We start from the raw sequence: 57,671 nt of genomic DNA, 5'->3' as shown, positions 1-57,671 counted from the left end.
TGGTCTATCCGCCTGTCCTGTTTTGCCACCGCCAGTAAATGACGCAATAAGACTTTCACACACTCTTCTGCCGTTAACTTGCTGAAATCCGTGGTCGCCTCCTCTTCCAACAAACGAAATCCCAGTTTATTCAGGTCATGTTGATCTACTTCCGCCGTAAGTTTCCCATTTTGTTTTACCGAGCCGGTCTGCGTCACTTTGTACCGGTTCACCCGTTTTTATCGTTAACCAGAATGGTCAACGCTTTTTCCATTGACAAGAACCATCATTCATAGCATCAAATACCTGTGTGAAATCGTACCGTTTTTTCGACTTTGTGTTTATATATACAAAAGAAGAGAAAATAGCGCCTTGTCTTACAGTTATGTATTTACCTTCAGGTTTACCATTGATAATTTCTATCCAAGTTGTAGTATATTCATACGGTCTTCCTTCAGTAAATTCCTCTGCACTTTCTTTAATCGGAACAACAGTTATAGGGTAATTAGATTTCTCATATTTTACATATCCACCTAACCATTTATCTCTCCCTCCATCATTTATAGTAACAAACTTTAAATTAATCCCTTTCTGATCATTGGAAGTAAAACAGTTAATATAAGAATTCACACTGGCATTAGAAAAAAAAGGGAAAAAACAAAAGATAATGAAAATTATTTTTCTAAACATACCAACCACCTTAATTTTTTGAAAGATCAGAAATCCGATCATTAGAATAAATTAATAAATCCTTTCCAAGTACTTTATAGTATTTACTGTTATATTACAGCCTCTTATAGTTTCTCAACACCCCAAAGCATTATCCTTATCACACGCTAAAAACGTAATGAGATTTCTAAGATTATTTTTTTTCACCGTCTTACACATCAGCAGAAACTCTTTTTTATTATCATTATTTACAACACTTACCCCGCTAGATTTTTCATTATTTTCATAATTATCAAATACTGTATATCTATAATTTTCATTGACAAAAGAAACATGAATATACTCCGTTTGATATCTCGCATAATGATTATATAAAAAACCAGAATAGTTATCTCCAAGAGAATTAAATATAAAACTGTTTATTCCCTCTTTTGACAAAGAGTATGATAACGCGCCATCTTTTATTTCCAGCTTTACATTACCTTTCTTTGTATTACATGAAAAATAAACATCTGAATTATTTTCACTCTTAGCATAAGAGTTGTGAAAAGAAAGTAAAGAAAGCAAAAGTACTAAACTACCTGTGAGATATAACCGCATCATAATTCCTACTCATTTTTACATCATATCCATTCTGACGATGCCCGTTGTATATTCGAGAAAAAAACTGTCAGTCCTTCGCTCTTAGGGCCTTAATCAATTCAATATAAAGTTAATAAAATAGTCATTGAAAATTTATTTACTCCGTATAAATATTATTTTTCTTTTCACATTCATATTAGCATCATCAAATGGTTTTGAATCTTCAATAACCCATATAAGTTTATTCTTTTCTTTTGTTATTCTCGCGGTTCCACTACCACCAAAAGTACTCATAAAATAAACATCAGCAACATTACCATTTATATGACCTTTTATATTTAACACATCATTATCCTCACAATCTATCCTATTGCCATTATTTGTTATAAAACAATACCTGCCTACTATTACATTTTTATTCTCCTTTAAATAAAGCTTATAAGTGTCATTATTATACTGTGAAATCCAATAGCCAGAAAAAGCAAATGCTTGGGAACAAAAAAACAATAATAGAAACAAAATCTTTTTCATATAATCACCTTTAAACAATCATTAACTCTATCTAATCATCCTGCAAGATATTTCACTTAATTATTACAACTATCATTTATATATTAATGATTCAAAATATCCCTTTCTGACATTCACAAAAAACTATCTTGATCTTCATAAGGATAATTAATGTTCCATATGACAATCTAATCTTAAATTTTAGATCATCCAGAATCACTCGGAAGTATTCATTGACATTAATTGCTCTATGCGAATTTTCATTATTTTAGTTAAACATCTTTCATCACTACCACATTTGTTTCTGTTTTTTAACCATTCCACTTGCTCCGCGTGTAAATTTCTTAAATTATCTCGATCTCCTATAGATTGCTGTAACTCTTTCGTTAATATCCAAGTCTTATTAACACTATTATCCCATGCTGCCAAATCAAAATTTTGACAGATAGCTCTTTCTGTTTTACTTTGAGCATTCTTACAGTTAAATGACGCAACTGGAGTGGGTTTTTGAGGCAGTCGGTTCATTTTGATAATAGTCAAATCAAACCAATTAGTTAATAAAGTATCTCTATCTATAATAAAAAACCATGTTCTATTATCATCATTACCAACACCAGGGCCAAAATAACCTGATTTACAAGAGAACTTCTCCACGGGATATATTCTATTACCATCAATACTCAATTCGTAATCTTTAGCTGTTGTATTTTTATCCCCCGCTGATATTTTCGATATTAAACTATTTATTGTTTCCGCTCCTGATGAGACTGATAAAGATAAGCATGTCCCATCCTCAGGAAAATTAGAAGATAGTCTATTAGCACTAATATCTAACACCCTACCAACTAATCTAGGATCATTGAATTGATAATTAAGCCGCCTAGTTGAATTATTATTTATTTCAACCTGTCTAATTTGCCAGTTTCCATATAAGGAAACTGGCATCAATGACTCAGAAAACGAACTAAAACTCGCATTGAAAAGTAAACCACCCAAAATTACTCTTTTAATCAATTCTCTATACATACTCATTATCGGTAATCTCCTTTTGTATAAAGATTAACTTCATATTTCCTTCTGTTAACTAATCCATTAACAACCACTCCCCCCGATGTCACAGCTTTTTTCATTTCCTCCATTGCATTATTTACCTCACCATTGTTGATAAATCTAGTCACGTCATTAAATCTCCCCCCTGGGTTATAGGCAAAGCTCACTAATGCATCAAATTGATTTTGCCTTAATGGAACTTTTATTTTTCTTCTCACTAAATCTTCATAAGCAGGTACTATATACTTGAGTAGCTTGGTCTCCTGTTCAGCAGTTAATGAGACAAGATTACGGTTATCTCTTGCAAAATTACTTGCGTCATTATTAGTAAGTCCTGCTCCCTTACTAATTTTCTCTGCTATATCAGAATCTAATCCAATATTACGCATAGTTTCTTTTATGGAAGACTGAGAACGCTCTTTCATATCATATCCTGGGCCTAACGTTACTCCACTGGCCCCCCTAGGCCAATGAAGATGGTTACTTACCCCTTTTAGAGATTCAATATTAAAAATAAAACGCAGACCATCTTCTGATATACCTGTAGCTGATTCACATTTCAGGGCATCCAAAAACACCACAGGATGCATATGCCACACTGGCTTCCCGCTATTGAATGGCTCAACTGCTTTCATCCATACCTGATCATCCAGATACTGTCGCCAGAACTTATTCGCCGTGCGATTCTTTACCACATTCGTAAAAAAGTTCTCCCACGGTCCTCCCTGACTGTTTTCATACCATTCACTGCTGTGCTTCACGATAAACCTCGTCACCACGTTAATCATTTCCGGGTTATACAACCCAAGGCGCACCTCCTGCGCATTCAACTGTCCATCGCCGTCTTTATCCAGCTTCCGCAAAATACGTTCATAACGGACCGGAACCAAAGCATGATCTATCCGCCTGTCCTGTTTTGCCACCACCAGTAAATGACGCAATAAGACTTTCACACACTCTTCTGCCGTTAACTTGCTGAAATCCGTGGTCGCCTCCTCTTCCAACAAACGAAATCCCAGTTTATTCAGGTCATGTTGATCTACCTCCGTCACAAGTTCCCCATTCTGTTTTACCCAGCCGGTCTGCGTCACTTTGTACCAGTTTACCCCGTTTTTATCCTTAACCGGGCTGGTCAGCGCTTTCGCCAGAACGATTTCCTGCTGTGTTCTGACTTTCAAGGGGGTAAAAGTTTTGTGTGTCGCGTCATAACTGTGCAACATCTGATCAAGACCGCAGATAACGTATTTCCGGCCATCCGCCAGGTGTTTTGTGTTATTGACAAAATCCGGCAAGTTATCGTCAGCACTCAACACTTCAATATGCGTAAAATAGTAAGACATTCGGTCAGGCAACCGGGCCGCAGGCGATTCAAATAACCCCAGATGCCCTATCGGGTCTCCGGCGTTTATGCGGATAACCTCATCACCCGTCAAAGTTTGTACACTATCGAACGCCCCTTTTTTAACTGCCGTTTGCATCCAAACCGGCATCTGGGGACAGGCTTCACCTGTCTGCTCAACAAACTGAGGATGTAATTCCACCCAAAATTTCTTCTCATCTTTTACCACGCCCCCCTCCAGCTTCTGCGCCAGACCAAAGCGTACTTTGTCATAACGGGTCGAGATGATGGTGGTCATAAAGAAATCCGCAGTCTGATAGACCAAAAATTCATCACCGTGTTTCAGTGCGCCATGTTTCGGCGGAATATCATAATCACGACGTTCACCCCGTTCCGTCACATCGGATGGTATACCGTACTGCCCCTCATTATTTGCGGTAAACCGGTGGGTATTCAGTGTGCGCTGTACAATCGTTCTATAACGTGGATATGCCGGGTAGTCGCTCACCGGCGCCAGATGCATATACAGGCTGTAGAATGTCAGCAGTGTTTCATCCTGTGCCTTGTACTCTGATTTCACCAACGCAAAAGTGCTGGAGTATTTCAGTTGTTCATCACGAAAATAGGGGGCTTCTAAATACGCTTTATTCAGCCGGTAAGCCACCACTTCCCCCTCAGCCATGCAGCGCAGCGGCATCACTTTGTTCTGTTGCAACAGATCCGGCGTTAGTTTGGCATACGGCGCACTGGCCCGGTCACTGAGGTGTACACCACCGTGCCACAGGCCATTCGCCCCAACCAGCCAGGCGCCATTGGGTTCAGAACGCAGTTTCGCCAGCATGGCTTGCAGGCTTTTATCATCGGTGGCCTGATAAGGCTGGCCATCATTTTCTCGGCTGACAGGAAAACAAATTTTCATTGGTGCAGGCTCCTTATCCTGAAATTGAACCCGTGTGATCGGGAGTCGTTTCTTTTAATTCTGTTTTGGGAAAGGCAGATACTTTTGTGTCGATTGAAGCCCCACCTTGCTTTACGTTGTAACTCTGGCATTTCACTTGATAGCCTCCCAATGTCCCAAACTCGATACCACTGCCATCCATCTTGAGATAGGTTCCCCCCGCGTTCAGCGTCAGTGTTTTGGGTGTGGTAATCGTGATGTTGTTATCACTACTGGAGAGCGTGATTTCCTGTTGTGCCATCAATTCCATCTCATCATGCTGGGCCTGTACCAGTACTTTGCCCTGATTGGCAATCAGCTTGATGCCTAATTTTTGGACAAATAAACCAAACGCTTCTCCTACGCCGATAAACAAACGTTTCATCACCCCGATATCCGCGTGTTTGCCGACATTGACCATCAGGTTTTCTTTAGCGGCCATTTGCATATGTTCACCACTGACCAAAGAAATACCCGCCGGTGAGCTGGCTAACAGTACTGCTGTCTGCAATTGCGTAACCCGCTCTTGGACATAACTCAGTTGGGTTTGTACGTCGGCGGCAAGAGACGCGGCCTGTGTCGCTGCTTCACTGAGTGTTTGCATCTGTTGGTTGGCTTGTGCCAGTGCCGATAACGCTTCCTGCATCTCCAGCGTTTTGCCCTGTGCTTTCAACTGTTCATCGGTACTGATAAACAACCCCTTACCGGCCCGAATCGCGCCCCAGTCGTCGGTTCGCAGCTCAAAGCCTTCTCCCCGTTTATCCGGGTGCGGGCGCTGGCTATCAACGAGATGGCCGAGATTCAACTGGCTTTTACCGCCGTATTCGGTACTCAGTTTGATATGTTCCCGACCGCGCTCGTCATCCATCCGCAGTTTGTTATTCGCCGGGGTGCGCAGGACGTTGCGTTTGTAGTTGTAGAGATTGACGTGATCCGGGTGCTCCGAGTCATGCAGGGCATAGGCGATATAGGGCCGGTCCGGGTCGCCCCCTTCAAAGGCGATCGCCACTTCGGTGCCTTCCAGCAACGGCCAGTGAAAGCCATAGGTCTCCCCCGCGTACGGACGCGCCAGACGCACCCACAGGCTTTCTTCCCCTTGCGGCCATTTCTCCCGATCAAAGTTAAACGCCACCCGATACAAGCCGTTTTTGTCGATGTCGCCGTAGGTATCATTCACTTTCGTGCTGCTCACCCGCGCGGGTATCGTGCCCGCCATCACCGGTTTCGGCACCCGTTCCGGGCGAAAGCAGACGGTTTCGGAATAGGGAATGGCGGTGAACGCCATTTCAAAACTGCTGTCCCGGCGGGCGCTGTTGGTGATCTGGATGATTATCGCCCCTTTACGAAACGCTTCCGGGGCGTCTCCCTTCACTTTCAGTTCCTGCCCCGGCACCAGCGTGGCGGAGGTGGTCATTCCCCGCAGGCGAATGCGTTGATTCAGGTAACGCTCATGATGCAGGCGGGCATAAAATACTCCGCTTTCCGTCTCCGGTTGATAGGCGTAACGGTCGCCGGGTATCCGGTAGTGATCGCGGTAATGGTACGCTTCGCCATAAGTGGTGCGGTCGCCCCGTGTCACATCCGCCTCGGTGTTCAAGCCGGGATACGGCCGCGCATCGTGGTAGTCGTAATTGCGGGTCGCGACTTTTCCCTCCACCACCTGATACGCGGTCTCCATCCCCCAGACCACCGCGTCCTCCTCGCCATGCATGCCTGACGGATTGCGGGCAGGCAGGTAGACGTTGAACTGGTAATCACGCTGGTCGTCGTAAAACTCCACCACATCGATCTTTAATCGGTCATCGGCGGTCACTTTGTACCAGATACCCACTTCCGCCAGTAGGCGTTGGATAAAGCGCAGGTCATCTTCGCCATACTGCATCACCTGTTCCCGCCTCGGGTAGCTGTACGCCAGGCTGAACAGGAAATCCTGCCCGCGAAATCCATGACGATCCCGCAGGATTTTTTCCACAATCTCCGGCACCGACAATTTTTGGTAGATGGCGTATTGATGGCTTCTCGCCAGCAACGCCAACCGGGGTTCCAATGTCACTTCGTAACGACTTTCATCCCGCGAGGTGGAGAGCAGTTTAAAACCGCTAATCACTCCGTAAACCGAGCGCAATGGCGCCGGGGGTTCGATCGGCCAGCCCCGTATCCCCGGATTGATCTCAGGCGAAGTCAGGGTAAATGCAGCCTGCTGCATCAGCATCTGTGCCGGTTCAATCCCTTTCTCCGCACTGGTGAATTCAATGGCATAGTGAAACGGCTGGCTTAAGGCTTCCTGCCCGGCAAAGGCCAGCACGTCCAGCGGGGCTTTATTGCCCCACACTTTTAGTCTGTAGCGGCTGTGATCAAAGATGATCATCGGTGTTGGATTTGTCATATTTTCTTCCGATTATTCCTCAGTCGTTTGGGTACGCTACCGCCCATAGCCGTATACCGAGGCCCATAAGGTCATGATTTATCTGGTTTTCAGTTTTTTATCGCGGGGCCTCCCGCCCCCCGCGATTAGACAAAAAATGAAAAAACAGCAGACGGATTAAACCGTCTGCCGCACTTGCTACGCCGTCGTGCGCTCATTCCACGCATCAGCGTGAATGATGTTGCCGTCTTTGTAGGTCCAGGTGATTTTTTCGTAACGAAGCTCTATGCGTTCCAGATGGTTGTGCTTCTCTTTGGCGGGGTCTTTGATGTCGTGCATCAGCGGCGCCACTTTCACCACTTTCACGTTGTCCAGTTGGGTGATGAAGTACTCTTTCTCCTGACCTGCGTCATCAATGCTGTACCACTTGATTTCAGCGGATTTCAGGGTCTGGCCGGTGGTGACCGCTTTATATAGATAGGGACTTGATGCATCCACCTCTTTGGTGAAAACCAATGGAGCATGCACACGGGTACCCGTCAGTTTGCCGGTGTTGTTGTCCGTCGGAATGTGCAACATATGCTCTAACGCCACAATCTCAATGCTGCCCTCCCGGCCCTGTACATCGACAGAGCCTTTGATGTCAGCGCCGCCGTCATCTTTCAGCCATAAATAAGCGGGAATCGCCATAATGGTTACTCCTAATTGTTACTTAAGTGATGTCGCCTGTAGCGGCGACGTTGTTGATGTGTCCGGTACTTTCTGCGGTCGCGCACAGGCGGCCGCATGCGGTATCAGACGGATTTCAACCCTGCGGTTGGCTGCTCGCCCCGCAGCGGTTGCGTTAGTCGCGATCGGACTCGTTGCTCCCTTGCCTTGTACAGTGAAGCAAGCCGGCGATAGGTCGCTGGTTTGTAATAGCCAATCGCGAACTGCTTCGGCGCGTGCCAGTGACAGCGCCTGATTTTTCGCGGCATCACCGGTGGCATCCGTATAGCCGGTGATGAGGATCATCCAGCCCGGTTTGGCTCGGATGTTTATTAGCGCGTTGATTAACACTTTGGTTGAATCCGCTTTCAGTTTCGCCTGTCCCACATCAAACAACGCCAAGCTGTTAAGGCTGATGGTCTGTGGTTCCACCGGCGTTACCGGCGTTTTCTCCCTCGGTTTAGCCTGATAATCGGCAATGGCCGCCTGTAATGGCGGGCGTAATCGCGCCCCTTGATATAGCCCCAATCCCAGACGCCACGGCACGCCATCCCGGTGATACTTCTCAAGCCGATCAGCGTCACGACTCAGTACTGCCGCCGCCTGTGCCTTGCGGCTATCATCCGTCATGGCAATGGAGTGGTAATGCAGCAGGTCACTCTCCACCTGACGTAATAACTGCCAGTTATGCCAAGCCGAGCAACCTAGCGCAGTGACGCCCGCCAGCAGAAACAGCCCCAGTGCGATACCTATCGCCCGTCGAACGGGTGCTTGTGCCGTAGCCGTAGGCAACAGGCGCAATACGCTATCCGGGAATGGCAATGTCGCGGCGGCATCATCGGCGCCCGATGTAACTACCGGATCGCCCGCCCGGTTCAGCGCCGTTTTGGTTTGTAACCACTGTTGCCAGACATGGCCGGTTAACCAATGCGGCAACGCCGGTACAAACTTCAAGACCATCGCCAGCGGCGGACAAGGCGATAAGCCATCTTCCGGGGTCAGGCAGACGGGCAGTACATGCGCTTTCATCCAATCAGCCCAGCCAGTCAACTCAACCCCACGCTGAAAACGCGCCATCTGTTGCGCTAACGCGCCATCTGTTGCGCTAACGCGCCCTGTTCCAACCAATCCGCGAGTGGTTGAAAAGAGGCGCCTTCGCGCCAGGCCGTTACGGCGGCCCGTCCTGACCGCCACTCAAACCACGGTGAATCATCAGGTTGTCGGGATGAGCCGGCCAGGTAGCCCGCTAACAGTAAAGGCAACGGGATAGCGCGTTGTCGACGCACTTGAGATAGCTGCCAGCGTAGTTCTCGCACCCAACCCGCCAACACAGCGGCGTCACGGTATTGCTGCGGGTTTATTACCGCCATCACACTTAACTGACCGCCCCAAGAGGGCCGGGCAGCCAGCAAGCTCGCTACCCCGTCAGACAGAGAAGTCCCTGACGGTAAGCACAACCAGTAACCTTGTGGCGTTTGACGCAGCAGTTCATCACCAAACAGGCTGTCCTGGATGTCGCTATATACCAACACTACCGGGAGGCGATCATTTTCAGGCGGCAGCATTGCCGACAGGCTGTTAAGGCGCTCCCGCTGTCGAGAACGCTCGCTATAAAACAGCCCCGCCAGCGTGCAGAGCAGGATGATGACTGCCCCCACCCACCGCTCCACCGGCGATAAGGGCAACCAGACCAGACAGAGCAGCAACGCCAGCCCGGCTCCCCATCCCCATAACACCCGCTGCAACATGACGCTCATCTCGCCAACCCCGGAAATAACGTGGTCAGATAGTGGCCCAATCCCCACCGGACACCGAACAATACGATGATCACCACGGAGACCATCACGACCAATTGGCTGGCTATGGAACGCAGCCAGCAACGGGACGATGACACATCGGTTAACGCTGGTGATTGTTGAGCCGTGCCGAAAGGGACAACCTGTTGACGTAAGCGGTCTACCAGTTGTTCACGTATCAGTGCGGTATCCTCCTGACACTTTCCCTGAAATCCCAACAGCAATACGCGGTGAAAACAGGTCAATACTGTCCGATCAGGGGCCGATTCATGCAGTACAGTACGCATCCGTTCATACAACTGGTCACCGGCCTCGGCGGTATTAAAGAAATGCTCCTGCAATGATGTCGCCCGCCAGGCGGCATGTCCCTGTTCCGGCGCCCGTTCCAGCACGGTTTCATCCAGCAAGGCGCAGTGGGCGTAGCTGATATGATTAATCGCGGATTCACTGACATCAGCGTCACGCAGCGCTTGCCGTGTCTGTTCTATCTCGCTGGTGCAGTGCTGCCACACCACATCCGCCTGTTCCACCGGCGCATTCTGACAAAGCTCCGCCACCAATAAGTAGCTGTTCTGTAACAAAGCATCGATATCCGGCGGCGATTTTTTAGTTAATAAAGGTGATTTATTCATGTTCTCAATACCGCAAACAGTTCAAGCTGAATATCGCCCAGTATCCCGGGCACGTAGAAGGCACAGCTTCCCGCCGCCAGCATCGCTTTGCCCGCCGGATGGGTGAGATCAAGGGCGAAATACTGGTTCTCCAGCCGCAACGGGACCGCGGCCGGGACGTGACTAAGCGCGACTAAAGGGATACCGGTTAATGCCCGGCTAATCATTCGATCAACCTCATCCGGCGCACCGGCTTTACATAACAACGGGAACCGGGTGTATAACTGGTGCGCCGGTATGGAAGAGCGGACCGAGAGATAAAAATCCGCCGCTTCACATAAGCGAGCATCGTGAAGAGTGGCTATCCACTGCTGTTCCGATGGTTTCTTCAACTCAATCGTCACCATCCGCGACGGCAGGCTGATCTCCAGCAATTGACTCAGCAAGTCAAATAGCGGCGGGAAGACCGCCGTTAAATTATCGTGCTGATAACGCGGGATCACCCCCGCGTTATGGTCCAGTGAGAAGGTCAACAGACTGCCCGCCAGCCTTGCCGCTTCACGGTAGAACAGTTCTGGATGCACATCTGGGTGAGCCTTAAAATCACTCAATATCGGTTCATAACTGTTAAGCGCGTTAAGCAGCCAGAACAACGACACATCCGCCACCGCGAAATCCGCCATTCGTTCGTTACTCTCTCGGCGCATTGTCATCAATCGAGCTTGTTTAGCGTGTAACTGCGTTAACAATCGATCGAGCCGAGCCATCGAATCGGCATGCGCGTTAAGGCTCAGTAATGGCGGCACAAATTGCTCATCGAGGGTCCATTTCCCCTGAGCGTCACGCAACAGACGCGCCACCGGGCAGGTGAGATACTGCCCGTTTTCCATGCTGTCAAAACGCAGCGATATCGCATAACGGGCAACCGCCATAGATTCAACGCGATCACTGAATTCATCCTGTACCGGCACCCACTCTTGCTGATAACGCACCGGACGATCAGCGCGTTCATCCGGCTTAAGGCAGTTACCGCCATTGGCATAGGTGTGCGGCAATGCCAGCAAGACCGTGACCTGCTGTGCGTCTGTCGGCAAAACGGCAGCCAATTCCAACACTGGCGGTAAACGATCCGCCCGATCAGTGTCAATCAGCGATCCATCGGCAAAACGTACACACAGGTGATCCGCTTTCAATCGCCCCAACGCTAAGGTGTCTTGATCAAACACCGCAGTCAGTACGCCCCAAGGATGCGCCAGTCCCAGACGAGCGATAGACTCATTGACATACGCCTCCCAACGAGCCTGCTGCTGAAACTGTTGGGGAGACAAGATGGCTCCTGTCACCCATAGCGGACGATCAATTTTCATGATGTTCCCCTATGGTTAACCTTTAGTTTTCGGCATCTGAGAAACCAGCGAGAGATTGACGTCCAGCCCCTCTACCTGAAAATGCGGCACCGCATATAACTTGACCCGGAAGAAACCCGGGTTGTCGTCAATATCTTCAACAATGACGTACGCTTCACGCAGCGGATGAGAAGCCTGCAAATCATCGGAAGGATCCGTCATCTCAGTCACCAAACTGTTGATCCAGTTGTTCAGTTCAATTTCGAGCAGACGTCGATCTTTGGTGGTGCCGATGTTTTCTCGCTGAATCAGTTTCAAATAATGGGAAATGCGCGACAGCAAGAAAATATAGGGCAGACGCGCATTGATACGGCTGTTAGCCGTCGCTTCATCGGTGTCATACAACTCCGGTTTTTGCGCCGAGTTGGCGGAAAAGAAGCAGGCGTAATCCCGGTTTTTGTAGTACGAGAGCGGAATAAAACCCAGATTCGCGAATTCAAACTCGCGGGTTTCTGGAATCATCACTTCCGATGGAATTTTGACCTGATTACCGGTTCCCAGATCGTAGAGATGGATCGGCAAGTCCGTCACCGCTCCTCCCGCTTTCGGACCCCGGATCTGGACGCACCAGCCATTACTGACAAAGCTTTTGACCATGTTTGCGGCAAAAGCAAAGGCGGCGTTGGTCCATAAATATTTGTTGTGATCCGGACCGATGACCTCTTCAACATAGTTAAAAGTCCGCACCGGTACGGTGTCCGGGCCATAGGGCAAACGCCCTAGCACCCGGGGGAAAGTCAGGCCGATATAGCGAGCGTCGTCACTTTCGCGGAATGCTTGCCACTTGATGTATTCGGCGCGGTCAAAGTAGTTGCCGATATCTTTAATCGCGGCCACTTCGTCCATTGTTTGTTTGCCAAAAAAGGCCGGACCAATAGCCGCAATGAATGGCATATGCGCCGCCGCTGAGACTTTAGCGATATTACGCAACAGGGCAATATCTTGCGTGCCGGCATCAAATTCATAATTGGCAATCACCGATCCGATAGGCTCGCCGCCCGGCGTATCGTATTCCTGAATGTAAGCGTGATGATAGAAGCCGCTTTGAATAATTTCCGGCGCATCGTCAAAATCTTGCCGTAAATCCTCTTTGGCGACATCCAGCACCTCGATTCTGACGTTCTGACGGAAATCAGTGCGATCAACTAAAAATTTCAGGCCGCGCCAAGCCGATTCCACCTGCTGGAATTCAGGGTGATGCATGACCACATCCAATTGACGACTGATTTGTTCGTCCAACTCGCGGATATGGTTATCCAATAATGCCTTATCCAGCCGTTTAACCTTTTGCGCTGAGTCTTTCAGTACAGAGAGAAAAACGCTAACTGCCGCCGTGACCCGCTCGTCCGCCGTCACATCAGCCAGCGCGTCACTGCTCTGAAAGCATTCAATATCGCTTAACTGCTCTACCGGCTGTAAATTGATTTTCTTAAATAACGATTGATAAACACCGCCTTCGGCGTGAGTTGTCGTTACCGCCGCCGCAGCGGTTTGTTGTTCCTGTACAGTCATTAATCCTATCTCCTGATGTAAATACCGTAATAATCAAATAGTTTTTGGCGCCAACGCAGCCAGTTCAGCCCGTAATTCATCGCTTAACGCTTGATCCCTGAGGATATGTTCCAGCTCCCGGCGAAAGGCGGCGTTGTCAAGCAGGTTGGATCTCAAATCGCGCAATAGATGGCGCATCGAAAGCAAGGCCCGCAGTTGCGGGATTTGGCGTGCGATTTGTTCAGGCTCGAAGTCTTTTATTTGCCGAAAAGTAAGAGCGATATTCTCCTCGCCGCCATCTCCAGCCAGCGTATTTTCAACCGTCAAATTAACCGAGGGGCTAAATTCAGCCAGTACGCTATCAAAGTTATTTTTGTTGATAGCCACCTTCTTTCTTTCCGCGAGAGGGCGCTGTTCCTGCCCGTTGCTGTAATCTCCCATTACCAATAATTTCAGCGGCAGCTCAACTTTTTTCTGCGCGCCTCCTGTATGCAAATCCAATTTGATATTAATACGCGATTTAGGGATCTCGTTTTGAAAACTATGTGTCATAAGTGACTCCTCAACAATAAAATAGAATGAGCGGCATGATGTTCATGCCACAATGCATTTCAGAAACAAAACCGGATTCAGATATTTCAAAGCAGGCACTAACCAAGCGGAAAATAAGAGAAAACCGACAACCGCCGCCTCAATAGATAAATGGATTTATCAGGCAGGCCATTTTCTGGGTAAGGGGATTTTGTAAACAGATTTATATAAAATCAAGTCATTTTTTATCGTAAAGCATTTTTTGTTTCATCACCGATAGATATAAAACGTCTTAATCAAGAGATTAAAAAAACAATATATCAACGAAATCTAAACGAAATTGAATTTATTTTCATAAAAATTGAACTTATTTTAATAATATTAATCGCCAGGTATGACATATTACCCACATAGGTCAAATCAATGATTAAAATATTAAATTGTATTTAATTTTCAATTAGTTAAATAGATTCACAACAACCAAGGCAATTTTAAATCCCACGGCACAACAGGTAGAACATTTAGTGGAAAAAGTAAAAAAAGCATGATCGTCGGCTTAAGTTAATGCGAATGAGAATAAATTCAGTCACGCAGACCAGAATAATCTAGCACGATGAATTAATAAGAACTGATATTATCCACACTTTCACAGAGCATCTTCTACTTTATAAGGATAGAAACATGCGACTTTATTTCCAAACTAATAAGATTATAAATATGCAAATGACAGCAAATAATTCCCATTACATTCGATATTGCAGCGGTAGCAGTGATTAAGGCATTTAATGGTGTAAGAATTGTTTACACGCGTCGGCAATGCCGAAAAATAGGACTTCTCCGCCAGCGTCAGGTATAGGATTTCATAAAAAAATAAGGCGCCGAAGTGATTAACATTCGGTGCCTATATCCAGCAAGATTGTCCGGCTATTATGAAAACCTTTAACCGGACAAGTTATTTACTAATTACAACTTTTCACCGCACAATATCACCGGCATTACAGCGCCTCCGCTTCACAATTCATGGCCAACGCCATGCTTAAGGTCTTAGCCAAAACAGTTTTATTTTCACTATCTTCCATCAGGCTAAAATGATCCCCCGGAACCGAGGTTAATTGTAGCGAAGAGTCAGGAACTATCTGTTCCCAACCTAACGACGGCTCCATCGTTACGGACTGTAGCGCAACATCGGTAACAAACGGGATCTGCGGATAAGATTCCATTGCATAAAATTGATGTAGCGTTATCGCCAGAGCTTTCGGCTGATAATCCTTGACCATTTGGACATAATTTCCCATCTGTACCCAACGTTTGGCAATTAAGTCAGGGCGCAGATTCGATGGGTATAACTCCAGCTCCTGCGCGGCCGCAATAAATTGCACTAAATTCAGTTCATCCATTTTCTGATGCAATGCTTCAATCTCTTGAGGATGCTCATTCACTGACTGCCTTGCCAATTCAGCAAGGAACTGAAGTTTAGGTTGATCGACTCGTGTCTTAAAACAGTGAGGAGCCGGCGTATCAATTAGCCCCAAGAAATTAACTGTCTCTCCGGCATGCAAAAGTTGTTGAGCAATGGCATAAGCCAGTATGCCGCCGGAAGAGTAGCCGTATATTCGATACGGGCCTTCTGGTCGCACTGCTTTCATATAGGTGATCATTCTGGTCGCCAGCGCTTCAATGGTTGACGCCTGTTCCTCATTGATCGACGGCCAAGGTAGCGCATAAATCGGGTAATCCGCCTGAATATGCTGCGCCAGCCCGAAAACATATGAGTAATCATCCATGCCGCTCGGTACGAAGAAGAGCGGCGGCTCGGCGCCATCCGGTCGTACCGGTATGGCGCTGATTTGCCACTGAGACAGCGGATCCGAGGTGATCTCCGCCACCAGTTCCGCCAGCACCGGGAATTGGAACAGATTATTTAGCGAGCAAATCAACCCCCGCTCCGCGGCCAGGTTGATCATCCGCATGGCGAGCAGCGAGTGTCCACCGAGGGTAAAGAAATTGTCATGCCGACCAATCCGCTCAACCCCCAGTAATTCACGCCAGATAGCCGCCAAGGCGATCTCTGTTTCCCCTTGCGGCGCTTCATAGATCTGACGGGCAAACGCGTTCTGATCAGGCGCTGGCAATGCCCGGTGATCCAACTTGCCGTTCGGCGTCAACGGAAAGGCGTCCAGACGCACAAACGCCGCCGGTACCATATAGTCAGGCAATAAAGCTCTTAAATGACGATGCAATTGACTTGCCAGCCCGTTATCCTCTGGCGCCGCCACATAAGCCACCAGACGTTTATCCTGACCGTTACCTAACGCCAATACTATCGCCTCTCGCACCGCCGGATACTCCGTCAACCGCGCTTCGATTTCACCCGGTTCAATACGGAAGCCTCGGATTTTAATCTGCTGATCGTTACGCCCCACAAACACCAGATTGCCATCTGGCAAATAACGGGCCAAATCCCCGGTGCGGTACATGCGAGCATCCGGTTCATCACTGAATGGATCTGCCAGAAAGCGTTCAGCCGTTAAATCAGGCCGGTTGAGATAGCCTCGCGCAACACCGACGCCACCAATGTACAATTCTCCCACTGCCCCAAACGGCACTGGCTGGCCGTGATTATCCAAAAGATAAATACGACTATTCGCTGTCGGGCGACCGATAGGGATTAACATATCCGTATAATCTGGCAGACAACGCCAACAGGTTGCACAGACGGTAATTTCTGTCGGGCCATAAGCGTTAAACAGCGTTGCCCGACCACGCAGCGCTTGCAACAACGCCGCACTGGGTGCTTCTCCGCCCAGTATCAAGGTGGGTTTTATCGTTATCGCCGGTAAATCGGCCCCATCCCGTAGCAGAGCCGGGGTTAAACAGGCGTGCGTTACCCGTCGTTCTTCCAGATAACGCCACAAGCGCAGCGGGTCCTGACGAACCGTATCAACCGGAATGTCCAGTGTCGCTCCCCCACACAGCGCCATCATGATTTCCCAGACACTGGCATCGAAACCAAATGAGGCAAATTGCAACAACCGGCTATCCGCGCGAATGTCAAATTGGGTGATTTTCTCCCCAATCAGATTGACCAATCCACCGTGTTCCACCATCACCCCCTTCGGCGTGCCGGTGGAACCGGATGTGTAAATCACATACGCCAGATGCCGTGAAGTGAGTTCAGGAACTTGCGGGTTGTTATCCTGTTGATCAGACAGGATCGTTGGATCAAGCACCGTTAATCCAGCAAGCGCCTGTTCGCCTAGCGCGGTACGGCCCGCATTATCCGCCAGCACCACCGACGGCGCCGCATCCGTAAGCATATAAGCCAACCGATCACCCGGATAAGATGGGTCCAAAGGAACATAAGCGCCGCCCGCTTTTAGTACCGCCAGCAACGCGACCACTCTTGCCGGTGAACGCGTGACACAAATCGCCACCCGTTGATCAGGCTCCACCCCGAGTTCAATTAATTGATGAGCCAGTCGGTTAGCCCGCGCGTTCAATGCCGCATAGCTGAGGGTTTGCTCTTCGTATATCAGCGCCGCCGCATCAGGATTTCTCGCCACTTGTTGTTCAAACAGATGATGAATACACAGCGGTGCGGAATACGCCGTTTGCAAGCCATTGCCGATTTTCAGCAGCAGTTTCCTTTCGTCTGTCGGTAATACTTCCAACTGCCGAACCGGAGTTTCCGGGGCATGTTCAAGCGCGTTGACTAAACTTTCCAGCGCCTGTTGCATATAGCCACACACCCGCTCGGCATCAAACGGCTGGACGATTTGCGCAGTCAGCCCCAATGCCTCGCCAAAATCCTCCACCGACAGTGTAAACGGATAGTTAGTCCGCTCTTGCGCGCCAAGGAATTCAACACCATGCATGATTTCATTCGATGTCGACGACGACACGTTGTGTCGATAGTTCAACAAGGTACTAAACAGCGGCGTTCCCCCTTGCACCCCGCTACAACGTTGAGCCAGCGCCAGTGATGCATATTCATGTTCCAATAATCCCGCCAGCCGGTGATGTGCTACCTGTACGCTATCTCGCACCGGGGTATCATCCATATCCAAGCGGAGCGGCAAGGTATTGATAAACAGTCCCATGCCATTTTCAGCTCCTTCACCCGCCGCCATGCGTCCAAACAAGACAGTGCCAAATACCACTTGCTGCTGTCCGCTGATACGCGACAACACCTGTGCCCAAGCCAAGTGACACAGCGCCGCCAGACTGACATTCAACCGCCGGGCTTGACCACGCAAGCGCTCATTTAACTCGGGGGTCAACATCCGGTGCGATTCGGTCATCTGCGAACCATCATGGCGGACTTCTGTCAAGCCAAACGGTAATGTCGGTTCATCCACCTCAGCCAACATTTCAGTAAAGAAACGGGTATGTTCCGCCTGACTCATCCCTAACCGGGACTGCGCCACTAGATTGCGGAATGGCGCCGGGGCAGGTAAGTCGCTTTCCTGCCCGTCAAGGTATGCCTGAACTTCGTGACTCATCACATCCAACGCGGTATGGTCGCCAATCAAATGATGCATCAGTTGCAAAACAATCCAACGGCCATCACTCTCCCGTGCCACCACAAAGCGCAACAGCGGTGCCTGCCCCAAATCGAGACGATATTGGCGTGGGTTAAAACGTTGCGCTAATTGTTCGCTGATCGGCCCGTTTGCCGGATCTAATATCAGTTCCGTCACCGACAACCGCACTTGACGGCAGACAACCTGTACCGGCACAGATAATCCTTGCCAGATAAAGGCAGTCCGCAGGATGTCATGACGATTAATCACCTGCTGAACCGCCGCCAGATAACGATCCAATAGCGGCCGATCAGCAAAGGCCATTTGACCGGCCAACAGATAAGGATCGCCTTCGTCTGCCAGCAAATGGTGGAACAAGATCCCATCCTGTAACGGCGATAACGCATAGATATCCTGAATATTGGCTATCCCGCCCGGTACCTGCTCAATGATGTGATCAATTTCAGCTTGAGTGAGATCAATCAGCGGTAACATTGCCGGTGTTAATATCGTGGTGGCCGATGTAATGACGTTAACCGGTACGCTTTCCGCCTGATTTAGCTTCAATGTTTGCGCCAATTCAGCCAATACCGGCGATTGGAACAGATCACGTACCGCCAGCGTTAATCCCAAGTTACGCAGACGCTCAACCATGCGTACCGCAAGCAACGAATGGCCGCCCAAAGCAAAGAAGCTGTCGTACCGACTGATCTGCTCAATGCCCAATAGTTCACGCCAGATATCAGCCAGTACGGTTTCGGTTTCTCCCTGTGGCGCGGCGTAAATCTGGCGGGCAAAAGCTTCTTCCCCCGGCGCGGGTAACGCCCGGCGATCCAGCTTGCCGTTAGGCGTCAACGGAAAAGCCTCCAATCGCACAAAGGCCGCCGGTACCATGTAGTCAGGCAACAATCCGCTCAGATATTCGCGCAGGCAGTTAACCAACCCGTCATCCTCTGCCGCCGCCACATAAGCTACCAGCCGTTTGTCCTGACCATCACCCAAGGCTAGTACCAGTGCTTCACGGACTGCGGGGTGCTCTGTCAGTCGAGTTTCGATTTCCCCCGGCTCAATTCGGAAACCACGGATCTTAATCTGTTGGTCATTACGGCCAACAAACACCAAATTGCCATCCGGCAGATAGCGTGCCAAATCGCCGGTTCGGTACATTCGGGCATCAGCAATTTCACTAAATGGGTCTGCAAGGAAACGTTCATCAGTCAATTCAGAACGATTGAGATAGCCACGCGCTACACCGACGCCACCAATATAGAGTTCACCTACGCCTCCCAACGGCACCGGCTGGCCGAGAGCATCCAACAGATAGATACGAGTGTTGGCTGTCGGGCGCCCAATAGGAATGAGTTCATCCCCACAGTTTGAGTAACTTGAATAGTTTGATGGGCAACGCCAGCTCGTGGCACAAACGGTGATTTCTGTCGGGCCATAAGCATTGAATACCGTTGCCTTGCCGCCCAGCGCCCTAAGCAACGCCGCACTGGGCGCTTCACCTCCCAATATTAATGTGGGTTTTATCGTTATCGCAGGCAAATCAGCTCCATCCCGCAACAGGGCCGGAGTCAGGCAGGCATGCGTTACCGAGTGGGCTTCCAGATAATGCCAGAGAAGATTGGGGTCCTGACGGATAGTGTCGACAGGAATATCCAAAGTAGCGCCACTGCATAGCGTCATCATGATTTCCCAGACACTGGCATCAAAACCAAATGAGGCAAACTGTAACATTCGGCTAGCAGGTAAAATGCCGAATCGGGCGATTTTATCCCGGATAAGGTTAACCAACCCACGATGTTCAACCATCACCCCTTTTGGCGTGCCGGTCGAGCCGGAAGTGTAAATCACATACGCCAGATGGCGGGCGGTCAATGTAGGCAGTTGTGGGTTGTTATCCGGTTGATCAGGCAATGAATTCGGATCAAGGAGAGTCTGCCCCGTAAGCATTCGCTCGCCTAAGGCTGAACGTCCAATGCTATCGGCCAATAAAATAATCGGTTCAGCATCAGCCAAAATATGGACCAGACGCTCTCCCGGATAGGCAGGGTCCAGCGGCACGTAAGCGCCTCCCGCTTTTAACACCGCCAACAACCCCACTATCCGCGCCGGTGAACTTGCTACGCAAATCGCCACCCGCTGGTCCGGCGTCACACCCAGTGCAATAAGTTGGTTCGCCAATCGGTTAGCATCAGTATTCAATTCCGCATAACTGAGGGATCGCTCTTCACACACCAGTGCCGTGGCATCCGGGGTTTTCTCCACCTGCTGCTCAAACAGTTGATGAATGCACAACTGCTCAGGATAGGCTGTTTCAGTGGCGTTCCAGGTTTTTAACAACAATGTGCGTTCGGTTGCCGGCAGAATTTCTAACTGCTGTACCGGCATGTCGGGCGTCTGCTCAAGGGCATCCGCCAAACTTTCCAATGCCTGTTGCATATAGCCGCATATCTGTTCTGGATCGAACGGTTGCACTACTTGAGCTGTCAGTCCCAGATCGGAACCCTCATCTTCTACCGACAAGACAAACGGATAGTTAGTCCGCTCCTGTGCGCCAAGAAATTCGACACCGTTCATGATCTCATTCGGTGTTACCGGCTGAGTATTATGGCGATAGTTCAACAGCGCATTGAAAAGCGGCGTTCCACTGGCTACGCTACTGCAACGTTGCGCCAGCGCCAGTGAAGCGTGTTCATGTTCCAATAATCCCGCCAGTCGGCTATGTGCTATACGTACACTGTCCCGCACCGGGGTATGATCGATATCCAACCGCAACGGCAAGGTGTTAATAAATAGCCCCATGCCACTATCAAATCCTTCACCCGCCTGCATACGTCCAAACAACACGGTACCGAACACCACTTGTTGCTGACCACTGGTACGCGACAATACCTGCGCCCAAGCCAAATGACACAACGCCGCCACACTGACGCCCAACCGCCGCGCCTGACCACGTAAACGATCATTTAGTCCTGTCGGCAACATTCGGTGAGATTCCGTCACCTGTGAGCCATCATGATGTGCTTCCGCCAACCCAAATGGCAACGTCGGCTCCTCCACCTCAGCCAGCATGTCGGTAAAGAAGCGAGTATGCTCTGCCTGACTGATTCCCTGCCGAGCCTGTGCCACTAAATGGCGGAACGGGACTGGCTCAGGCAAGCTATCTATTTGCCCCAAGAGGCAAGCCTGTACTTCGCTGTTCATCACCTCTAACGTGGTGTGGTCGCCAATTAGGTGGTGCAACAATTGCAATACAATCCAACGGCCATCACTCTCCTGTGCCACAACGAAACGTAATAACGGAGCCTGATTCAGGTCAATACGATGCCGGCGCGGGTCAAAACGTTGAGCCAGTTGGTCACTGATCGGCCCATTAGCCGGATCGAGCGTCAATTCCGTCACTAACAAAGGCGCCTGCCGGCAAACTACCTGAGCCGGCGCAGATAACCCTTCCCAAATAAAAGCGGTACGTAAGATATCATGGCGGTCAACCACTTGTTGAACCGCGGTCAGATAGCGGTCAAGTAAGGGCCGATCAGCAAAAGCCTGTTGAGTGATCAGTAGATAAGGATCGCCCTCATTTGCCAATAAATGGTGGAATAAAATGCCATCCTGTAACGGTGACAAGGCATAAATATCTTGAATATTGGCAATTCCACCCGGTACTTGCTCAACAATGCGATCAATTTCAGCTTGAGTCAGATCAATCAGCGGCAACATGGCTGGCGTCAGCACCGTCGTATCCGCGGTAATACGGTTATCAGGCACGCTAATTTCACGATGCTGCGCCAAAGATTGGGCCAATACACTTAATGTCGGATGCTGGAATAGCGTTTGTACCGATAGCCCTAAACCAATACGTCGTAAACGTTCAATCATCCTGACAGCCAACAGCGAGTGACCGCCCAAGGCAAAGAAACTGTCATGTCGACCAATCTGCTCAAGATTCAGTAATTCGCGCCAGATAGCCGCTAACGCTATCTCAATTTCCCCTTGTGGCGCTTGGTAAGCTTGGCGGGCAAAAGCGCCCTCCCCCGGTGCTGGCAGTCCTCGGCGATCCAGCTTACCGTTAGGGGTCAACGGAAAAGCATCCAAACGCACAAAAGCCGCCGGCACCATATAGTCAGGCAAAATATCACTCAGATGTTTACGCAGTTTAGTTGCTAGCTCGTCATCCACTTGCGCCGCCACATAAGCCACCAGACGCTTATCCTGTCCGTCACCTAACGCCAATACCAGCGCTTCACTTACCGCAGGGTGTTCAATCAGTCGTGCTTCAATTTCTCCCGGCTCAATGCGGAAACCACGGATTTTAACCTGTTGGTCATTACGGCCAATAAACACCAGATTGCCATCCGGCAGGTAACGGGCTAAATCTCCGGTCCGGTACATTCGGGCATCCGCCTCATGACTAAACGGATCATTCAGGAAACGTTCAGCGGTCAATTCAGGGCGATTGAGATAACCACGCGCTACCCCAACGCCGCCAATATACAATTCTCCCACGGCGCCCAATGGGACCGGCTGGCCGTGTTCATCCAACAGATAGAGACGTTTGTTGGCGGTCGGGCTGCCGATGGGAATGAGTCCCCCGGTATAATCTGGCGGGCAATCCCAAGTGGTCGCGCACACAGTGGTTTCCGTCGGCCCATAAGCGTTAAACACATCGGCCCGGCGGCACAGTGCCTGAAATAACGCGGGACTCGGCGCTTCTCCTGCAAATATTAATGTCGGTTTTATCGCTATCGCCGGTAAATCGGCGCCATCATGAAACATAGCCGGCGTCAAACAGGCATGGGTCACCGCTTGTTCTTCCAAATAATGCCAGAGACGCTGTGGATCTTGACGCACTGTTTCGGTAGGAATAACCAGCATGGCCCCACTGCTCAACGCCATCATGATTTCCCAGACACTGGCATCGAAACCAAATGAAGCAAACTGCAACATTCGGCTGGCGGCGCAAAAATCAAACTGGGTAATTTGTGTCAGTGTCAAATTAACCACGCTACGATGTTCAATCATCACGCCTTTTGGTCTGCCGGTTGAACCGGAAGTGTAAATCACATAAGCCAGATGCTGTGGGGTCAATCCAGAGACTTGCGGATTATTATCCGGCTGCTCCGGCAAGGTATTCGGATCGAGCGCCGTCAGCATCGCCAGAATGTCCTCACTTAGCGCAGCCCGCCCTGCATTATCCGCCAGTACAATCGCCGGTGCGGCATCAGTGAGCATATAAGACAGGCGTTCACCGGGATAGGCGGGATCTAACGGCACATAGGCTCCGCCCGCTTTCAGCACCGCCAACAACCCGATTATTCTCGCAAGCGAGCGCGTCACACAAATCGCTACCCGCTGATCCGGCGTTACGCCTAAGGCGATAAGCTGATGGGCTAACCGATTGGCGCGGGTATTCAGTTCCGCGTAGCTGAGCGTCTGGTTTTCATAGATTACCGCTATGGCATCCGGGGTCTTTTCTGCCTGTTGTTCAAATAACTGATGAACACACACCTGAGTAGGATACGGTTCTTCGGTCGCATTCAAATTTTCCAGCAATAACTCCCGTTCCGCGGATGACAAAATGTCGATAGCCGTGACAGGTTGTTGAGGCTGGTTCACCATTGCCTGCAATATGGCCTGCAAATAACCCACCTGCCTTTCGATGGTTTCATGGTCGAACAGGGCGGAAGAGTAGTTCAGTTCTCCGACAATTTCGCCCGACTTCTCCGTTAATTCCAGTTGCAGATCGAATTTCGCTATATCATATTCCAGCTCAAATGGTGTTACCGCCAATTCCGGTAATTGCCATTCCTCTGTTTCATTCTCCTGCCAGGCAAACATTACCTGGAACAGTGGCGTATGCTCCGGTCTGCGCGGCGGTTGAACAATTTCCACCACCTGCTCGAAAGGCAGATCTTGGTGCTCCTGCGCTCCCAGTGTCGTCTGCCGCACACGACGCAGTAGTGTGGCCACATCCGGCATGTCGGATAAATCGATACGCAACGCCAATGTGTTAACAAAGAAGCCAAGCAGTGGTTCAATTTCCCGCAGATTGCGGTTAGCGCTTGGTATACCAATGACGACATCATCCTGCCCAGACAAGCGCGATAGCAATGCAGCCCAAGCGGTCAACAGTGTCATAAACAGTGTGGCGCCGTGCTGTTGTCCCAGATGTTTTAGCGCCTGTACCAACGGGGCATCAATGCGCACCGCTACCCGGCCACCGGTAAATGATTGTTGGAAGGGTCGAGGTCTGTCTATCGGCAACTCAAGCAATACCGGTGCGTCTGCCAACGTCCGGCGCCAGTAATCACTCTGTGCCTGTACTCCTTCACCAGAAAATACCTGCCGCTGCCAGGCCGCATAATCAGGATATTGAATGGTCAATCGCGGCAACGGATCAGGCTGTTGATTTAGACCAGCAGCGTAAAGCGCCACCAGTTCTGATTCAAGTATCTTTAAAGACCAAGCATCGGAGACAATATGATGCTGAGTCAGTAAGAATATATGCTCTTCATCGGCCAGTTGGATCAATGCGCAACGAATTAGGGGGCCACGAGCAAGATCAAACGGCGTTTTAGCTTCCTGTGCACACAAGCGCTTAAATTGTTCGTCCACGTTAGATGCTTTACGCAAATCGTATTTTTTCACCGGTAGACCAAATTCCGCCGGTAACAGTTCAACCTGAGGCTGACCATCAACTGTGATAAAAACAGAACGAAGCGCCTCGTGGCGAGCAAACAGGCGATTCAGGGCCTGCTGCCAGGCAGAGAGGTTAAGCTGGCCACGTAAACGCAAGGCTGTCGGAACATGGTAGGTATCACTCACCCCCTCAAATTGCGCCAGAAACCACAGACGCTGTTGACCAAACGATAAGGGCAAGACACTATCACGAGATATTGGCCTAATTGCAGGCAATTTATCATTGCTCGCATGACGTTGCGCGCAGATCTTCTCGGTAAACGCAGACAGTGACGGAAACATAAACAACGAAGCCAACGGCAGGTCGACGCCGAAAACAGCTATGCGGTTCATCATCCGTACCGCCAGTAGTGAATGTCCGCCTAGGGCAAAGAAATTGTCATGTCGGCCGATCTGCTCAACGCCGAGCAATTCACGCCAGATAGCCGCCACTGCAATTTCCATTTCCCCTTGTGGCGCGACATAAATCTGGCGGGCGAAAGCATTTTCTCCCGGCGCCGGTAATACCTGACGATCCAGCTTACCATTTGGGGTCAGCGGGAAGGCATCTAAACGTACAAAGGCCGCCGGCACCATATAATCAGGCAACATAGCGCTCAAATGGGTGTGCAAACCAGCCGCCAATCCGCTATCCGCTTCGGCTACAATATAGGCGACTAAACGCTTATCCTGCCCATCCCCCAAAGCTACGACCCACGCTTCGCGCACCATAGGATGTTCCGCCAATCGGGCTTCAATTTCACCCGGCTCAATACGGAAACCGCGGATTTTAATCTGCTGGTCGTTACGGCCAACAAACACCAGATTGCTGTCCGGCAAGTAGCGCGCCAAATCCCCGGTTCGGTACATCCGGGCATCGGCAACATCACTAAATGGGTCAGCCAGAAAGCGTTCGTCGGTCAGATCAGGACGATTGAGATAGCCACGAGCGACACCATCCCCACCAATATAGAGTTCCCCCACCGCGCCTAATGGGACTGGCTGGCCGTGGTTATCCAACAGATAAATACGCGTATTCGCTGTCGGGCGCCCAATGGGAACCAATAGGTCGGTATAGTTTGGCGGACAACGCCAACTGGCGGCACAGACAGTAATTTCTGTCGGGCCATAAGCATTAAATAGCGTTGCTTGATGACTTAGCGCCCTTAGTAGCACGGGGCCGGGGGCTTCACCGCCCAATATCAACGTCGGTTTTATTGTTATCGTCGGCAAATCGCCCCCTTCTCGCAACAAAGCAGGGGTCAAACAGGCATGCGTCACCGATTGTTCTTCCAGATAATGCCAGAGACGACGCGGGTCTTGACGAACAATTTCGGCAGGGATAATCAGGCTGGCTCCACTGCCTAATGCCATCATGATTTCCCAGACACCGGCATCAAAGCCAAATGAAGCAAACTGTAACATCCGGCTAGCAGGGCGAATGTCGAATCGGCTGATTTTATCCCGAATAAGATTGACCAACCCACGATGTTCAATCATCACCCCTTTGGGCGTCCCGGTTGAGCCGGAAGTGTAAATCACATAGGCCAGATGGCGGGAGGTCAATGCAGGAACCTGCGGATTGCTGTTCGGCTGGTCAGGTAAGATATTCGGGTCTAGTACCGTCAGCCCCGCAAGCGCCTGCTCACCCAATGCAGCCCGCCCGGTACTGTCCACCAGCACGATTGTCTTCAACCCCCTAGCCGGAGCTATATCGGTCAAGATATGCGACAATCGTTCTCCCGGATAAGCCGGATCCAACGGTACATAGGCCCCGCCCGCTTTCAGCACCGCCAGCACTGCTATCACCCGCATCGGTGAACTTGCCATGCAAATCGCCACCGGTTGATCTGGTACAACGCCCAAAGCAAGCAGTTGATGGGCAAGCCGGTTAGCGCAGGCATTCAGTTGTCCATAGCTGAGTGTCTGATTTTCAGACATCAATGCAGTGGCTTCTGGGGTTTTCTCTACCTGTTGTTCAATTAACTGATGGATACAGAGTTGTTCAGGATAGGGGGTTTCTGTCGCGTTCCAGGTTTCCAGTAATAATGTGCGTTCCGATTCCGGCAAAATGTTTAGCGCCCGTACCGGCGTTTCCGGCGTCAGTTCAAGGGCATCCACCAGACTTTCCAACGCCTGTTGCATATAACCGCATACCCGTTCTGAATCAAACGGTTGTACCACCTGTGCAGTCAGCCCCAATGTGGTGCCGCCATCCTCCACTGACAGGACAAACGGGTAGTTGGTCCGTTCCTGTTCACCCAGAAATTCGATTCCCGGCATTGCCTCATGCGAGATCATCGGTTGCTCATTGTGTCGGTAATTCAATAAGGCACTAAAAAGCGGCGTGCCTCCCTGTACCCCGCTGCAACGTTGAGCTAACGCCAATGAAGCATGTTCATAATCCAGCAATCCAGCTAATCGGGTATGCGCCACCCTGACGCTATCCTGTACCGGAGTATCATCGATATCCAACCGTAATGGTAAGGTATTGATAAACAGCCCCATGCCGCTGTCAGCCCCTTCCCCCGCCGCCATACGTCCAAACAGCACGGTGCCGAACACCACTTTCTCTTGTCCGCTGGTGCGCGACAACACCTGCGCCCAAGCCAGATGACACAGGGTTGCCAGACTGACCCCCAAACGTCTTGCCTGCGCACGCAGACGATCATTCAACGTGGAAGAGAGCATCCGGTGCGCCTGTACGACTTGAGAACCATCACGATGGACCTCAGTCAACCCAAACGGTAATGTCGGTTCATCCACTTCTGCCAACATGTCGGTGAAAAATCGGTGATGCTCTGTCTGGTCAACCCCTTGCCGAGCCTGAGCCACCAGATTGCGGAACGGTACCGGCGCCGGTAGATTGTCGCCCTGTCCGTCAAGGCAGACCCGAACTTCGCGGTTCATCACTTCCAGCGTGGTATGGTCGCCAATCAGGTGATGTTGTAATTGCAATACGTACCAGCGGCCATCGGTTTCCTGTGCTATCACAAAGCGCAACAACGGCGCCTGATTTAGATCGAAACGGTGTTGCCGTGAATCAAAACGTTGCACCAGTTGGTCACTGATCGGCCCATCAGTCGGGTTTAACTTCAGTTCAGTCACTGACAACGGCGCCTGACGCCAAACCACCTGCGCCGGAACGGATAATCCTTGCCAGATAAACGCGGTACGCAAAATATCATGGCGGTCAACCACCTGTTGTACCGCAAATAAATAGCGGTCTAACAAACCACGGTCAGCAAAGATCATTGGATAGGCCAGCAAGTAAGGATCACCCTCTTTCGCCAGCAGATGGTGAAATAAGATACCGTCCTGCAACGGCGACAACGCATAAATATCCTGAATATTGACCACCCCGCCCGGTACCTGCTCGACGATGTGATCAATCTCAGGCTGAGTCAAATCAATCAGCGGCAACATCGCTGGCGTCAATGCAGTGGTCGCCGGGGTAATAACATTCGGCGGCACTGCCACAATCTGATGTTGCTCCAATGCTTGGGCCAACTCCGCCAGTATTGGCGATTGAAACAGATCGCGGGCAGCCAATGTCAGCCCTAAATGGCGTAGCTGTTCAATCATACGTATGCCGAGCAGTGAATGACCACCCAGCGCAAAGAAGCTGTCATACCGACTTATCTGATCAATACCCAGTAACTCGCGCCAGATAGTCGCCAATGCAATTTCCCGCACTCCTTGCGGTGCGGCGTAAACCTGACGGGCAAAGGCGTCTTCGCCCGGTGCCGGCAACGCCCGGCGATCCAGTTTGCCATTGGGAGTTAGCGGGAATTCATCCAGACGCACAAAGGCCACCGGCACCATATAATCAGGCAACCGCGCACTTAAATGTTCACGCAAACGAGTAGGCAATTCGTTATCCGACTCCGCCAGCACATAAGCAACTAACTGCTTGTTCTGCCCTGTGCCTAACACCAATACCACCGCTTCCCGTACTGTCGGATACTCTACCAGGCAGGCTTCAATTTCCCCCGGTTCAATCCGAAAACCCCGGATTTTCACTTGCTGATCGTTGCGGCCAAGGAATTCTAGATTGCCATCCGGCAGATAACGGGCCAAATCGCCGGTCCGATACATCCGCGCATCCGGTACATCACTAAATGGATCAACCAAAAAACGTTCAACGGTCAATTCAGGACGATTGAGATAACCACAGGCTACCCCGTCGCCTCCAACATAAATCTCGCCCACCCTTCCTAATGGCGCCGGTTGGCCTTGCTCGTCCAGTAAGTAAACCCGCGTGTTGGCAATGGGTCGACCAATAGGGATATTGGTTGTTCCTGTGGCTAAAGCTTCAATCCGGTATGTGGTGGTAAAGGTAGTGCCTTCGGTCGGTCCATAGGCATTCAATAACTGCTGAGGCGGGTTGTTACGTAAAACTTGGGCAATCACATGGGGATCAAGGATATCGCCGCCGACAATGAGGATTTTCATCTGTGGAAGGACTGGAGACAACTCCGCCGCCAGCCGGTTAAACAGGCCGACGCTTAACCATAAGATATTAATTTGATAACGGTCTAATGCCTGTACAAACTCCTGTGGCGTCAACAAAGTCGTGTGGTCAATAACGACTAGTGCCCCACCATTGAGCAAAGGGGCCCAGACTTCAAAGGTGCTGGCATCGAATGCGGGATTAGCCGCAAAGGCAACTCGGTCATTGGGTTCAATTTCAACATAGCTATTATTAATAACCAGCCGAACCACAGCACGGTGAGGCACGATCACCCCTTTGGGAGTGCCAGTCGAGCCGGAGGTGTACATAATATACGCTGGCGCGGTGCTGGAACAAGGTAAGTCAGGATTAAAACCTTCTTCCTCCTTGCTCACGTCTGTCTCATCAGAGAGACGAATTAGCGGAACATCCAGATCAACCGGAAGATCCACTTCTGCACTGGTAAGCAACAATTTGGCTAAACAATCGCTTATCAGCCAATTTTTTCTCTCGTTCGGCGCTCCGGGATCGATAGGGACATAAACCGCCCCCGCCTTAAGAATAGCCAATTGAGCCACCACCAATTCGATAGATCGCTCTAACAGGATTGCCACATGATCATTCGGGTCAATCCCTTGTTTAATCAGTTGATGAGTCAGTCGGTTAGCGCGAGCATTCAATTCCGCATAACTCAGGGTTTTATCCCCTGCCATTAACGCTGTGGCTGTCGGGGTTTTCTCCACTTGCCGTTCAAACAACTGATGAATACCTAACTGGTCAGGATAAACGGTTTCAGTGGCGTTCAAGGTTTTCAACAGCAGTGTGCGTTCAGCTTCTGACAACAAATTAAGTTTCTGAACAGATAGGTCATCACCAACCTTTTCTGACGGTACTTGTTCTAATCCAGCGTCAAAGATAATTTCCTTTTTAGCCATGCTATCTTTCATATACTTATTACCTCAACGAATCTGTTATACCCGTTATCTTTCAAGTTGCCTCTTTGTTGGCCGCACTCACTCACCCCGGTCACATAGTTTCCTATGCTCCCGGGGATTCGCTCGCTTGCCGTCGCGACGCATCTTGAAATCCATAGGGTATAGTTATTTGAAAACTGTCATTCTCAACAGTCATCACAAATGTTTTGCCCTTCTTTCTTTCCTCAAAGAAATAAAAACGGGCACGCACCAGGCATCAATTAAGATCCTCAGACAGCACATTCTCTTGGACGCTAGAGGTAATAGCCCGGTTGATAACTGTATAATTAACAATTCTGTGACAATTATTTTCCTGATAACGGAATAAACGGTTCACACAGAGAACTGGCAAAAGATATTCCATTTTTTTCCTATTTTTTAAATAAGCGCCTTTGATTTCGTGCAATTTTTTATTGGCCGACGCTGGATTTCATAACTAAATAAAAATGGATTTATTGAATATATTTACTGGCATGAGTGCTAAATCCCTGCTGTATTTTGTCCATTTGGAATTAATATCACATGTAAATTATTTCATAAAAAATCAAGTAATTATAAAGACAAATTAAACCTCCTGATCATCAATTAACACCGAATTTACCTTGATAACTCTCTGTAAAATTAACCTCCCCGTATTCCGACGTGAAACAGATTGCACCATAAAAAGTATGATTTATCATTTGGTTATATTAATTAATGTATATTTATACACGTAAAAATTATCAACCTGCCTGATTACATATTATTTTATAATAATCAAATTATACAACTAATGTAAACGTTAATTACACTTAACACCGATATGAAACAATTTCAAACTAAAACTAAATTCCATATATATTGTTTTTCATAATGAAATAATACGACCAATGTATATATTAATTATGTTTAATATCAACAATAAATAATTTTAATTTAAAAATAAATTATTTTGCGATTGTTTTTAAATCCAAATATCACATCATTCATTACTTATCCAAATATACTTGACTACTTATATTATAGAAAAATGGTAGATTAGGAACTCCAACCACATGGACAGGAAACAGAGGACAGTAAACAGAAGACAGAAGACGGAAGACAGGAAACAGAAGACAGCAAAATTATACGTCCAGACGCTCAAAGTGACTAAACGAATAACCGCATCCAGTCAGATGCGGTTGTGTTGTTGTATTATTGTATTGTTGTGTTATGCAAGGATGAAATCGGCCTCTGTCAGCGGCTCTCCAACGATCTTCACTCCAAAACCATCGTGGGATAATTCTCCCCCCATATTAATCACGAAATCATTTACCTTATTAACGCTATCATAGCTAATCACTGCTTCCCCAATAGCGCCAGTGAATTCTTCAACAAACTTAATAGTACCTTTTCCTGCTTCACCCAGATCGAACAATGACACATCAATCTTGTCTTCACCGGAAATAAAGTCATGAATCCAATCACGCTCAAGAAAAGGTGATTCCTTGGCACTCAGGTAGACAAATGTATCTTTGCCTTCCCCGCCCCAAAGATTATCCGCTCCCAGTCCACCGTAGATAATGTCATCACCGGCACCACCCTTTAAAGTATTGGCGGCGTCATTCCCTATCAGAATGTCATTACCACTGCCGCCAATCGCATTTTCAATCGTGACGCCACGGGCAATAGAGATGTTTCCTTTCAAGCCACCCACGTCCGAGAAAGAAGCTTCATTCAAGTTAATACGTTGATCCTGAGTAAAACCAGAGAAATCAAAGGTATCATTACCACCTACATCCCAGGCAGTGAACACAAGTTTGCTCTTTTCATCTTTTGCGGTAAAGAAATCGCGATCGGTATTGGAATTAAAACCATATACAGTGTCATCGGCACGGGTAATATTATTCGCGCCATACAGCGACTGAATGGCTGAAATATCGTTAAGTAATGGCGCAGCAGAATAACTACCTTTAAAGTCCTGTCCGGTATTTTTTTCACTGAAATAACCCATGACGGTATAAGCACCGCTATCTTCAAAATAGGTAGCTTTGTTCTTATAAGTCGGTATTACATCATCAGACGCGTCATAATCAGCCGGATGATCCAACCCCAGTGTATGGCCGATCTCATGAGTAAATGTATGCCGGCCATAACCATTCAATTCAATATCATTTTTTAAGAAAGTACGGCTTTCCGCATTATACCAAGTTCCTACCTGTGTCAAAGATGGGCGCGGCATCTCAGCAAACGCATAATCCCCTGTTAAACTAATATCAAAGAAACCAAAAGTGACATTCGCCTTACTGGCATCAGAGGTTTCCGTGAATTTAATATTCGCGACATCAGTCCAAGATTGAATTGACAGTTTTGCAGCAGCTTTTTGTTCTTCATTAAATGCTGAGAATCCATAAATAATCCACGGCATATTATCTGGTTCACTCTCCAGAAAATTATACGTTAATTGGAAAGTTTCAGATTTGTCATTACTCTGATGACCCCAACGGTAATCACTTCGGATTAACTCTTTCGCCGCATCTTTACTAGGCTCATGCCCAACAACAATATTAGGATCTTTACCTGGAATATAAGCCTGTAGCCAGGTCAATACCTCATTTGCCTTTGCTGAACCACTAACTTCTTCCAAATATGAAATTTTCCTCTTTAAAGACATATATTTCTCCATAAGTTCAAAGCTTAGATATAAAAACCTGTTTATTTAGTTAAATAACCTGTCAATAGAATCCATAAGCAATGGGCTATCCCGGCCACTCAATTAAACATCCCTGTCCATAAAAGTAACATTAAAGCTAATTACGTAAAAAACAATTAACATATTTTTTTAATATAAACGTGATAAAAATAGCATAAAACAAATAAATAATTGTTTTCTATAACATAGCTGTTTAAGGCAAAAAATATCGCTAATTCTTCATTAGTATTTTATTTTAAAATTATTCCAAATTTAATTATCAACATAGTAAACTTAAAAATTCTTATAAAACAATTATCAATAGTTTTATAAAGTAACTATTGAAATAATCGACAAAAATATGTATTAACAGATAATACTTTATCTACTCTACAAAGTTTTTCTCTGAAAGAATTAAATTGGATTTATTGTAAAAAATATAAGCATCAATTAATAATGATTTTATTTAAAAGATAAGAAGTTAATATATAATGGAGGTAATGAGTTATTTACAGGTTATTATGATTTTAGTCTGTTTTATTTATTCGAGTTAAAAGTAACATCTATACAGCAATTATTCAAATTTATTTTACAAAAAAAATTCAATAAGAGTAATCAGAACTCCCCTGACCTTGTGAATTATTCCCAAGAAATTTAGCAATTTAAACCACGCGATCATCAAGGTCTGAGCCCTGTATTTTATGGACTCAGACGCTTTAATTTTTACTTGATCCGGTAATGGTTGTGGTAATAAACAGGAGATTTCAATTCTACCGACAACTATATTATCACCCGTTAAATAGTTACTTATTCATCACCGGAATGCTTCCACGTAGCCAACTGCCTAATTTACGCTGGTAAAATGGCTGCGTATGTTGAATCAAATAATGGCTAATACCGCCCTCTTTTTCATCAACTAAACAGAAGTCAATCGGCTCCTCTTCGGAGGTGTATTCACAAGCAATAGTGCCTGCTTCGTGGATTAATTGATCAATTTCGTCTGCCGCACCACTTATTTCCAGTCCAATTAATAAATTGGGGTTTTCATCCACATTTTTATCATGGGCTTGAATGATAAAAGCACGGCGAACAGGTTTACATTGGCTAAATAAACTGACCAAAGCTTCAATGAGCTGCGAAGGATATTCTTCCGGTTGGCTAAGCGTTATTTTACTACCACTTGGAACATCAATCTCAACCGAAATTAATTCACTTAATGAACCCATAAAAATCTCCAATCAGTTTTTTAGATAAAATAAATTTATTTCGCCTTCGCCAACAACAAATTAGCAATCGAACGAACCCCATAACCTGTCGCGCCAGCGGACCAATGTTCTACCGCAGATTTACGATAAGTTGCCGAGCAATCAATGTGAATCCAACCTTTTTGGTATTCTTCCACAAAGTGAGACAGGAAAGCTGCCGCGGTACTGGCACCCGCAGTATGCGATGACCCAGCAATGTTATTCAAGTCAGCAAAATTCGATGGCAGTTGGCTACGATGGAATTCAGCTAGTGGCAGGCGCCAGAACAGTTCATTCTCGGATGCAGCCGCAGCCAATAGATCAGCCGCCAGTTTGTCATCGAAGCTGAATATAGAGTGGTAGTCATTCCCCACCGCCGTTTTCGCCGCACCGGTCAAGGTTGCCGCATCAATGATTAATTTCGCTTTCTCTCTGCTGGCGTCAATTAGACCATCAGCCAGAACCAGACGACCTTCCGCATCCGTATTCATCACTTCAACAGATTTGCCATTACGGTAATGAATAACATCACCCAGTTTAAAGGCGTTACCACTGACCATGTTATCCGCTATGCAGAGGAACAGTTTAATTCGATGTTTCAAGCCACGACTGATTGCCAGCGCCAATGCGCCTGCCAGGGTTGCGGCTCCACCCATATCCGATTTCATGGAATCCATAAAGGAAGATTGTTTCAGGCTGTAGCCGCCAGTATCAAATGTGATGCCTTTCCCTACCAGACAGGCAAACACCGGCGCTTGTGGGTCGTTAGTTGGGTTGTAATCCAACGCCAACAGAATCGGATCACGAGAAGAGCCACGGCCAACGGTGTGAATGCCAGCATAACCCTGTTCACGTAAATCTTCGCCTTTAATAATGCGATAACTTACTGACTCGCCAGCCATACCACACATCAGGTCAATCGTCCGCTTCGCCAATTGTTCCGGCCCAAGTTCTTCCGCTGACATATTGATGGTGTCACGCACCCAATCAATAATTTTAATTCTGCTTTCCAATTCCTGCTTTTCAGCCGCTGGCAATTGAGGCCATTCAATAGAACGATTACCTTTTGGCGCACGGAATCCTTGCCAGAAAGCCCAACTTTTCTCTAAATCCCAACCTTCGCCAACCAGAGCCACATGACGAATTCCCTGCCCGTCAATTTTACGCCCGGCACGTTGCACTGCCCCTAATTTACCTTTACCAACCAGATGAATCATTACCCCTTGATCACTGGAACTAATCAGCGCTTTTTCACCCCAGCAAGCTGCTGCTGGTTCATAAGACAGTGTTATCGGCATGATTTGTTTAGTCATTCTTTTTTCACCTCTTATTATTACCACTCAATGGCAGTGAGGAGCTTATTCAAGCTTCTACCGATATAATTCTTCGTCTGCCAGATATCAATCCTATAAAAAAACCGGCCAGAGCCAGTTTTTCATTGAAGTTCAGCCTACATCAAAATTATGACGGATAAATAACAAATTAATGCGATTTGCTATTCAAACTCATCCAACCAAACAAGTAGGATCGCTTCTAAAATCTTTTCATTGGATTTTTCAGGCGCATCATCAAAATCATCCAGCTCACAAATCCACTGGTGCATATCAGTAAAGCGAACCGCTTTTGGGTCTACCTCAGGAAATTTGTCATATAGCGCTTCACCGATTTCACGGCTATTGGACCATTTCAGGCTCATTTATTTTTCTCCTGCCAATCAGTGCTCACGGGCATGGTTAATGGTGTATTTGGGAATTTCTACCACTAAATCTTCATCGGAAACTCTAGCCTGACAACTTAGACGACTTTCCGGTTCAAGCCCCCAAGCTTTATCCAGCATGTCATCTTCCAGTTCAGAGCTCTCTTCCAGTGAATCGAAACCTTCACGAACGATACAATGGCAAGTTGTGCAAGCACAGGATTTTTCACAAGCATGCTCAATTTCAATCCCATTGCGCAATGCAACATTCAGAATGGATTCCCCTTCTTTGGCTTCCAGAACTGCGCCATCAGGGCAAAGATCGTTATGAGGTAAAAAGACAATTTTCGGCATAATTAAATCTCGTCCACAGAATGGCCCGCCAACGCCCGGCGAACAGATGAATCCATCCGGCGCGCAGCGAATTCCTGCGTTTGCTTATCCAGTTGTTTAATCGCGTTTTCAATAATTTCAGGATCATTGCCCTGAACGCTTGTTATAAGTATTTCCACGGCCGCATCAATTGCCGCCTGTTCTTGTTCATTCAGTAGATCGGCATCTTTTTCTAACGCACTGGTGACACTTTCCAGTACTCGCGCCGCCTCAACTTTTTGTTCTGCCAATTTACGCGCACTGAGATCTTCCTGAGCATTCGCCATAGAATCTTTTATCATGCGAGCAATCTCTCCATCAGATAAGCCGTAGGAAGGCTTCACCTGAATAGAAGCTTCGACGCCAGTGGATTTCTCCAACGCACTGACACTCAACAAGCCATCAGCATCGACCTGGAAAGTAACCCGGATATGGGCCCCACCAGCGGGTAATGGCGGAATACCACGTAGGGTAAAACGGGCCAGTGAACGGCAATCACTTACCAATTCTCTTTCCCCTTGCACGACATGAATGCTCATTGCACTCTGGCCGTCTTTGAAAGTGGTGAACTCTTGCGCTTTGGCAACCGGAATGGTTGTGTTACGTGGGATAATTTTTTCAACCAAGCCTCCCATCGTTTCCAGCCCAAGTGAAAGCGGAATCACATCCAACAACAGTATGTCGCTATCTGGCTTGTTACCCACCAGAATATCCGCCTGAATTGAAGCCCCCACCGCAACTACTTTATCAGGATCAATGGAAGTCAGCGGTTCGCGGCCAAAAAACTCGCCGACCCTATGACGAACCAGCGGTACACGGGTTGAACCACCCACCATAACCACCTGTAAAACTTCGTCCGCAGAGACTTCTGCATCTTTCAATGCCCGGCGACTTGCCAGTAAAGTCCGTTTTATCAATGGTGTTATCAGGGCTTCAAATTCGCAACGGGTGATTTTACCCTGCCAACCGGCAATGTTTATCTCTGCAATATCAGCATCACTCAAAGCGATTTTTGCCTGAGTAGCCGTATCCAATAACTGGCGTTGCAGGCTATGATCATTTCGGTCGCCAATACCCGCCTGTTCACGAATCCAATCAGCCAGTATTAAATCGAAATCATCACCACCCAGCGCGGTGTCGCCACCGGTCGCCAGCACTTCAAAGACACCACGGCTTAACCGAAGAATAGAAACGTCAAATGTACCGCCGCCTAAGTCATAAACCGCAATCACACCTTCTTGGCCGGAGTCCAGTCCGTAGGCAATCGCAGCGGCAGTCGGTTCATTAAGCAAGCGCAGAACGTGCAATCCGGCTAAACGCGCCGCATCTTTTGTTCCCTGACGCTGTGCATCATCAAAGTAGGCAGGAACCGTGATCACAACACCGTCAAGCTTACCATCCAGTGTTTCTTCTGCACGCTGCGTCAGCGATTTAAGAATCTCAGAAGAAACCTGAATAGGATCGACCAAACCCACTACGGTGTTGATTAACGGCAACCCGTTTTCACTCGCTTGAAATTGATAAGGAAGATTTGGATAACGTTGCTGAATGTCAGCCAGAGAGCGCCCCATCATACGTTTTACTGAGCTGATGGTATTAGCGGGATCATGTACCGCCTGTCGACGGGCCTGCCAACCAATTTCAAGCCCCTTTTCATGGTAGCGAACAACTGAGGGAAGCAGGTAACGATTTTCACTATCCATCAATGTTTCCGCTTGCCCGCTGCGAACAGTGGCAACTAATGAATGCGTCGTACCTAAATCAATACCGGCGGCTAAACGACGTTGATGTGGTACAGCGGATAACCCCGGCTCGCTAATTTGTAATAAAGCCATATACGCTTTCCTTAAAAGTCGTCCAGTAAACGTTCTTCCAGCTGCTCAACCTGCTGTTGCAATTTATCCAGAAAACGTAATTTACGCACCGTATCGGCTGCTGGTTCCCACTGCTGTTCATCCAATTGCCGCACCATTTGCTGACTGCGGGTTTTAATCATCCCACTCAGGCGAGCCGCAAAATCCGCCAATGCCGCTTCTGGATTAGCTTTGCTGGCAATACATTCCAACTCTTCCCGCAACATGAGCTGTTCCATCAGGAAAGAGTTGTCACTCATGGTGTGCTGTTCATTGGCTAAATCAAAACCATGTAGAGAGAGCATGTATTCAGCGCGTTTCAGTGGATGTCTGAGTGTTTGATAACCGTCATTGATAGTCGCGGCTTGCTGCAACGCCAGCGTTTTTTCACGCTCTGGCTGACTAGCAAAGCGATCCGGATGAAACTGACGTTGCAATTCTTGATAACAGCTTGCCAGTTGCTCACGATCAACAGCATAACGAGCCGGCAGCCCAAATAAAGTGAAATAGTCCATAATCTAAACTTACTCTGGATTTGGCCGAAAAACGGAATTAAACGTTAAAACTCTCTCCACAACCACATTCACTGGAAACATTTGGGTTGTTGAATTTAAAGCCTTCGTTAAGGCCCTCTTTAACAAAATCCAGCTCTGTACCGTCGAGATAGACCATGCTCTTGCCATCTACGATAACTTTGACACCCTTATCTTCAAACACTGTGTCGTCTTCGTTAATCATATCAGCAAATTCAAGCAGGTAGGCCATACCTGAACAGCCTGATGTTCTGACGCCCAGACGCAAACCAACACCTTTTCCACGGTTACTCAGGAATGACGAAACGCGTTGCGCAGCACTTTCTGTAAGGGAAATTGACATACAACAACCTCACTTATTAAAACCAGCAAAGGCGGATACCGGATGATATGCAACAACCAGTATCCACCAAATTTCTTCTTATTATTAAGGGCCGTTATCTGCCCTGTCGTTTACTTTTGTAATCCGCAATCGCTGCTTTAATCGCGTCTTCTGCCAGAATAGAACAGTGGATTTTCACCGGCGGCAGTTCTAATTCATCGGCAATTTCAGTATTTTTAATCGCTTCCGCTTGCTCCAGAGATTTACCCTTCATCCATTCCGTGACCAAAGAGCTGGAAGCAATCGCAGAACCGCAACCGTAAGTTTTGAAACGCGCATCTTCAATAATGCCTTCATTATTGACTTTGATTTGCAGTTTCATCACGTCGCCACACGCAGGGGCGCCGACCATGCCGCTGCCAACCGTTGGATCTTCATTATCGAAAGAGCCGACGTTACGTGGATTTTCATAGTGATCAATTACTTTTTCGCTGTAAGCCATGTTGTTACTCCTGAAACCGTCTGATTAATGATGAGACCATTCGATACTGTTTAGATCCACACCTTGTTTAAACATTTCCCACAGTGGAGAAAGTTCACGCAGGCGGCCAATAGATTTGTGAATCAGTTCAATGGCGTAGTCGATCTCTTCTTCTGTCGTAAAGCGCCCTAAAGAGAAACGGATAGAGCTGTGAGCCAGTTCGTCATTCATCCCCAACGCACGCAGTACGTAGGATGGCTCCAGGCTGGCGGAAGTACATGCAGAACCCGAAGAAACCGCCAGATCTTTTAATGACATCATCAATGATTCACCTTCAACATAGTTGAAGCTGACATTCAGAATATGCGGCGCGCCGTGTTCCAAATCTCCGTTAAGGAAGACCTCTTCGATATCTTTGATACCGTGCCACAGACGCAACCGTAGGCCACGCAGACGCTGGGATTCACTCTCCATTTCCTGCTTGGCAATGCGATAAGCTTCACCCATACCCACAATCTGATGAACAGGCAAAGTACCAGAGCGCATACCACGTTCATGGCCGCCGCCATGTTGCTGTGCTTCAATACGAATACGTGGTTTACGGCGAACGTACAGTGCGCCAATCCCCATCGGGCCGTAAATTTTATGGGCGGAGAAAGACATCAAATCGACTTTCAGTTTGGTTAAGTCAATTGGCAGTTTGCCTACGCTCTGAGTGGCGTCAACATGGAAAATGATACCGCGGCTGCGACACATTTCACCAATGGCGGCAATATCCTGCACCACGCCAATTTCATTGTTAACATGCATGATAGAAATCAGAATGGTGTCATCACGCACCGCGGCTTCCAGATCGTTTAAATCAATCAACCCGTTGCTCTGAGGTGCCAAATAAGTGACTTCAAACCCTTCACGTTCCAATTGACGGCAAGTATCCAGAACCGCTTTATGTTCGGTTTTGCTGGTGATGATGTGCTTGCCCTTTTTCTGGTAAAAATTAGCCGCGCCTTTGATGGCAAGATTGTCAGACTCCGTTGCGCCAGAAGTAAAAACAATTTCTCGCGGGTCCGCACCCACCAAATCAGCAATCTGATTACGGGCAATATCAACCGCTTCTTCGGCCTGCCAGCCAAAACGGTGTGAACGAGAAGCGGGATTACCAAATATCCCGTCCCTGGTCAGATAGTTCATCATTTTTTCAGCAACACGCGGATCAACCGGCGTCGTTGCTGAGTAATCTAAATAAATTGGTAATTTCATTGCTCACATGCTCCCTACTTCTAATACTTCAATTCATCACAAGCTCTGCTTATGGGCGCAGATTGACATTAATTGTTTCTTGTGGTCTACCGTTAGGTACACGGCGTTTATCGTTATCCTGGCGACCAGCAACGTCCAATACTTCTTGGTTATTGACTAATTCTTCTAGACTGATACTGCTCAGGAAACCGGTAATACGATCACTTAAATCGCGCCATAAAGCATGAGTCAGGCAGCGATCACCGCCCTGACACCCTTCTCTACCCTGACAACGGGTAGCATCCACCGATTCATCAACTGCGAAAATCACTTCGGCAACAACAATTTCACTGGCATCTTTGCCCAATAAGTAACCACCACCCGGACCACGGACACTTGAAACCAGACCATTTTTGCGCAAGCGAGAAAATAACTGTTCAAGATAGGAGAGGGAAATACCCTGACGTTCAGAAATGTCGGCCAGTGGTACCGGGCCTTCTTGTGAGTGCAACGCCACATCAAGCATGGCAGTTACCGCATAACGCCCTTTAGATGTCAATCTCATAAATGAATTACCCCGTGGTGAAATATGAGCGAAATTGTGTCATTCCTGAGTATTTTAGTCAACTATTTAACCTAGTAATTTACTCAACTATTTCTTCGCCCATTTTTCAACGGAGGACAAGATACCACGCAGAATATTCAGTTCCTGCATCTCTGGCCGGGCACGGGTAAAAAGCCGCCTTAATCTATTCATTATCTGGCCGGGATGCGCTTTTCTAATAAAACCGGAATCATTTAATACACGTTCAAGATGATGATAAAAGCGTTCCATATCATCAGCTAATGGATATTCCACTTCATCGGTTTTTTGCTCATTTTTATCCTGACGCGCTAAATAAGCCATACGGATTTCATAACTGACAAGCTGAACCGCCATCGCCAGATTTAACGAACCGTAATCCGGATTAGTTGGGATATTCAGATGATAATGGCACTTCTGCAATTCTTCATTGGTCAACCCTACCCGCTCACGGCCAAAAACAATGGCAACCGACGCGTGTTCAGCCTCCTGAACACTGCGTTCACCACATTCACGAGGTTCAACCATCGGCCATGATAACGTTCTTGAACGGGCGCTGGTGCCAATCACCAATCCACAACCGGCCAGCGCTTTATCCAAACTATCGACCATCGTCGCATTACCAATAACATCGCTGGCGCCAGCAGAAAGCGCAATCGCGTGAGAATCTGGCTGAACCAGTGGATTAACCAAATAAAGATTAGTTAATCCCATTGTTTTCATTGCCCGGGCGGTTGACCCCATATTCCCGGTGTGGGAAGTTTCAACCAGGATAATGCGGATATTTTCTAACATGGCAACTTCTGAATAGTCTGGATGGTTATAAGAACCAAATATCTTAACACAACATTAGTATTTTTCCGAATTACTGCTATACTATGCGCCGATTAATTACCCGTTCTTTAACATCCTGGTGGAAGATATCCCATGCATCCGATGCTGACCATCGCCATACGCGCTGCGCGTAAAGCTGGCAACCTAATTGCTAAAAACTATGAAACTCCTGATGCGGTTGAAGCGAGCCAAAAAGGCAATAATGACTTTGTTACCAATGTTGACAAAGCCGCAGAAGCGCTCATTATCGACGTTATTCGCAAATCTTATCCCAAACACTCGATTATTACCGAAGAGAGTGGCGAGCTGCTAGGCGAAGAGGCTGATATTCAATGGGTAATCGATCCACTGGATGGCACGACCAACTTTATCAAACGCCTCCCTCACTTCGCCGTTTCTATTGCGGTACGCATTAAAGGCCGTACTGAAGTTGCGGTTGTTTATGACCCAATGCGTAATGAACTTTTCACCTCAACCCGCGGTCAAGGGGCACAGTTGAATGGCTACCGTTTGCGTGGCACCAATGCCCGCGATCTGGATGGCACTATTCTGGCAACAGGTTTCCCATTCAAAGCAAAACATCATTCCACTGTTTTTATTAATACTTTGGGTAAATTATTTGTTCGTTGCGCTGATTTCCGTCGTACAGGCTCCGCTGCACTGGATCTGGCTTATGTTGCGGCTGGTCGGGTAGATGGTTACTTTGAAATTGGCCTAAAACCGTGGGATTTTATGGGCGGCGAGCTGTTAGTTCGTGAATCTGGCGGTATCGTAACTGATTTCGTTGGCGGTCATAATTACATTCATTCCGGCAACCTTGTCGCAGGTAATCCACGCGTTGTTAAAGACATTCTGGCCGAAATGCGTGATGAATTATCAGAAGCATTGAAACGTTAATTCAAGTGAATTCTAAATAGAATTGCAAGACGGTATTTTAGGTAGACCGCAAAAAATGCGGTCTACTCTGCGATTGATTTAACTAGCAATAAAGACCGTTGTTACTCCGCCAACCAATAAACAGCTTCATAAGGCTGTAGCTGCATATTTTCTACAGGTAACTGGTTTTCAGGATAGTTCCCCATCAATTTCACCCATGAACAGTGGGATAAAGAAGCATCCAGCGACCACCCTTGCACTTCTGCGCTGAGGTTAGCAATAACCAACAACGTTTGGTTTTCCCAACGGCGAACATAACACCATAGCCAAGGGTGAGACGGCAACAAATCTTCATAGCTGCCATAAGTCAATACCGGATATGTTTTACGCAGTTTTATCAAGCGGGCATAACAATGGAAAACTGAATCCTCATCCTGGATGGCATTTTCAGCGTTCACAGCCTGGTAATCACTATTCAACGCTATCCACGGCTTCCCTTGAGTAAACCCGGCATTGGGAGTCGCATCCCATTGCATCGGCGTTCGCCCATTATCACGAGATTTCTTCGCTAAGACCGATAAGATTTGCTGTTTATCACTGCCCTGCTCAATCTTCTCTTGATAAATATTTAAACTTTCTATATCCCGATACTCTTCAATATGCGAAAAATGAGGGTTAGTCATTCCCAGTTCTTCCCCTTGATAGATATAAGGGGTTCCCTGCATGCCATGCAGTACCATCGCCAACATTTTGGCGGACGGCGCCCGCCAAACACCTTCACCGCCAAAGCGTGAAACAATACGCGGCTGATCGTGATTACACCAGAAAAGCGCATTCCATGCCCGTTCGTGCATGCCTTGCTGCCACTTGGCAAAAATTTTCTTCAATTCAATAAAATCAGGCGGCGCCGCAACCCATTTTTCACCATTAGGGTAATCGACTTTTAAGTGATGGAAAGCAAAAACCATCGACAACTCTTCACCATCCAATGAAGAGTAGCGTTGACAATGTTCCAGCGAGGTAGAAGACATCTCCCCGACCGTCATCACTCCGGCTGGCTGGAATACTTCTCTGTTCATTTCTTGCAGAAATTCATGAATACGCGGGCCATCAGTGTAGAACTGACGCCCATCTCCCTGAGTTGATTCAGGGAAGTCTTGCTGCTTAGAAACCAAGTTAATGACATCCAGACGGAAACCATCAACACCAAGGCCAGCCCAGAATTCGCAAATCTTTTTCAGTTCAGCCCGTACAGGTTCATGCTCCCAGTTTAGATCGGCCTGCTCAACAGCAAACAAGTGCAAATAATACTGTTGGCTTGCTTCATGCCACGCCCAAGCATTGCCGCCAAATTTTGACGCCCAATTATTGGGCGGCGTCCCAAGTTCCCCATCCCGCCAAATGTAATATTGCCGATAAGGGCTATCAATATCCTGTGCTTGTTTAAACCAAGGGTGTTGAGTCGATGTATGGTTGAAAACAATATCTACGATGACACGGATATCACGTTGATGCGCCTCATCAACCAAACGCTTAAAATCATCCATTGAGCCGTAAGCCGGATCAATCGCACAATAATCAGCGACATCATAGCCGTTATCTACCTGCGGCGAGCGGTAAAAAGGCGTCACCCAAATAGCGTCTACGCCCAATTTCTTCAAATAATCAAGCCGATAAGTAATGCCGTTAAGATCGCCCGTTCCGCTACCCGTAGTATCCTGGAAACTCTTAGGATATATCTGATAGATGACGCCTTGTAACCACCACGGAATGATTTTGTCCATCAAAAACACCTTCTCAATATATTTCCTGAATTGAATAACCACATGGTTATACCCGTCATCTTTCAAGTCGCCTCTTTATTGGCTGCGCTCACTCACCCCGGTCACATAGTTATCTATGCTCCCTTGCCGTCGCGATCCATCTTGAAATCCATAGGGTATATTTTTATATCTGTTATTTATGAAAACTTAACCGCATTATTCAACAGCTAACATACCAGTCATATTCTTCCTGCGATAAATAACAGTCGTGAGAATCAACGGAACAATGATGGCGACAAGCATAGCTAATGCGTAAATTAGCCAAAATTGTGGTTTGATCGAAAGAATACCCGGCAGACCACCTACACCGATACCGTTTGCCAATACGCCACCCAACCCACAAATCAACCCGGCTAAACTAGAACCAATCATGGCGCAGAGCATAGGGAATCGATATTTGATATTAATACCGTACATTGCCGGCTCAGTGACGCCCAGATAGGCGGAAATAGCCGCAGGTACGGATAATTCACGTTCATTATGCTTTTTACTGATTAAAATAATACCAACAACCGCGGAGCCTTGGGCAATATTGGATAATGCGATAATAGGCCATATCGGTGTTCCTCCTATACTCTGCACCATCTGCATATCTATGGCTAATGTGGTTTGATGGATACCTGTAATCACCAACGGCGCGTAAAAGAATCCAAATAAAGCCGCGCCAATAGGCGCAAAACTTCCCGTCATCAATGCCTTAACAACCCAAGCAACTCCATCCCCCATTAACCGACCAAATGGCCCAATAAGGCTATGCGCTAAGAAAGTCGCCAATATTAACGAGACTACCGGAACAATGACTAAATAGAGATAACTAGGAACCACCCGCTTTAACTGAACTTCAATCCACCCCAAAGTAACGCCCGCCAAAAGTGACGGAATAACCTGCGCCTGATAACCCACTTTTCCAATTGTGAACAGGCCAAAATTCCATATGTCAGGGATTTGTTGCCCTAAATGATAAGCATTCATTAATTGCGGCGAGACCAGCGTTACTCCCAATATAATACCTAATATTGGTGTTCCGCCCATCATCCTAACCGCCGACCAACAAATACCCACTGGCAGATAGAAGAATATTGCCTCTCCTAGCAGCCACAGAAAATCATATATTGTTTTCCAAATAGGATATGTTTGAGCTAAAGTTTTACCTTCACTAAAAGGAATGTCACCAATAATGTTACGGAAACCTAGAATAAGTCCGCCACTAATTAATGCTGGTAAGAGAGGAAAAAATATCTCCGCAAACTTAGAAATGAAGCGCTCTTGCCACTTCATATTTTTCTTCTCAACCTGCTGTTTATCTTTTTTGTTCAATTCAGATTGACCAAGATAACTATTTAACGCCTGATAATAATCGCCAACATTCGTGCCTATCACTACCTGGAATTGCCCTGCATTGGTAAAACAGCCCTTAACCATCGGTAAATTCTTTATCTCATCCGGCTTGGCTTTAACTGGTTCAACTAATACAAACCTCAATCGGGTAATACAATGACTTACACTGGCTATATTTTCACAACCACCGATTAATGTAATTAGTTTTTCTATATCTTTGGAATTTATTTTGTTTTTCATAACAGCCAGTCATCATAAGTGAATATCAATTACTAATTAGCATGCTTAGTAAACTAATTTCATCCTAATATCATTTGGTTATGCTTGTCATGGGAACGTTCCCAAAAATGGGTTGAAGATCACATTGAAACGGCAATATTTCTTATTTTTAAGCCAACTTACTCGGAATGATTACTTGTTTTTTAGGGTATTGCCGGTTTATCTGAGCAATTAATTGACCAGCTGCATATTTACCTGCCTCACTATAACCCAGATCAATAGAAAGCGTGTTAGGGTATAAAAAGTTCAACAAAGGTGTATTACCAATGCTACCTATTTGTATATCTTCCCGATTATTTTGCTGCAAATATTTATATGCACCTAAAGCCAAACTATCGGTTGCACAGATTAAAGCTGTTGTCTTCTCTCTCAATACCTTATTAACATACTGAAACCCACTCTGATAGCTTAAATCACATTGGACGGAAAGCGAACGCAACCCCTTCTGTTGACAATAATTCAGATAAGATTGATGGCGAAGAAAACCTGTCGTGGTATCACAATCATCTACACCAAGAAAACTGATATTTCTGTGCCCCCGCCGATAGAATTCATTCATCAATAAACGCACAGCACCGATATCGTCATAACATACAGAAGAAAAACCCGTATATTCGCGGGCAAATACCACTATTTTGTCACGCCAGGGGCAGAGGAGTTCTTCTGACAATCCAGTGAAACCGAACAAAATAATGCCATCTGCATGACGCAATGCCAATTGACGTAGATGTTCCTGTAAAAGCTGTAGATCAAAATTACTTTCCATAATAATCGGATCGTAACCGCGCTGGTAAAACAGAGGTAACATGGTACTTATCGATAAATTCTCTGAAAAAGATCCCAGACGCGACACAATTAAAGCAATGATTTTGTCACTTTTCACTCGCATCGCTCTTGCTGATTTAGATGGAACAAAATTATTTTGTTGGATAATCGCCTCAACTCTTTCACGTACTTGTGGACTTACACTATTTTCATTGTTTAATACCCGCGAAACTGTTGATTTGCCGACATTAGCCAAACGAGCGATATCTTTTATTGTTAATTTATTCGACATGATATCTCATAAAAACATTATTAAGAGGCAGTTAGTGTCTTGCAAAAATATTGCAAGACACTAAATTTATATTGTTAATAATTATAAGCTTTAACCTGCGGCCGCAGAAAAATAGCAGGAAAAGCAATTAAGGCCATCATCCAGAAAATCCCACTGTGCAGATAATCATACATAAATCCGGCAATTACCGTCATGACAGCGATACCGCCTCCCATTGCCAACGCGGAATAAGCCGCTTGCAAACGCACAATTTCCCCTTCTTTTCTCGCACTGATAAAACGCATCGCCGCCAAATGGCAGACAGTGAATGTGCCACAATGCAAGATTTGAATGATAATCAACACCGGTAATGCGATGAATGTTCCCATTAATCCCCAGCGAATGACACCACATATACCAGAAAGCAACAGAAGATTACGAGCACTCCAGCGTCGAAATAATTTATTACTCAAAGTAAAAATAATCACTTCAGCCACTACGCCCAATGACCAGAGATAACCGACTACCGAGGCAGAATAGCCTGCGCTTTCCCAATAAATTGCACTGAAACTATAATATCCCGCGTGGGCGCCCTGCAATAAAGCCACACATAACAGGAATCGGCGTACCGATTTTTCAGACAACAACTGTTTAAATGACACGACATCCACTTTGGCGGATTTGGTTTCCCCAATCGGCATGATAGAGGGCCTAAGTAATGTCACCAATAAGGTAGAGAAGATGCTAAACAATATCGTGATGAGGATGGCACGATGCCCCCAGACAGAAATTAGTTCCCCGGTTAATGCTGAACTGATAATAAAGGCAATTGAACCCCAAACCCGTATTTTGCCGTAATCAAAAGGAAATTGTTTTTGCCATGTTCCCGCTAACGCATCACTCAATGGCATCATCGGCGAAAAAAATAGGTTGAAACCAACCATGACAAACAGGAGCCAAGCCCAATGATTTCCTAATGTAAAACCAACAATGAAAATAAAGGTTATCAATGCCGATATACGCAGCGCAAAAATAAGTTTTGCGGGATCTTTAACTGTAGGCGCGATTAATAAACTGCCCAAGAAACGGGAAATCAAGCCTGCACCTAATATAATCCCTATCATATCGTACTCTATACCTTCACCCTGGAGCCAAGTTGCCCAGAAAGGTAAAAATATCCCGTAAGAAAAGAAATATGTGAAGTAATCTAACGCCAACCAGCGCGTCGATCGAATAACCATTAATCCCCCTGGTAAAAAATGCAAAAAACCCACCCCTAACTTAGTTAACTCAAGAAACTAGATATCGAGAGTTATCTTGGAGTGGATATTCCCGGGGGAAAATCCACACATCACACCTCAATATCTTACTTAAGCAAACAATGTTAGCCGGAGCAGGTTTTGTAATGATTTATTGAAATTTTAATTTATGCGTAAACCGGATATTTCGCGCAAATAGCCAAAACTTTCTGCTTAGTTGTTTCAATGGTCGCCTCATCATTGATGTTATCCAATACATCACACATCCAGCCAGCCAATTCACGCGCTTCTGCTTGTTTAAAACCACGACGGGTAATCGCAGGCGTACCGATACGCACACCAGAAGTCACAAATGGACTCTTCGGATCATTCGGCACGCTATTTTTGTTTACCGTGATATTTGCACGGCCCAACGCAGCATCGGCATCTTTACCCGTGATCTCTTTATCAACCAGATCCAGCAGGAACAGGTGGTTTTCCGTACCGCCAGAAACCACTTTGTAACCACGAGCCAAAAACACTTCAACCATAGCTTTCGCGTTATCAGCAACCTGATGTTGATACGCTTTGAACTCTGGTTCCATTGCCTCTTTCAATGCCACCGCTTTACCCGCGATAACATGCATCAGAGGCCCGCCCTGACAACCAGGGAATACAGAAGAGTTCAGTTTTTTATACAGCTCTTCATCGCCACCTTTCGCCAGGATCAAACCACCACGTGGACCGGCCAGTGTCTTATGCGTCGTAGTAGTGACGATATGAGCATGAGGAACCGGGTTAGGGTATACTCCTGCGGCGATTAGGCCAGCAACGTGCGCCATATCAACGAACAAATAAGCGCCAATGCTATCTGCGATTTCACGCATCTTCGCCCAGTCAACCACACCGGAGTAAGCGGAGAAACCACCGATAATCATTTTTGGCTGGTGTTTTTGAGCTTGTGCCGCGATATCGTCATAATCGATTTTACCGCTCTCATCGATGCCATAAGGCACAACGTTATATAACTTACCAGAGAAGTTAACCGGAGAGCCGTGAGTCAAATGACCGCCATGCGCTAAATTCATCCCCAAAACCGTATCGCCCGGTTGCAGCAACGCCATATAAACCGCCGCGTTCGCTTGAGAACCAGAGTGTGGCTGAACGTTGGCATAATCAGCACCAAACAGCGCCTTAGCGCGATCGATAGCTAATTGTTCAACAACATCTACATATTCGCAGCCGCCGTAGTAGCGTTTACCCGGATAACCTTCAGCATATTTGTTAGTGAGTTGAGAGCCCTGTGCCTGCATAACTCTTGGGCTGGTATAGTTTTCAGAAGCAATTAACTCGATATGCTCTTCCTGACGAACAACTTCCTGCTCCATCGCCTGCCATAGTTCGGGATCATAACTAGCAATATTCATTTCACGCTTTAACATTGGGTTCTCCTGACTCAGCTAACTTCTCTTCAAACAACACCCTAAAGGGCCGAATGGCACACAGTGTAAACCCTTTTCACCGAATGAGATAGTCTTGACAAAATATTTTACGCAAACGATTGCATGCCTGTCACAAGCAAGATATCTGTTTTAAATAGAAGAATGAAAATTACGCTGCATTTTTCCTCTTTGGTTGGAATTTATGACCTAAAGTAGTCCTTTCCTTAGTGTAAATATCTTTTATGAATATTTTTTTCACCATAAAGACCACATTCTATATTTACAAAATCCCCAAAAGGGTATAAGTTGCATTTAAAATACATGTTATAAATTTCATTATCACTTGAAAGAAATTCAGGAGTTTCACCATGCTGGATAGCCAAACTATTGCAACTGTCAAATCAACTATTCCATTACTTTCTGCTACCGGACCAAGACTGACAGCCCACTTCTATGAGCGGATGTTTAAACATAACCCTGAGTTAAAAAACATTTTTAATATGAGCCATCAACTTAACGGCGATCAACGTGAAGCCCTGTTCAATGCGATCTGTGCCTATGCAGCCAACATTGATAACTTAGAGGTACTACTACCGGCAGTGGAAAAAATCGCGCATAAACACGCTAGTCTGAATATTCAACCAGAGCATTATCAGATTGTCGGCACTCACCTGTTGGCAACGTTGGATGAAATGTTCCAGCCGGGAAGTGAAATTCTGAACGCCTGGGGGAAAGCTTATGGCGTGCTGGCTGATGTTTTTATCAATCGTGAAGAGCAAATCTATCATAGCGGTGAATCAACAGATGGCGGCTGGCGTGGTTTGCGTCCATTCCGTATCAGCCGGAAAGAGGTAAAAAGTGAAGTGATTTGCAGCTTTGAATTTGTGCCTCAAGATGGCGGGAAAGTGATGGATTACAAACCTGGCCAGTATCTGAGTATTTATCTGGCAGATGATAGTTTTGACAACCGAGAAATTCGCCAGTATTCACTGACGGCAGCACCAAATGGTTCCAGCTATCGGATTGCCATCAAACGTGAGCCACAAGGAATCGTTTCCAACCATATGCACGATAAGATGCAAGAAGGCGATACCGTCTGGCTGGCCGCCCCACGCGGTGATTTTTTCCTTGATATTAAACCAGAAACACCGGTTACTTTAATTTCTGCGGGCGTTGGCCTGACCCCCATGATGAGTATGTTGCATCACCTCCACCAACAAAATCACAACAGCCAGATTAACTGGTTACATGCGGCGGAACACGGCGGCCATCACGCATTTAACAATGAAGTCGCAACAATGGCGCAGGCAATGCCAAATTTTGCTAGCACAATTTGGTACCGTGAACCAAGGGATGAAGATCAACAAGGTATTCATTATCAACACCAAGGTTTTATGGATCTGGCAGTTTTGAATGAGGCGTTGAAAACAGAGGGAATGCATTTCTATTTCTGTGGTCCTGTCCCCTTTATGCAATATGTAGCGAAGCAGTTATTGGATATAGGAATTGATAAACAATTTATTCACTATGAATGTTTTGGCCCACATAAGGTGATTTAAATTTTCAGCTTAATATTACGGTGATAATAGCCAATAAAGTGAAGTGAACAGAAACCACCTTTAATTTATAGGCTCTGATATTCAATATTCATGTATATTGAATATGCTTAATGTGACTGAAAAACCAATTCATCACTATCTTAGAGACTTTATAGAGTTTGTTTATCATGGAGCCAGCCTTATCGGACGTCAGCTCCATTGATTTCAAGAGTCATGGGTAAATTTAGCGCCTATCCCAATAGGCGTAATTGTTGCAGACCGTTCTTATAAATGAATAGTGAACAATACCCTGTGAAGATAGCTGGGCTATGAGTTTTCTTCTGAGTGATCTTCCAGACATTGCACAAAACCAAAACGTTTGGTCGGGACATTAGCCATGAATGATTTTCCGGCGATGATTTCAAAATGGTGTTTTCTGTCGTCCCGGTTTCTGACGTATCCATTTCACTGAGATTGGCATTTTTATCTACCCTTGTTATAGCGCTGAATCATACTATCTATGCAATGCTTTTATCCGTTTTTTTACTCGGCTGTGGTATGGGTTTTTGGGGTTGTATTGCTGTAACTTACAGACAGAAATTAATACCGGAGAGTATATTTTCGAGGACTAATGCTATTTACAGACTTTTCTCTTGGGGTGCGTTATGCTTGGGAGGTCTTATGGGAGGCGCTATTTATCAAGTGATTGGCTACGGTTATCTCTTCTATATAACATTAGCATTTACGCTTTTTCTTACAATTTCTTTCTACTTCATACCATTGAAGGATGATTTTTGATGAAATTACCAACGTCACTTCTGCCATTCAAAATCAGCAGAATACATACTGAACTAGGTGTATTCAAAGCTAACGGGTATAACTCGTCAACTCCCACGGATGAGATGACCATAATTCTCTCAACGGTTTTTATACTGTCCACTGATGGCTGGGAAGAACTTACTATAGCCCAATCTAATAGTAATCTATTGGAACAATTAACCCCTTATTTAAAACATCATTTAATGTCGAAGCATAAAACGCAATCATAGTGAGAGCATGAATGCAGAATGTAATACGTGAGGATGACTCGCTTCGCTCACCCTACGGGCCGCACTAAAAGTGCGTTCAAAAGCTCATGCTTTTGTCTGAGCACTACCTAGGTTCGCTCTTTATGGCAAAGAAGGGCAAATAAAATAGTCCTATTGGAATAGGCCGTTACTCTGACTGGCAATCAAGTTTACCTCACAGGCTGTTTGCATTCCTTCAAGCGCAATAGGTTTTCCTTTATATTTTAGAGAGCTAGCACCCTGAATAATAGGAAAAATACCTTTATGCACTTATTATGTGAATTTACCCTCCATTTTCCTTAAATACATCTCATCAACTACTTGCGCTACTATATCTTGATAGCGCTTTAAGCCAAAGGTATCGGGTGAAAAATAACGCCCCTAATGCATACATAAAAGCCATAGCCAACGTGCCAAAATTAAGCATTCCCAAAGCAGCTTGCGCAGGCACATTACTTACGAAAACAATTGGTAATATAAAACTCAGAACGAATCGCATAGCACCAGGATAAGCACTGACAGGAAACCGTCCCATATCCATGAGAGAATAGCAAATAATCCATACATCAGAAACTTTAGTGAACCAAAAAGCGATGAGATTTGAACACATAAACAGAGAATAGAAAATGCACGCACCCAATAATAGTGTCAAATTAAACTGCATGAAGTTTGAAAATATCAAAGCATCTTGTTGATACATAGCAACCAGAACAACTATATATCCAACGACGAAATTTGCACCATCCCACACATTAAAACGATGAAATGTGATAAAAAACTGAGGGTCGACGGGGCGAATAAGGATAAAATCCAAGTCACCTCGCCTGATGTATTCAGATAAAGAGTGGATACTCGGAAATAACCAGCTATCGATTAATGATTCCACAATGAGAGTCACGCCAAGTAAAGCAACCATTTGATTGAAACTCCACCCTCCTACTTGGGATACTTGACCGAAGAACCCCGTTAAAACAAGCAAAGCCAGCAGGCAAGCAAGGGAGGAATTAATCAAGTTGACTAAAGCATTAAGCCGAAATTCAAGCTCTAAGACGAAAGAATTCCTTATTAACACCAATAATAATAAACCGTACCGCATTTAGTTAGGCTCCTGAAGCCGTATATTTTTTTAATCCTACCGACCATAGCAAAACACGAATTAACATGAGCGCTATAACCCAGAATAACTGCATCAAAAAACTGGTCAATAATTCTCCACGATCTAATTTTCCTAATATTATTTGCACTGGAGAATCGATTGCCGATGCAAAAGGTAAAACTTTCAATAATCCTGCGATACCAGACGGATATAAATCAAGAGGAATGAGGGATCCCCCAAGTATCGTATAAAGCGCCCAAAGCAATGGGTCAAATGCCATTGCGTTATTAATCCAAAAAGCCAACAAGCCTAGACAATAATAAAGATGGAAAATGATAATCCAAGCAAGCATAAGTGAAGGTAAAAAAAACAAAAAGCTCCAGATATCCAAGCGTTGCAAATTACCAGTTAAAACGATACCAGAAATAAAAACCACTAATATAATCGGTCCTCTAACAATCATCTGTCCCACATGATCCGCAATATAGCAATAAAGAGGAGACACAGGACGCAGCAATAACATAGAGAGTTCCCCTCGGCGAATATCACGATCCAAGCGTTGCATTACCCAAATGGACGTTAATTGACGCACCAAGTAAATGGAAAGAAAGTAAACCGCAAAATCGCTGGGCGTATAACCGCCAATAGCCCCTCCATCTGCCAAACTAAGCCAAACTAACATCACAGCAATGGGCATTACACCACCTATCATCCAAACCATCGACTGCGCTCGATATGCAATAGCCTGAGAGAAAGATTGACCAATGAGCACCCTCCATAACTGTAGAGTCCGCTTAAAAGATTTGCACATTAAACTCACCATTCGAGGATAAATACCCCTCCAGCACACGATCTATCGGTTCATCATGGATCGAGATATCAAGAACGACTCGTTCCGACATCAACCTTGTCATTGCAGAAGATAATGTGTCACGCTCCACCATCAATTCAATATCGTGACCATCATAGAATAGCAAGCCGGGTAATGAACTCAGCTCTGGACTAATCGGACCTGAAAGACTAGCCTTTACAATCTTTTTGGGTGAACGTTTTTCAATTAAATGCGAGAGCTGCCCATCGTAGACAATCTCTCCCGAATTGATGATGACAACACGTCGCGCAAGTGCTTCTACATCCGCCATATAGTGAGAAGTCAAGAGAATTGTTGCTTTATACGTCTGATTATAATGCAGAATGAATTCTCGGACGATGCGCTGCATGTTAACATCTAACCCAATAGTGGGTTCATCCAGGAACAAAACCTTTGGCTTATGTAGCAATGATAAAGCTAATTCGCATTTCATACGCTCACCGAGAGACAAATTACGAACCGGTCTGTTAATCACTGAACGAATAGAAAGCAGTTCAACCAGTTCGTCACGACATCTGAAAAATTCATTATCTTCGAGATCATAGATAACCTTATTGAGTATGAAGGAATCATTAGGCGTAAGATCCCAAGCGAGTTGCTGTTTCTGTCCAGCTACAAATGATATTGACTTTAAATATTCGTTCCTACGTTCATAAGGCGTATGTCCCAAAACTTTAACATCACCAGAAGAGGGTAGAATGATACCAGCCAACATCTTCATAGTAGTCGTTTTTCCCGCCCCATTCGCCCCGAGAAAACCCACAATTTCTCCTTCTCCGATGGAGAAATTGATCGCCTTTACCGCTTGTACGACTGAATAGTCTCTTTTAATGAACGACTTTAAACTGCCCAACAGACCAGGGTTCTTTGAGTAAATACTGTAGGATTTACTCAAATCTCTTACTCGAATAATGCTCATAGAAATCCGCTAATTAAATTATTAGACTAACTTTCAACCACTCGCACCAATCGTCTATTCGTCTCTTGTTCTATCCTGAGTCCATAGAGTCCGAGTGCGTTGTTACAAAAAACGTCTTCCCAAGCTTCCTCAGGTAGACCTCTAGTGACTGCTCCCCACCGTAAACGGCAAGGCTTCCCACTTCTCAGGCCGCAACCGTCGATGCAATGGATTTACGCTGGCCTCCGTGGGCAGAAACGACGAGTCCCGCCGCCTGTAATTCCTGTATGCCCTTGCGCTCGATGTTGAGCGCCGCGTTGATATCACGATCATGCTCGACACCACAGCAAGGACATGGCCAGATCCGCTTGTTTTGAAAGAGTCAGCCCCCTGAATAATAGGAAAGACACCTTTACACTGAGGACACGCCACCAAATCTTCTTTACCTGCTATGGGAATACCATTGTGAGTATATTTATCAATAGCGGTAATAATCTTACCGCCATGATCTGTCATATCACCCAGCAGAATAACCGCTTTTGACATTAAAGTTCTCCATCGTTTTTCAATTGGAAATAACATCACCTCTCATTAAACTTCGGTAATTAATGGTAATAATCCCAGATTTACTAACTGTATTTCAATATCATTAGATTTATCAATATCCTCCTGATTTCTTCCATCAAAAATCCCTTTCTTGGTGATAATCAGCGTGCCTACCTGTTCATTATTTTGATACACAGGAAGCACATCTTCCGCCATAGGCAGATAGAACTTATCAATAATACGGGGCTGGTAAAGCATCCAACCGACACTTAAGCGATCAGGGAAAACCTGCCTGCCTTTTAAGGTATATTCATTTGACTCTACCTGAATATTGGGTAAATTGCGGCTTAAGGCCAGATAGCTAACCAGATTAATTAACCGCAATACATCAAGCTGATGGCTATCAATATTTAGATTCAGTTGCAACCAAACCCAGTTAGGACGAACACTTGGCATTTTGCTATAATCTATTCCGCTAGATAATTCATCCTTTTCACCATCCCATATGCCAGTAATAAGAGCCGGAAAGTTTTTCTTATAATCTTTTTCGAAACTTTTTATAGCAGCGTCAGTTGGCCCCTGCTCATCAAACACAACATGTTGCAGAGCCTGTTTTCTAGAGTAACCAGTTAAATACCAAGTCTTTTTCTGCCCAAAAAAGATATCAATTTGTCGTGTGATATTAAACAAGTCCATTAATGCCATATTAGCGGTAATAGTTTCCTGCTGTTGATAACGTGCATTGATTTCTAAACGGATTATTGCCATGTTAACCTCGAATTAAACTAAATTGTCGCAGGGGGTATAGTGGACACTAATATTTTTATATTTACTAAATAGTACCTTAAAATATTCATAACTGATCGGCTGTAAAAAATGCCATTCCACGTGAGGTGCCCCTTCTAGTGCATCACAAACCGTTTGATGCCTTTCTGCTTGATTTCTAGCTGAATAATGGCCTGTCCACCATCTTTTAGGTTTATTATCCTTAAAAAACTGGTCATACCGCGCCTTAGCCTCCAGAAACAGGCAATATGCCGGCCGCCAGCCATCAAAGGTCACTTTCAGGCATTGAAATTCCTGGATCATTTGTGTGAGCGGGTTATATTGAGTTTTCGCAATAAATCGCTGATAGTTAATCGTGATAGCGCTCCAGCGACTCACCTTGCGATATTTTTCACTTGTCACCGGAATAGCAAGGCAAGCCT

39 protein-coding genes and 5 pseudogenes (1 of these 44 running past the window's edge) are annotated in these 57,671 nt (G+C 46.4%); 3 read left to right on the top strand and 41 right to left on the bottom strand.

What is annotated here, in order from left to right; translation table 11 throughout:
• From EAE92_RS18340 to trmJ, 27 genes and pseudogenes are all read right to left on the bottom strand, one after another.
• Nucleotides 1-212, bottom strand: the start of a protein-coding gene (locus tag EAE92_RS18340) for a hypothetical protein (protein WP_214069120.1). 1,081 nt of this gene lie to the left of the window's left edge; the window shows 212 of its 1,293 coding nt (coding positions 1-212); it begins with the start codon at nt 210-212; its stop codon lies off the left edge, out of view.
• 25 nt (nt 213-237) lie between these two features.
• The gene (locus EAE92_RS18335) at nt 238-669 is read right to left on the bottom strand and encodes a hypothetical protein (protein ID WP_052105858.1); all 432 of its coding nucleotides are present in this window, start codon (nt 667-669) and stop codon (nt 238-240) included.
• A gap of 114 nt (nt 670-783) precedes the next feature.
• Nucleotides 784-1,248 carry a hypothetical protein gene (locus tag EAE92_RS18330; RefSeq protein WP_246545285.1) on the bottom strand — a complete coding sequence of 155 codons (465 nt, stop codon included), beginning with the start codon at nt 1,246-1,248 and terminating at the stop codon, nt 784-786.
• A gap of 135 nt (nt 1,249-1,383) precedes the next feature.
• Nucleotides 1,384-1,761: a hypothetical protein gene (locus EAE92_RS18325; RefSeq protein ID WP_036812445.1), complete on the bottom strand. Its 378-nt coding sequence runs from the start codon at nt 1,759-1,761 to the stop codon at nt 1,384-1,386.
• 195 nt (nt 1,762-1,956) lie between these two features.
• Nucleotides 1,957-2,772 carry a lysozyme inhibitor LprI family protein gene (locus tag EAE92_RS18320; protein ID WP_214069119.1) on the bottom strand — a complete coding sequence of 272 codons (816 nt, stop codon included), beginning with the start codon at nt 2,770-2,772 and terminating at the stop codon, nt 1,957-1,959.
• Nucleotides 2,772-5,048, bottom strand: coding sequence for a glycoside hydrolase family protein (locus EAE92_RS24740; protein WP_246545284.1), 2,277 nt, complete (start codon nt 5,046-5,048; stop codon nt 2,772-2,774). Before EAE92_RS24740 ends, EAE92_RS18320 begins: the two co-directional genes overlap by 1 nt.
• A gap of 13 nt (nt 5,049-5,061) precedes the next feature.
• Nucleotides 5,062-7,452 carry a type VI secretion system Vgr family protein gene (locus tag EAE92_RS18310; protein ID WP_214069118.1) on the bottom strand — a complete coding sequence of 797 codons (2,391 nt, stop codon included), beginning with the start codon at nt 7,450-7,452 and terminating at the stop codon, nt 5,062-5,064.
• A gap of 177 nt (nt 7,453-7,629) precedes the next feature.
• Nucleotides 7,630-8,121: an Hcp family type VI secretion system effector gene (locus EAE92_RS18305; RefSeq protein ID WP_036779179.1), complete on the bottom strand. Its 492-nt coding sequence runs from the start codon at nt 8,119-8,121 to the stop codon at nt 7,630-7,632.
• Between the two features lie 18 nt (nt 8,122-8,139).
• Nucleotides 8,140-9,333 (bottom strand): OmpA family protein, encoded by a 1,194-nt coding sequence (locus EAE92_RS25265; RefSeq protein ID WP_339959402.1) that lies wholly within the window; start codon nt 9,331-9,333, stop codon nt 8,140-8,142.
• Nucleotides 9,225-9,896 carry a hypothetical protein gene (locus EAE92_RS24730; RefSeq protein ID WP_246545283.1) on the bottom strand — a complete coding sequence of 224 codons (672 nt, stop codon included), beginning with the start codon at nt 9,894-9,896 and terminating at the stop codon, nt 9,225-9,227. Before EAE92_RS24730 ends, EAE92_RS25265 begins: the two co-directional genes overlap by 109 nt.
• Entirely contained in the window at nt 9,893-10,567 is a 675-nt protein-coding gene (gene tssL, locus EAE92_RS18295; RefSeq protein ID WP_214069117.1) for a type VI secretion system protein TssL, short form, read from the bottom strand. The genes EAE92_RS24730 and tssL overlap by 4 nt, the downstream gene beginning before the upstream one ends.
• Complete coding sequence (gene tssK / locus EAE92_RS18290) at nt 10,564-11,913, bottom strand: type VI secretion system baseplate subunit TssK (protein ID WP_214069116.1); 1,350 nt, start codon at nt 11,911-11,913, stop codon at nt 10,564-10,566. The genes tssL and tssK overlap by 4 nt, the downstream gene beginning before the upstream one ends.
• 15 nt (nt 11,914-11,928) lie before the next feature.
• The gene (tssC, locus tag EAE92_RS18285; protein WP_214069115.1) at nt 11,929-13,464 is read right to left on the bottom strand and encodes a type VI secretion system contractile sheath large subunit; all 1,536 of its coding nucleotides are present in this window, start codon (nt 13,462-13,464) and stop codon (nt 11,929-11,931) included.
• Between the two features lie 33 nt (nt 13,465-13,497).
• Complete coding sequence (tssB, locus tag EAE92_RS18280) at nt 13,498-13,995, bottom strand: type VI secretion system contractile sheath small subunit (protein WP_214069114.1); 498 nt, start codon at nt 13,993-13,995, stop codon at nt 13,498-13,500.
• Between the two features lie 974 nt (nt 13,996-14,969).
• The gene (locus EAE92_RS18275; protein WP_214069113.1) at nt 14,970-30,581 is read right to left on the bottom strand and encodes a non-ribosomal peptide synthetase; all 15,612 of its coding nucleotides are present in this window, start codon (nt 30,579-30,581) and stop codon (nt 14,970-14,972) included.
• 1,216 nt (nt 30,582-31,797) lie between these two features.
• The gene (gene prtA, locus EAE92_RS18270; protein WP_214069112.1) at nt 31,798-33,240 is read right to left on the bottom strand and encodes a serralysin; all 1,443 of its coding nucleotides are present in this window, start codon (nt 33,238-33,240) and stop codon (nt 31,798-31,800) included.
• A gap of 821 nt (nt 33,241-34,061) precedes the next feature.
• Nucleotides 34,062-34,454, bottom strand: a pseudogene (locus tag EAE92_RS18265) (enhanced serine sensitivity protein SseB C-terminal domain-containing protein); the annotation flags it as partial.
• A gap of 65 nt (nt 34,455-34,519) precedes the next feature.
• A complete protein-coding gene (gene pepB / locus EAE92_RS18260; protein WP_214069111.1) occupies nt 34,520-35,815 on the bottom strand; it encodes an aminopeptidase PepB in 1,296 nt (431 codons plus the stop codon).
• A 182-nt stretch (nt 35,816-35,997) separates the two neighbouring features.
• Nucleotides 35,998-36,198 (bottom strand): Fe-S cluster assembly protein IscX, encoded by a 201-nt coding sequence (gene iscX, locus EAE92_RS18255; protein WP_214069110.1) that lies wholly within the window; start codon nt 36,196-36,198, stop codon nt 35,998-36,000.
• Between the two features lie 18 nt (nt 36,199-36,216).
• Nucleotides 36,217-36,552 carry an ISC system 2Fe-2S type ferredoxin gene (gene fdx / locus EAE92_RS18250; protein WP_036779209.1) on the bottom strand — a complete coding sequence of 112 codons (336 nt, stop codon included), beginning with the start codon at nt 36,550-36,552 and terminating at the stop codon, nt 36,217-36,219.
• A gap of 2 nt (nt 36,553-36,554) precedes the next feature.
• Entirely contained in the window at nt 36,555-38,405 is a 1,851-nt protein-coding gene (hscA, locus tag EAE92_RS18245; RefSeq protein ID WP_214069109.1) for a Fe-S protein assembly chaperone HscA, read from the bottom strand.
• 11 nt (nt 38,406-38,416) lie between these two features.
• Nucleotides 38,417-38,938, bottom strand: a complete 522-nt coding sequence (hscB, locus tag EAE92_RS18240; RefSeq protein WP_214069108.1) for a co-chaperone HscB — start codon at nt 38,936-38,938, stop codon at nt 38,417-38,419.
• A gap of 37 nt (nt 38,939-38,975) precedes the next feature.
• Nucleotides 38,976-39,299, bottom strand: a complete 324-nt coding sequence (gene iscA, locus EAE92_RS18235) for an iron-sulfur cluster assembly protein IscA (RefSeq protein ID WP_036779216.1) — start codon at nt 39,297-39,299, stop codon at nt 38,976-38,978.
• Nucleotides 39,300-39,393: 94 nt separating this feature from the next.
• Complete coding sequence (iscU, locus tag EAE92_RS18230; protein ID WP_214069107.1) at nt 39,394-39,780, bottom strand: Fe-S cluster assembly scaffold IscU; 387 nt, start codon at nt 39,778-39,780, stop codon at nt 39,394-39,396.
• Between the two features lie 24 nt (nt 39,781-39,804).
• Nucleotides 39,805-41,019, bottom strand: coding sequence for an IscS subfamily cysteine desulfurase (locus EAE92_RS18225; protein WP_214069106.1), 1,215 nt, complete (start codon nt 41,017-41,019; stop codon nt 39,805-39,807).
• 49 nt (nt 41,020-41,068) lie between these two features.
• Nucleotides 41,069-41,563 (bottom strand): Fe-S cluster assembly transcriptional regulator IscR, encoded by a 495-nt coding sequence (gene iscR, locus EAE92_RS18220; protein WP_046395938.1) that lies wholly within the window; start codon nt 41,561-41,563, stop codon nt 41,069-41,071.
• Between the two features lie 87 nt (nt 41,564-41,650).
• Nucleotides 41,651-42,376 carry a tRNA (cytosine(32)/uridine(32)-2'-O)-methyltransferase TrmJ gene (gene trmJ / locus EAE92_RS18215; protein WP_046395937.1) on the bottom strand — a complete coding sequence of 242 codons (726 nt, stop codon included), beginning with the start codon at nt 42,374-42,376 and terminating at the stop codon, nt 41,651-41,653.
• A gap of 132 nt (nt 42,377-42,508) precedes the next feature.
• Here trmJ and suhB point away from each other — a divergent pair, with 132 nt between their 5' ends.
• Complete coding sequence (suhB, locus tag EAE92_RS18210) at nt 42,509-43,312, top strand: inositol-1-monophosphatase (RefSeq protein WP_065390276.1); 804 nt, start codon at nt 42,509-42,511, stop codon at nt 43,310-43,312.
• 101 nt (nt 43,313-43,413) lie between these two features.
• Here suhB and treC read toward each other — a convergent pair whose 3' ends face one another.
• The 5 genes from treC to glyA all read right to left on the bottom strand — a co-directional run bounded on the left by treC (nt 43,414) and on the right by glyA (nt 50,447).
• A complete protein-coding gene (treC, locus tag EAE92_RS18205) occupies nt 43,414-45,075 on the bottom strand; it encodes an alpha,alpha-phosphotrehalase (RefSeq protein ID WP_214069105.1) in 1,662 nt (553 codons plus the stop codon).
• Between the two features lie 195 nt (nt 45,076-45,270).
• Nucleotides 45,271-46,692, bottom strand: coding sequence for a PTS trehalose transporter subunit IIBC (gene treB, locus EAE92_RS18200; RefSeq protein ID WP_110091962.1), 1,422 nt, complete (start codon nt 46,690-46,692; stop codon nt 45,271-45,273).
• A gap of 148 nt (nt 46,693-46,840) precedes the next feature.
• Nucleotides 46,841-47,788, bottom strand: coding sequence for a trehalose operon repressor TreR (gene treR / locus EAE92_RS18195; protein WP_105399116.1), 948 nt, complete (start codon nt 47,786-47,788; stop codon nt 46,841-46,843).
• 74 nt (nt 47,789-47,862) lie between these two features.
• The gene (locus tag EAE92_RS18190) at nt 47,863-49,008 is read right to left on the bottom strand and encodes a 3-phenylpropionate MFS transporter (RefSeq protein WP_214069104.1); all 1,146 of its coding nucleotides are present in this window, start codon (nt 49,006-49,008) and stop codon (nt 47,863-47,865) included.
• A 185-nt stretch (nt 49,009-49,193) separates the two neighbouring features.
• The gene (gene glyA / locus EAE92_RS18185) at nt 49,194-50,447 is read right to left on the bottom strand and encodes a serine hydroxymethyltransferase (protein WP_214069103.1); all 1,254 of its coding nucleotides are present in this window, start codon (nt 50,445-50,447) and stop codon (nt 49,194-49,196) included.
• A gap of 365 nt (nt 50,448-50,812) precedes the next feature.
• On the opposite strand from glyA, the pseudogene hmpA reads away from it, so the two are divergent.
• A pseudogene (hmpA, locus tag EAE92_RS18180) lies at nt 50,813-52,006 on the top strand (NO-inducible flavohemoprotein); the annotation flags it as partial.
• 283 nt (nt 52,007-52,289) lie between these two features.
• Here hmpA and EAE92_RS18175 read toward each other — a convergent pair.
• Nucleotides 52,290-52,447, bottom strand: a pseudogene (locus tag EAE92_RS18175) (ISKra4 family transposase); the annotation flags it as partial.
• Here EAE92_RS18175 and EAE92_RS25445 point away from each other — a divergent pair.
• Nucleotides 52,412-52,783, top strand: a complete 372-nt coding sequence (locus EAE92_RS25445) for an MFS transporter (RefSeq protein WP_422616066.1) — start codon at nt 52,412-52,414, stop codon at nt 52,781-52,783. The pseudogene EAE92_RS18175 and the gene EAE92_RS25445 sit on opposite strands and share 36 nt — an antisense overlap.
• Before the next feature lie 401 nt (nt 52,784-53,184).
• Here the strand turns inward: EAE92_RS25445 and EAE92_RS24725 are convergent, their stop codons facing one another.
• From EAE92_RS24725 to EAE92_RS18140, 8 genes and pseudogenes are all read right to left on the bottom strand, one after another.
• A complete protein-coding gene (locus tag EAE92_RS24725; protein WP_338046869.1) occupies nt 53,185-53,322 on the bottom strand; it encodes a PAAR domain-containing protein in 138 nt (45 codons plus the stop codon).
• Nucleotides 53,323-53,365: 43 nt separating this feature from the next.
• Entirely contained in the window at nt 53,366-54,148 is a 783-nt protein-coding gene (locus EAE92_RS18170; protein ID WP_214039309.1) for an ABC transporter permease, read from the bottom strand.
• A gap of 4 nt (nt 54,149-54,152) precedes the next feature.
• Nucleotides 54,153-54,845, bottom strand: a complete 693-nt coding sequence (locus EAE92_RS18165; protein WP_246545282.1) for an ABC transporter permease — start codon at nt 54,843-54,845, stop codon at nt 54,153-54,155.
• Between the two features lie 97 nt (nt 54,846-54,942).
• The gene (locus EAE92_RS18160; protein WP_214069101.1) at nt 54,943-55,938 is read right to left on the bottom strand and encodes an ABC transporter ATP-binding protein; all 996 of its coding nucleotides are present in this window, start codon (nt 55,936-55,938) and stop codon (nt 54,943-54,945) included.
• A gap of 184 nt (nt 55,939-56,122) precedes the next feature.
• Nucleotides 56,123-56,290, bottom strand: a pseudogene (locus EAE92_RS18155) (zinc ribbon domain-containing protein); the annotation flags it as partial.
• 47 nt (nt 56,291-56,337) lie between these two features.
• Nucleotides 56,338-56,433: pseudogene (locus EAE92_RS24720) on the bottom strand (PAAR domain-containing protein); the annotation flags it as partial.
• 75 nt (nt 56,434-56,508) lie between these two features.
• Nucleotides 56,509-57,231 carry an Imm52 family immunity protein gene (locus EAE92_RS18145; RefSeq protein WP_214069100.1) on the bottom strand — a complete coding sequence of 241 codons (723 nt, stop codon included), beginning with the start codon at nt 57,229-57,231 and terminating at the stop codon, nt 56,509-56,511.
• A 12-nt stretch (nt 57,232-57,243) separates the two neighbouring features.
• A partial coding sequence (locus EAE92_RS18140) for a Tox-REase-5 domain-containing protein (RefSeq protein WP_246545281.1) occupies nt 57,244-57,671 on the bottom strand: 428 nt, incomplete at its 5' end.

Source organism: Photorhabdus hainanensis (assembly GCF_018448965.1).
Lineage (GTDB): Bacteria > Pseudomonadota > Gammaproteobacteria > Enterobacterales > Enterobacteriaceae > Photorhabdus > Photorhabdus akhurstii.
The sequence above is the reverse complement of the archived record's forward strand: the minus strand, read 5'-3'. Positions and strand labels throughout refer to the sequence as shown.

Coding starts and splice junctions, on each gene's coding strand:
- tssB (WP_214069114.1), bottom strand. CDS start 13,995: ATGACACATAGTTTTCAAAACGAGATCCCTAAATCGCGTATTAATATC.
- tssL (WP_214069117.1), bottom strand. CDS start 10,567: ATGAATAAATCACCTTTATTAACTAAAAAATCGCCGCCGGATATCGAT.
- treR (WP_105399116.1), bottom strand. CDS start 47,788: ATGTCGAATAAATTAACAATAAAAGATATCGCTCGTTTGGCTAATGTC.
- EAE92_RS25445 (WP_422616066.1), top strand. CDS start 52,412: ATGGTGTTTTCTGTCGTCCCGGTTTCTGACGTATCCATTTCACTGAGA.
- EAE92_RS18145 (WP_214069100.1), bottom strand. CDS start 57,231: ATGGCAATAATCCGTTTAGAAATCAATGCACGTTATCAACAGCAGGAA.
- pepB (WP_214069111.1), bottom strand. CDS start 35,815: ATGACTAAACAAATCATGCCGATAACACTGTCTTATGAACCAGCAGCA.
- EAE92_RS18320 (WP_214069119.1), bottom strand. CDS start 2,772: ATGAGTATGTATAGAGAATTGATTAAAAGAGTAATTTTGGGTGGTTTA.
- EAE92_RS18190 (WP_214069104.1), bottom strand. CDS start 49,008: ATGGTTATTCGATCGACGCGCTGGTTGGCGTTAGATTACTTCACATAT.
- EAE92_RS18170 (WP_214039309.1), bottom strand. CDS start 54,148: ATGCGGTACGGTTTATTATTATTGGTGTTAATAAGGAATTCTTTCGTC.
- prtA (WP_214069112.1), bottom strand. CDS start 33,240: ATGTCTTTAAAGAGGAAAATTTCATATTTGGAAGAAGTTAGTGGTTCA.
- hscA (WP_214069109.1), bottom strand. CDS start 38,405: ATGGCTTTATTACAAATTAGCGAGCCGGGGTTATCCGCTGTACCACAT.
- EAE92_RS18225 (WP_214069106.1), bottom strand. CDS start 41,019: ATGAAATTACCAATTTATTTAGATTACTCAGCAACGACGCCGGTTGAT.
- tssK (WP_214069116.1), bottom strand. CDS start 11,913: ATGAAAATTGATCGTCCGCTATGGGTGACAGGAGCCATCTTGTCTCCC.
- suhB (WP_065390276.1), top strand. CDS start 42,509: ATGCATCCGATGCTGACCATCGCCATACGCGCTGCGCGTAAAGCTGGC.
- treB (WP_110091962.1), bottom strand. CDS start 46,692: ATGAAAAACAAAATAAATTCCAAAGATATAGAAAAACTAATTACATTA.
- treC (WP_214069105.1), bottom strand. CDS start 45,075: ATGGACAAAATCATTCCGTGGTGGTTACAAGGCGTCATCTATCAGATA.
- fdx (WP_036779209.1), bottom strand. CDS start 36,552: ATGCCGAAAATTGTCTTTTTACCTCATAACGATCTTTGCCCTGATGGC.
- iscU (WP_214069107.1), bottom strand. CDS start 39,780: ATGGCTTACAGCGAAAAAGTAATTGATCACTATGAAAATCCACGTAAC.
- EAE92_RS18310 (WP_214069118.1), bottom strand. CDS start 7,452: ATGACAAATCCAACACCGATGATCATCTTTGATCACAGCCGCTACAGA.
- EAE92_RS18160 (WP_214069101.1), bottom strand. CDS start 55,938: ATGAGCATTATTCGAGTAAGAGATTTGAGTAAATCCTACAGTATTTAC.
- glyA (WP_214069103.1), bottom strand. CDS start 50,447: ATGTTAAAGCGTGAAATGAATATTGCTAGTTATGATCCCGAACTATGG.
- EAE92_RS18325 (WP_036812445.1), bottom strand. CDS start 1,761: ATGAAAAAGATTTTGTTTCTATTATTGTTTTTTTGTTCCCAAGCATTT.
- iscR (WP_046395938.1), bottom strand. CDS start 41,563: ATGAGATTGACATCTAAAGGGCGTTATGCGGTAACTGCCATGCTTGAT.
- tssC (WP_214069115.1), bottom strand. CDS start 13,464: ATGACTGTACAGGAACAACAAACCGCTGCGGCGGCGGTAACGACAACT.
- EAE92_RS18305 (WP_036779179.1), bottom strand. CDS start 8,121: ATGGCGATTCCCGCTTATTTATGGCTGAAAGATGACGGCGGCGCTGAC.
- EAE92_RS24730 (WP_246545283.1), bottom strand. CDS start 9,896: ATGAGCGTCATGTTGCAGCGGGTGTTATGGGGATGGGGAGCCGGGCTG.
- EAE92_RS18335 (WP_052105858.1), bottom strand. CDS start 669: ATGTTTAGAAAAATAATTTTCATTATCTTTTGTTTTTTCCCTTTTTTT.
- iscX (WP_214069110.1), bottom strand. CDS start 36,198: ATGAGCCTGAAATGGTCCAATAGCCGTGAAATCGGTGAAGCGCTATAT.
- EAE92_RS18165 (WP_246545282.1), bottom strand. CDS start 54,845: ATGCCCATTGCTGTGATGTTAGTTTGGCTTAGTTTGGCAGATGGAGGG.
- iscA (WP_036779216.1), bottom strand. CDS start 39,299: ATGTCAATTTCCCTTACAGAAAGTGCTGCGCAACGCGTTTCGTCATTC.
- trmJ (WP_046395937.1), bottom strand. CDS start 42,376: ATGTTAGAAAATATCCGCATTATCCTGGTTGAAACTTCCCACACCGGG.
- EAE92_RS18330 (WP_246545285.1), bottom strand. CDS start 1,248: ATGCGGTTATATCTCACAGGTAGTTTAGTACTTTTGCTTTCTTTACTT.
- hscB (WP_214069108.1), bottom strand. CDS start 38,938: ATGGACTATTTCACTTTATTTGGGCTGCCGGCTCGTTATGCTGTTGAT.
- EAE92_RS18275 (WP_214069113.1), bottom strand. CDS start 30,581: ATGAAAGATAGCATGGCTAAAAAGGAAATTATCTTTGACGCTGGATTA.
- EAE92_RS24740 (WP_246545284.1), bottom strand. CDS start 5,048: ATGAAAATTTGTTTTCCTGTCAGCCGAGAAAATGATGGCCAGCCTTAT.